General features: G+C 71.5%; 36 protein-coding genes, 1 pseudogene and 1 riboswitch. Of the genes and pseudogenes, 19 read left to right on the forward strand and 18 right to left on the reverse strand.

All coding sequences use genetic code 11. From position 1 onward, the window contains the following. A pseudogene (locus ACFVFQ_RS35040) lies at window positions 1-297 on the reverse strand (non-ribosomal peptide synthetase); the annotation flags it as partial. A gap of 104 nt (window positions 298-401) precedes the next feature. Next, window positions 402-3,038 (reverse strand): Pls/PosA family non-ribosomal peptide synthetase, encoded by a 2,637-nt coding sequence (locus ACFVFQ_RS35045; RefSeq protein WP_383424050.1) that lies wholly within the window; start codon window positions 3,036-3,038, stop codon window positions 402-404. Between the two features lie 1,274 nt (window positions 3,039-4,312). Here ACFVFQ_RS35045 and ACFVFQ_RS35050 point away from each other — a divergent pair. Further along, window positions 4,313-5,230, forward strand: coding sequence for a LysR family transcriptional regulator (locus ACFVFQ_RS35050; protein WP_383424053.1), 918 nt, complete (start codon window positions 4,313-4,315; stop codon window positions 5,228-5,230). A gap of 93 nt (window positions 5,231-5,323) precedes the next feature. Here ACFVFQ_RS35050 and ACFVFQ_RS35055 read toward each other — a convergent pair whose 3' ends face one another. Then, window positions 5,324-5,989 (reverse strand): hypothetical protein, encoded by a 666-nt coding sequence (locus ACFVFQ_RS35055; RefSeq protein WP_383424055.1) that lies wholly within the window; start codon window positions 5,987-5,989, stop codon window positions 5,324-5,326. A gap of 291 nt (window positions 5,990-6,280) precedes the next feature. Between ACFVFQ_RS35055 and ACFVFQ_RS35060 the strand changes: the two genes are divergently transcribed. Continuing rightward, a complete protein-coding gene (locus ACFVFQ_RS35060; protein WP_383424058.1) occupies window positions 6,281-7,297 on the forward strand; it encodes a GlxA family transcriptional regulator in 1,017 nt (338 codons plus the stop codon). Continuing rightward, on the forward strand, window positions 7,294-8,007 hold the full coding sequence (locus ACFVFQ_RS35065) for a DJ-1/PfpI family protein (protein ID WP_383424060.1): 714 nt from the start codon (window positions 7,294-7,296) through the stop codon (window positions 8,005-8,007). The genes ACFVFQ_RS35060 and ACFVFQ_RS35065 overlap by 4 nt, the downstream gene beginning before the upstream one ends. 115 nt (window positions 8,008-8,122) lie before the next feature. On the opposite strand, the gene lgt is transcribed toward ACFVFQ_RS35065, so the two are convergent. Next, window positions 8,123-8,956: a prolipoprotein diacylglyceryl transferase gene (gene lgt, locus ACFVFQ_RS35070; RefSeq protein ID WP_383424063.1), complete on the reverse strand. Its 834-nt coding sequence runs from the start codon at window positions 8,954-8,956 to the stop codon at window positions 8,123-8,125. A gap of 116 nt (window positions 8,957-9,072) precedes the next feature. Here lgt and ACFVFQ_RS35075 point away from each other — a divergent pair, with 116 nt between their 5' ends. Further along, complete coding sequence (locus tag ACFVFQ_RS35075; protein ID WP_383424066.1) at window positions 9,073-9,570, forward strand: MarR family winged helix-turn-helix transcriptional regulator; 498 nt, start codon at window positions 9,073-9,075, stop codon at window positions 9,568-9,570. Window positions 9,571-9,662: 92 nt separating this feature from the next. On the opposite strand, the gene ACFVFQ_RS35080 is transcribed toward ACFVFQ_RS35075, so the two are convergent. The 5 genes from ACFVFQ_RS35080 to aceA form a co-directional block, all read right to left on the reverse strand. Then, complete coding sequence (locus tag ACFVFQ_RS35080; protein ID WP_383424068.1) at window positions 9,663-11,150, reverse strand: MFS transporter; 1,488 nt, start codon at window positions 11,148-11,150, stop codon at window positions 9,663-9,665. A 148-nt stretch (window positions 11,151-11,298) separates the two neighbouring features. After that, window positions 11,299-12,591, reverse strand: coding sequence for a polyprenyl synthetase family protein (locus tag ACFVFQ_RS35085; protein ID WP_383424071.1), 1,293 nt, complete (start codon window positions 12,589-12,591; stop codon window positions 11,299-11,301). 530 nt (window positions 12,592-13,121) lie between these two features. After that, window positions 13,122-13,493, reverse strand: a complete 372-nt coding sequence (locus tag ACFVFQ_RS35090; protein ID WP_383424073.1) for an OsmC family protein — start codon at window positions 13,491-13,493, stop codon at window positions 13,122-13,124. Between the two features lie 305 nt (window positions 13,494-13,798). Continuing rightward, window positions 13,799-15,415 carry a malate synthase A gene (gene aceB, locus ACFVFQ_RS35095; protein ID WP_383424076.1) on the reverse strand — a complete coding sequence of 539 codons (1,617 nt, stop codon included), beginning with the start codon at window positions 15,413-15,415 and terminating at the stop codon, window positions 13,799-13,801. Window positions 15,416-15,532: 117 nt separating this feature from the next. Next, entirely contained in the window at window positions 15,533-16,816 is a 1,284-nt protein-coding gene (aceA, locus tag ACFVFQ_RS35100) for an isocitrate lyase (RefSeq protein WP_383424079.1), read from the reverse strand. A gap of 392 nt (window positions 16,817-17,208) precedes the next feature. Here aceA and ACFVFQ_RS35105 point away from each other — a divergent pair, with 392 nt between their 5' ends. The 5 genes from ACFVFQ_RS35105 to ACFVFQ_RS35125 all read left to right on the forward strand — a co-directional run bounded on the left by ACFVFQ_RS35105 (window position 17,209) and on the right by ACFVFQ_RS35125 (window position 23,725). After that, complete coding sequence (locus ACFVFQ_RS35105) at window positions 17,209-18,615, forward strand: short-chain fatty acyl-CoA regulator family protein (protein WP_383424081.1); 1,407 nt, start codon at window positions 17,209-17,211, stop codon at window positions 18,613-18,615. A gap of 102 nt (window positions 18,616-18,717) precedes the next feature. Then, on the forward strand, window positions 18,718-19,779 hold the full coding sequence (gene tsaD / locus ACFVFQ_RS35110) for a tRNA (adenosine(37)-N6)-threonylcarbamoyltransferase complex transferase subunit TsaD (protein ID WP_383424083.1): 1,062 nt from the start codon (window positions 18,718-18,720) through the stop codon (window positions 19,777-19,779). A gap of 18 nt (window positions 19,780-19,797) precedes the next feature. Beyond that, on the forward strand, window positions 19,798-22,443 hold the full coding sequence (alaS, locus tag ACFVFQ_RS35115; protein ID WP_383424085.1) for an alanine--tRNA ligase: 2,646 nt from the start codon (window positions 19,798-19,800) through the stop codon (window positions 22,441-22,443). A 101-nt stretch (window positions 22,444-22,544) separates the two neighbouring features. Continuing rightward, a riboswitch (cobalamin riboswitch) is annotated at window positions 22,545-22,693 on the forward strand. Between the two features lie 36 nt (window positions 22,694-22,729). Beyond that, a complete protein-coding gene (locus ACFVFQ_RS35120; protein ID WP_383424087.1) occupies window positions 22,730-22,951 on the forward strand; it encodes a CbtB-domain containing protein in 222 nt (73 codons plus the stop codon). A gap of 21 nt (window positions 22,952-22,972) precedes the next feature. Next, window positions 22,973-23,725, forward strand: coding sequence for a CbtA family protein (locus ACFVFQ_RS35125; protein ID WP_383424089.1), 753 nt, complete (start codon window positions 22,973-22,975; stop codon window positions 23,723-23,725). Window positions 23,726-23,809: 84 nt separating this feature from the next. Here ACFVFQ_RS35125 and ACFVFQ_RS35130 read toward each other — a convergent pair whose 3' ends face one another. The 5 genes from ACFVFQ_RS35130 to ACFVFQ_RS35150 all read right to left on the reverse strand — a co-directional run bounded on the left by ACFVFQ_RS35130 (window position 23,810) and on the right by ACFVFQ_RS35150 (window position 28,180). Continuing rightward, window positions 23,810-24,391, reverse strand: a complete 582-nt coding sequence (locus ACFVFQ_RS35130) for a histidine phosphatase family protein (protein WP_383424091.1) — start codon at window positions 24,389-24,391, stop codon at window positions 23,810-23,812. 111 nt (window positions 24,392-24,502) lie between these two features. Next, entirely contained in the window at window positions 24,503-24,937 is a 435-nt protein-coding gene (locus ACFVFQ_RS35135; protein ID WP_383424094.1) for a hypothetical protein, read from the reverse strand. 81 nt (window positions 24,938-25,018) lie between these two features. Then, entirely contained in the window at window positions 25,019-25,855 is an 837-nt protein-coding gene (locus ACFVFQ_RS35140; protein ID WP_383424097.1) for a heavy metal-binding domain-containing protein, read from the reverse strand. Window positions 25,856-26,039: 184 nt separating this feature from the next. Next, window positions 26,040-26,945, reverse strand: coding sequence for a heavy metal-binding domain-containing protein (locus ACFVFQ_RS35145; protein ID WP_383424100.1), 906 nt, complete (start codon window positions 26,943-26,945; stop codon window positions 26,040-26,042). Window positions 26,946-28,045: 1,100 nt separating this feature from the next. Next, on the reverse strand, window positions 28,046-28,180 hold the full coding sequence (locus tag ACFVFQ_RS35150) for a hypothetical protein (protein ID WP_383424103.1): 135 nt from the start codon (window positions 28,178-28,180) through the stop codon (window positions 28,046-28,048). A 365-nt stretch (window positions 28,181-28,545) separates the two neighbouring features. Between ACFVFQ_RS35150 and ACFVFQ_RS35155 the strand changes: the two genes are divergently transcribed. The 4 genes from ACFVFQ_RS35155 to ACFVFQ_RS35170 are packed head-to-tail and all read left to right on the forward strand — an operon-like array spanning window position 28,546 to window position 33,056. After that, window positions 28,546-30,504: an asparagine synthase-related protein gene (locus ACFVFQ_RS35155; RefSeq protein WP_383424107.1), complete on the forward strand. Its 1,959-nt coding sequence runs from the start codon at window positions 28,546-28,548 to the stop codon at window positions 30,502-30,504. Continuing rightward, window positions 30,501-30,974, forward strand: coding sequence for a lasso peptide biosynthesis B2 protein (locus tag ACFVFQ_RS35160; RefSeq protein WP_383424112.1), 474 nt, complete (start codon window positions 30,501-30,503; stop codon window positions 30,972-30,974). The genes ACFVFQ_RS35155 and ACFVFQ_RS35160 overlap by 4 nt, the downstream gene beginning before the upstream one ends. Then, window positions 30,971-31,231: a lasso peptide biosynthesis PqqD family chaperone gene (locus ACFVFQ_RS35165; RefSeq protein ID WP_383424115.1), complete on the forward strand. Its 261-nt coding sequence runs from the start codon at window positions 30,971-30,973 to the stop codon at window positions 31,229-31,231. Before ACFVFQ_RS35160 ends, ACFVFQ_RS35165 begins: the two co-directional genes overlap by 4 nt. A gap of 34 nt (window positions 31,232-31,265) precedes the next feature. Then, window positions 31,266-33,056 (forward strand): ABC transporter ATP-binding protein, encoded by a 1,791-nt coding sequence (locus ACFVFQ_RS35170; protein WP_383424118.1) that lies wholly within the window; start codon window positions 31,266-31,268, stop codon window positions 33,054-33,056. A 23-nt stretch (window positions 33,057-33,079) separates the two neighbouring features. On the opposite strand, the gene ACFVFQ_RS35175 is transcribed toward ACFVFQ_RS35170, so the two are convergent. The 3 genes from ACFVFQ_RS35175 to ACFVFQ_RS35185 form a co-directional block, all read right to left on the reverse strand. Then, window positions 33,080-33,643: a cysteine hydrolase family protein gene (locus tag ACFVFQ_RS35175; protein ID WP_383424120.1), complete on the reverse strand. Its 564-nt coding sequence runs from the start codon at window positions 33,641-33,643 to the stop codon at window positions 33,080-33,082. A gap of 171 nt (window positions 33,644-33,814) precedes the next feature. Beyond that, window positions 33,815-34,225 (reverse strand): VOC family protein, encoded by a 411-nt coding sequence (locus ACFVFQ_RS35180; protein ID WP_383424121.1) that lies wholly within the window; start codon window positions 34,223-34,225, stop codon window positions 33,815-33,817. 10 nt (window positions 34,226-34,235) lie between these two features. After that, window positions 34,236-34,679, reverse strand: a complete 444-nt coding sequence (locus ACFVFQ_RS35185; protein WP_383424124.1) for a helix-turn-helix transcriptional regulator — start codon at window positions 34,677-34,679, stop codon at window positions 34,236-34,238. A 281-nt stretch (window positions 34,680-34,960) separates the two neighbouring features. Here ACFVFQ_RS35185 and ACFVFQ_RS35190 point away from each other — a divergent pair, with 281 nt between their 5' ends. The 6 genes from ACFVFQ_RS35190 to ACFVFQ_RS35215 all read left to right on the forward strand — a co-directional run bounded on the left by ACFVFQ_RS35190 (window position 34,961) and on the right by ACFVFQ_RS35215 (window position 42,523). After that, a complete protein-coding gene (locus ACFVFQ_RS35190) occupies window positions 34,961-35,599 on the forward strand; it encodes a DUF1707 domain-containing protein (protein WP_383424127.1) in 639 nt (212 codons plus the stop codon). Between the two features lie 148 nt (window positions 35,600-35,747). Further along, window positions 35,748-36,365 carry a GNAT family N-acetyltransferase gene (locus tag ACFVFQ_RS35195; protein ID WP_383424129.1) on the forward strand — a complete coding sequence of 206 codons (618 nt, stop codon included), beginning with the start codon at window positions 35,748-35,750 and terminating at the stop codon, window positions 36,363-36,365. Between the two features lie 113 nt (window positions 36,366-36,478). After that, window positions 36,479-38,155, forward strand: coding sequence for a sensor histidine kinase (locus ACFVFQ_RS35200; RefSeq protein ID WP_383424131.1), 1,677 nt, complete (start codon window positions 36,479-36,481; stop codon window positions 38,153-38,155). Next, on the forward strand, window positions 38,152-38,826 hold the full coding sequence (locus ACFVFQ_RS35205) for a response regulator (protein WP_383424134.1): 675 nt from the start codon (window positions 38,152-38,154) through the stop codon (window positions 38,824-38,826). The genes ACFVFQ_RS35200 and ACFVFQ_RS35205 overlap by 4 nt, the downstream gene beginning before the upstream one ends. Before the next feature lie 237 nt (window positions 38,827-39,063). Continuing rightward, window positions 39,064-39,840: an ABC transporter ATP-binding protein gene (locus tag ACFVFQ_RS35210; RefSeq protein WP_383424136.1), complete on the forward strand. Its 777-nt coding sequence runs from the start codon at window positions 39,064-39,066 to the stop codon at window positions 39,838-39,840. A gap of 118 nt (window positions 39,841-39,958) precedes the next feature. After that, window positions 39,959-42,523 carry an ABC transporter permease gene (locus ACFVFQ_RS35215; RefSeq protein ID WP_383424138.1) on the forward strand — a complete coding sequence of 855 codons (2,565 nt, stop codon included), beginning with the start codon at window positions 39,959-39,961 and terminating at the stop codon, window positions 42,521-42,523. Window positions 42,524-42,608: 85 nt separating this feature from the next. On the opposite strand, the gene ACFVFQ_RS35220 is transcribed toward ACFVFQ_RS35215, so the two are convergent. Beyond that, window positions 42,609-42,774: transposase family protein (locus ACFVFQ_RS35220; RefSeq protein WP_383424141.1), on the reverse strand; the 166-nt coding region annotated here is incomplete at its 5' end.

A 42,774-nucleotide genomic window follows, 5' to 3' on the forward strand; every position in this document is an offset into this window, starting at 1 on the left:
CACCCGGCACGGCAGCGCCGGCCCACCCTCGGCGGGCCGGTAGCCGCAGGTCACCTCCGCCTCCCCGGAGAGCGCGGCGAGCACCTTGGCGTGCGCGGCCAACAGTACGGCGTTCAGGGGGACTTCCTGTGCGTCGGTCCACTGGTCCAGACGCCTCACCAGGTCCCTGGGAAGCGGCTGTTCGTGGACCGCGATGCCGGGCTGCGGTTCGGGGGCCCATCGCGGGATCGCGGTGAAGCCGCCCGCAGTGAGGGCCTGCCGCCAGTACTCCCGGTCGTCGTCCATGGACTTGGTCATCGTGCTTCCTCCGTTGGCTCGTGTCGTGGCGGCGCTGCTGGCCGGCCGTGGCGAGGCGATGGTGACGGGTGTCGTGCTGGGTGAGTGGCGGGTGGGTGGGCCCGTCAGCTCGGTGCGGTCTTGGTGACGGCCGCGCTGCGGGGTTGAGGGTTCCGCAACGGCAGTTGACTGCCGTTCGTTGGGCCGGGTGCCTGCGCGGTGTCTGTGGGAGCGTGAGCGGTGTGTTGGCTGCGGTTGCCCTGGATCTGCACGGCCGGGTTCCCCGCCCACCGGGCGTTCCGGGGCACCTCTTCGCCCTTCATCAGGAAGGAGTCGGCGGCCAGTACCGCGCCCTCCTCCATCGTCACGCCGTAATGCACCAGCGCGCCCACCCCGACGGTGCATCCGGCGCCGAGCGCGCTGCGGTCGGACTTGAAGGTGCCGTCCTCCTGCGAGTGGCACTGGATCTTGCTGCCGGCGTTCAGGGTGCAGTCGTCGCCGATGGTGGTGAGCGTGCGTTCGGTGAGGTAGCAGCCGTCGTCAAAGACCCGACGGCCGAGCCGGACGCCCAGCATCCGCCACAGGACGTTCTTGAACGGGGTGCCGTTGAAGGCGTTGAAGTGGGTGTCGGGCACCTTCCACAGTCGCTCCTGGTGCCAGAAGTGCGGGTCGTAGATGGAGCACACCTGTGGTTGTAGCGGGCGGAACCGCGTCAGGCACCGTTCGACCAGCGCGTAGTAGACGGCGGTGAAGGCCATGACGCCCACCAGGAACCCGGCGTCCAGCAGGTTGCCGAGCCAGTCCTCGCGGTTGGCGGTCGCCACGCTCAACACGGTCAGGCCGAAGAAGTGCGCCCAACGGATGAGCAGCACCAGGCCGATGGTGCGGAGGTTGTACCGGTTCTTGGCGGCCAGGCGGTGGCGCAGTTCGTCGCCGCTGCGCAGGTGGTCGAAGCGGCTGTCGCGCTCCACCGTCCGCGGGATCTCGAAGCTGGGCGAACCCAACAGTCCCACGCCCTCCCGGATTTCGCCGTCGAGCGGCACCATCACCTTGGTGGCCAACAGGCAGTTGTCGCCGGTCCGACCGCCGGACGGATAGGCGATGAAGTTGCCGAGGAAGTTCTGCCTGCCGATCGTGGTGGGCACGACGCTGAAGGACGTGCCGGAGAACTCGGCGTTGATGATGGAGAGTCCGTCGGCGACCATCGTGCCGCTGCCGACGCTGTTGGAGAACGGTGACTCGTGCTGTACGGCGCTGCCGAAGTTCGAACCGGTCTGCTCGACGTGGGAGAGGTCGTATCCCAGGCTGCGCAGGTAGTGGACGATGTAGGAACTGTCGCCGAACAGCCAGATGAAGAACTTCAGGTTGGTCATCCGCGCCACCGAACGGTGCACCGCGTAGCGGAAGCCGTACAGCGGATACACCGCGCCGGGCTTGATGACCCGGTGCAACAGGCGCGGGACGGTGGTCAGCACCGCCAGTCCGACGATGACGAAACCGAAGAACAGCACGAGGGAGAGCAGTAGGGCGTTGAGGTAGAACACCGGTGAGGTGAGGGGTTGTTCGTCCAGGTCGCCCTGGCCTCCCAGCACGGGCACCCCGCTCCAGAGCAGGGAGAAGAGCGAGATGGTCAACGGCACGGTGATCAGCAGTGTCTTGGCGAGGGTGAGCACTCCGAAGGCTGCTCGTCGGAGGGTGCCGCACTGGGTCGGCGCGACCCGCACGTAGTTCAGCTCCGTGGGTTGCGCCGGCGAGCCGTGCCACCGTCGGCCGGCCGGCACGGCCTCGCCACGTTGGAGGGTTGAGGTGTGGCCGAGTTGGGCCCCGTCGCCCAGCGCGGTGTCGATGTCCAACACGGTCCGCTCGCCGATGAAGACGTTGCGGCCGAGGGTGACTGTGCCGGTCTGGATCCGCCCGGCGTGGGCCCGGTAGCAGAGGAAGAACGAGTCCTTGCGGAGCACGCTGCCGGTACCGATGGTGAGCAGGTCGGTGCAGACGGGGACGTGGTGGGACAGGATCGTGACGTGCTTGCCGATCCTCGCGCCGAGGGCCCGGAGGTAGAGCACATACCCGGGGCTGCCGATGAGCAGCACTATCGGGTTGGCGTGCACCAACACCTTGACGATCCAGAAGCGCAGATACGTCACTCCCCAGACCGGGAACTCGCGGGGCGTCCACCGTCCGATGAGGATCCACTTGACCATGACCGGAAACGAGCACAGGCCGACGAATTCGGCGCTGCCGAAGACGATGGCCCGCCCGTAGACGCCGACGAGCCCCGATCCTCTGGAAACCCAGGCGTAGCCCCTCGTGGTGGCGAGCGCGACGAGGTAGGAATACCCGAGGAAGAACGCCAACTGCGCGGCGCCACACGCCACATAGCGGACGGTACTTCCGGGGTGCGGCGGTTCTACCGGGATCTCCGCATGGGCGGTGGACGCGGCTGCGGGCTGGGGGATGGCATCGACCAATGCCGCCGCCAGACTTCGGATCGTGGAGTGCTTGTAGACGTCCTTCATCGATACCGGCGGCAGGTCGTCGCGTTTCCTGACGCGGGCACAGAAATGCGCCATCACCAGCGAGTCCGCGCCCAGGTCGTCAAAGAAATGACCGTCGAGCGACACTTGTTCGACGCGCATGACTTCGACCAGCAGCGCGGAAAACTCTTTCTCCAGGTCAACTGTCGCTCTGCTGCCGCTACTTGCCGTCGTCGCGGTTTCGGCCGACGCACCTGCCGCGACACCGGCGGATTCTCTACCCACCTGAGCTCCTTGAGCACCTAATGCCCGTACCAGCGGGCTGAATTCGATTCACGAAGCACGCAACCGCAATGCGTCATGGAGACGCAGTCGGCAGAAATCGCGCCGCGGAACGGCAAGTTGGCGGCGCGCACCCGGCCCGATCACCAGGCCGCCAGCCGGCCGTCACATCCGAACGGGAATGCCCCTGATTTCCCCTGCGCGATGGTCGGCAACGCATCCGGCACCGGCGGCCCGATCGACGGGCTCAGGCGCATCGCCCCAGGTCGCATCGACCGCGGACCGCCCCGACGGCACATCACATCGGCATCTCACGCCCGTCCCGCGCACCGCCGGTGGAGCCGCTCGCCGTTTTCCCGAATCGCTCTCCCCACCCGGCGGAAGACGCCCGGCCACCCGCCCCTCACCGCGGCCGGAAATCCTCACACGAGGACACAGCAACTCCCCCGCACCCACGGGAACACTGCGCTCCCAGCTTTCACCGCCCAGGCGACGACGCGCCCGAGGAAACCGCACGGCGATCCATCTGCGACCCACCGCGCGGCCTCGAACATTCACCCCGGATCAGTTCCGACAGAAGTCGAACGCCAGACCAAGTTCCCGGCACGCAGCCCCCTTTCTGATCCAACTGAACGCGATCGTTGAAGAACGTAGGGGTCTGCACCGTTGCCAAGCCAGCCAGGTGTAGGCCAACCAAAATTGCAAACTTACGCAGAATGGAAAACGATCAAACTCGCGATATCGACAAGGTTTGGCCACGGCGTGACGCAACATGATGCAGCGCTCACCACCTGCTCTTCCATGCCCTGCCGAACGCTCGAAATCCAAGAACGTCACCACACCACCCACTCCCGCGAAACAAGGCAAACGGTGCTTACCGGGCATAGTGCGCATAAATCCCTAAATACTCATCAACGCGCGCAATAAATAACTCTAGGATTGAGTGGCGCGCCCATAAACGCTCGTCCGGACTGGCGCAAAGCAGCCGAACCGACGGGTGTCATGAATAAAGATTCACCCCAGCTCCGGTAACGGCACGCCCGCCCCGGTAAACTCACTACCAGGCCGCTCGGAAAATACGCTTATCGCGTCCTTTTGACATTCTTTCAACTAGCCGAGGCGCGACCCGGGCGAGAAGTAGATCCACACTCGGCCCGGCCGACAAAGCACCCTGGTCACGCGATCCGCGGGCGGGCCAACCAGGCTCGGCAATCCGACACGGGCGCCGACATCAGTGCCCGACCGCCGACAATGTCTGTCAACTATATGATCCAGCTATGACCAATATGATGGACGATATCAGCCTGACGAAACGGCTGCTGGAGCAGTTTTTGGTGGTGGCCGAGGAGAAGCACTTCGGTCGTGCCGCGGAGCGGCTTTCCATGAGCCAACCGCCGCTGAGCCAGTCGATCCAGCGACTGGAACGCGGCCTGGATGTGCGGCTGTTCGAGCGCAGCCCGGGCGGTGTCCGACTGACCGCGGCGGGGGAAGCCTTCGCCGTGGACGCCCGGCGACTCCTCGATGCACAGTCCGCGGCCATCGGGCGGGCCCGACGCATCGCGAGCGGCCTGGAGGGAGACGTCCGGGTGGGGTATGTGAGCATCCTCAGTCACCACTACCTTCCCGGGCTTCTGCGCGCCGCGGCCGAGGAGTTGCCGGGTCTGCGCATCCATCTGCATCAGGACTCCTCGGCCGCCGTCGCCGAGATGGTCCGCTCCGGCACCCTGGACCTCGGGTTCCTGCGCGACCCCTCACGGCTGTCGGACGAACTCACCAGGCATGACTTCGCCGTCGAGCGGATCATCGCCGCGGTGCCGCACGACCACCGGCTGGCCGACGCCGACGAGATCCACCTGAGCGAGTTGAGCGGCGAGGGCTTCGTCCTCCCGGACGCCAGGCAGCTTCCGGTGCTGGCCCAGCAGATCCAACTCGCCTGTAGCGAGGCCGGGTTCACGCCCCGTGGGCGCGCGGTGGCCGACGACCTCACCGGTCTGTTCAGCTATGTCGCCTCCGGACTGTGCATCGCCCTGTTGCCCGAACGCCTGCGGGACTTCGCCGTCCCCGGCGTCTCCTTCGTCATGCTCCACGGCACGTCACGGCGCCTGGAGACCACCGTGGTCGCCGTGCGCCGCCCCGACGCGGACGCGGCGGTCCTCCGCCTCTTGGAACTGATCAGCCGCCGCATGGCCGACTAGGCCGTCAACTGCCCGGCCCCAACTGCCAGTACGAGGGGCGCAGCCTCCCCCTCCGCACGCCGCGCCGGGTCCCACTCCTCCCGCGCACCCGCCTCAGAAGACCAACTCACCGATCAGCAGCACGAAGAACATCACGAACGACAGGGCCACCGCGGCCGCCGCGGCCGCGGTCATTCTGCTGAGTACCAGGAGCAACACGCCCCACGGTGGCGGGTTCGCTCGCAGCGACACGCCCTTCTCGACCGTGACCCGTCGGGGCCCCACGCAGACGAGGGACAACAGCCCCGCCGCGCCGCACACGATGCCGCAGACCACCCCGAGCATCAGCGCTGCCTGCGCCGGCTCGGGTTGGGTGTAGCCACCGTCGGACCGGCGTTGAAGTCTCATCGGGCCGTCGCCGGTGTACCGGATCACCTCGTAGACATGCGCCGAGGTGTCGGTGAAGGTGCCGTTCAAGGCGGTGAACGTGCCGGTGCACTCGCGCCTGGCGGACTTGCCGCTGCCGGTGACATAGCAGTGGGCGGAGGTGAGTTTCCCGGGCGTGCCGGCCAGGGCCGCGTGATAGGCGAACGCCGGCCAGGCAAAGGACATCAACCAGGCCGCCAGTGCGAGCACGCCCGCCGTCAGGAGCACGCCGAATGCGGTGAGCGTCCAACTCGGCTTCTCGGGCACGGTGGTGGAGTCCGTGGCGACCGCGGCCGTGCCTGCCTTCCGGCGGGCGGCCCGGCCGTTCGCATTCGCACTCCCGTTGCCAGTCACCTGAAGACGTCCCCCTTGAACGAACTGACGACGCCCCCGGTATCCGCGTTCATCCGGACTCCCGGACCGTCGAGCGTCACCTGGCCCCAACACCCGGGCCAGTTCCCCTCATCATCCGACACGTCTGCGGACGTCACCTAGCGATTCCGCGGTTGGAAACGCGTTGCATACGGCCTCCGCATGGGCCTTGTGTAAGGGCCCCGCCGCGAAGTGGGCCCTGGCCCTTGGGCGTTGTCGAGGGGGCTTCGGCGTCGTCAAGCGGGCGCGGCGCGCGATGGCGCGAATCGTGGGATGCCTGTCGTTGACGCCATTGGTTGGGGCGAGCAGGCTGAGGACGTGCATCAACGCCGCATTGTGTTTGTGATTTTCGACGGGTTCCAGGCACTGGATCTGGTGGGCCCGCATGAGGTGTTCCAGTACGCGGGGAGACTGGCGGGCGGCTACGACTGCCAGGTCCTGGCGCCCGACGCCGGGCCGGTGCGGCCGTCCAGCGGCCTGTCCGTCCACGCCGGACACGGCGTTGCCGATCTCGACCCGCGTGGCATCGACACCCTGGTGGTGGCGGGCGGATACGGCGTGGACCGGGCGGTGCGGGACGGCGCGCTGGTCGAGTGGGTCGCCGCGGCCGGGGCTTCGGCCCGCCGCGTTACGTCGGTGTGCAGCGGGGTGTTCCTGTTGGCGGCCGCCGGGCTCGTCGAGGACCACCGGGTCACCACCCACTGGTCCCGGGCCGACCAACTCGCCCGGCAGCACCCGCAATTGCGGGTGGACTGCGACCCGATCTTCATCAGGGACGGGCGGGTGTGGACCTCGGCCGGCGTGACGGCAGGCATGGATCTCGCACTGGCCCTGGTGGAGGATGACTTGGGCCGGGACACCGCCCATACCGTCGCCCAGGAACTGGTGCTCTTCCTGCGCCGGCCCGGCGGCCAGTCACAGTTCAGTGTGCCGCTGTGGTCGCGCCAGCCGTCCAGCGATCCGATCCGGGCCGCGGTGTCGGCGATCCATGCGGACCCCGGGGCCCGGCACGGCATCGCCGATCTCGCCGCGCAGGCGGGCCTGAGCCCCCGTCACCTACAGCGCCGCTTCGCCGCCGAACTCGGCATACCTCCCGCGGCGTTCGTGGAACGGGTGCGCGTGGAGGCCGCGCGCCGGGCCCTGATCGACGGCGAGGACTCGGTCGAGACCATCGCCCGTCGCTGCGGCTTCGGTACCGCGGAGACGCTGCGGCGTTCCTTCCACCGACAGGTCGGCGTCGCGCCGTCCGAGTACCGGGACAGATTCCGAACCATCAAGGAGTACGCATGACGACGCGCAGGGTGCCTGGGGCGCACGGCACGACCTACGGGCTGTTGGTGTTCGACGGGGCCGAGGAACTGGACTTCGTCGGCCCCTGGGAAGTCTTCACCTCCTCCGCCATGCTCCGCGAGCAACAGGGCGGCGGGCAGCGGGACACCGCCGTGTTGATCGCCGAACGGCCAGACATCGTCCGCTGCAACAAGGGCATGCGGGTGCTGCCCGACCACACCTTCGATGACCATCCGCCGCTCGATGTGCTGCTCGTGCCCGGTGGGAACGGCACCCGCACACAGGTCTCCAACCCCGCACTCATCGAGTGGGTTCGCCGGACCTCCGCCCAGTCCGCCTGGACCACCAGCGTGTGCACCGGTTCATTGCTGTTGCACGAGGCGGGCCCGGCCCGGGGCCGTCGGGTGGCCACTCACCACGCGTTCGAGGACGCCCTTCAGGCGCGCGGAGACATCACCGTGGTCCGCGACGCGCGCTATGTCGTCGACGGCCAACTGGCCACCAGCCAGGGCGTGTCCGCCGGAATCGACATGGCGCTGTGGCTGATCGGCCGGCTGCACGGCCGCGACCACGCCCGTGCCGTGCGCCGCTACATCCAGTACGAGCCCGCCCCGCCCTACCTCGCCGACGAGCCGATCGAGCCGGTTGAGCCGAACGGGCCGGCCGGGTCGGGTGAGCCGGCCGGCCCGGAGCAACCAACGGCCGTCTGAGAGGTGGTGCGGCCGTACGGCGAGCACAAAGCCAACGTGGCGGCCGACTTCAAGTCGACCGCCACCGCCTAACCCCCCGCCAACGCCGCTGCCAGACCCGGCGCGCCGCACGGCGTCAGCCGCCATCGCTCCCGGCCGTCTTCCCGGACGCGTCGCGCTGCCGGCGCCGGGTGGCGATCAGGTAGCCCGCCGCCGCGAGGAAGAGGGCGAGGGAGACCCAGTCGTTGAGGCGCAGGCCGAGGAAGTGGTTGGCGTGGTCGATGCGCAGCGCCTCGATCCAGGCCCGGCCGGCCGTGTAGGCCAGGACGTAGCAGGCGAACAACCGGCCGTCGCGGAGCCGGTAGCGACGGTCGAGCCAGAGCAGTAGGGCCATCACGCCGACGTCCCACAACGACTCGTACAGGAACGTGGGGTGGTAGAACGCGACGTTCTCGTAGCCGGGCGGCCGGTGCGCGGGGTCGATGAGCAGCTTCCACGGCAGTGAGGTGGGGCCGCCGAAGAGTTCCTGGTTGAAGTAGTTGCCCCACCGGCCCATTGCCTGGGCCAGCACCAGGCCGGGCGCGGCGGCGTCGGCGAAGTCCGCCAGTTTGATGCCGCGTCGCCGGCAGCCCAGCCAGGCACCGAACGCGCCGAGCGCGACGGCCCCCGGGATGCCCAGGCCGCCATCCCACACGTACAGGGCGCGGATGGGTTCGCGACCGGCGCCGAAGTACAGCTCCGGGTCGGTGATGACGTGGTAGAGACGCCCGCCGAGCAGGCCGAACGGGACGGCCCACACGGCGATATCGGCGATGTCGTCGGCGACGCCACCGCGCGCCGCCCATCGGCGGCGGGTGAGCCACACCGCCGCGAAGATCCCCGCGATGATGCAGAGCGCGTAGGCCCTGATCGGCACCGGGCCCAGGTGCCAGACCCCCTGCGAAGGACTCGGCAGATATGCCAGAACCATCAACTCGACCACTCTCGACGTCAGACCCGGAATGTTCCGGTGCGGGACCGCTCGACAATACATCGGGCACCGAAGCTCTTGGTCGTCGCACCGGGCTCCGCGGTTAAAGTCCTCCCATGCCACGTCAGTCCCGCCCCGATTGCCCACCGGCCTCGCCCTCCGTGGGTTCCACGGATGCCCGTCTGCTCACCGAGGCCGTGACCCGGCTGCGGCGCGCGCTGCGCGCCTCCATCCGCACGGACTATCCGTGGGAACAACTGCCCATGGCCCAGGTCGAGTTGCTCCAGGTCCTCGCGGAGCACTCCCCGGCCCGGGTCAGCGATCTCGCCGCCCGTCAGCGCCTCGCCGCCAGCACGGTCAGTGGGCTGATCGGCCAGATGATCAATTCCGGGCTGGTGGCCCGCGGCGTCGATCCGTCCGATCGTCGCGCCTCCGTCGTCACCCTCACCGAGGCCGGCCGGACCCAGCTCACTGCCTGGACCAACGCTCATGAACGGCGCCTCGACGACGCGCTGGGCGCGCTGGGCGAGGCGGATCGCGCAGCCGTCCGCGCCGCCCTGCCCGCCCTGCTTCGCATCGCCGGGCATCTGGAGGGCGACGAGGCCGGTACGTAGTCGGGGCGCCGGGTGGTCCGTGCGCGGGTTGGGTCGGCTCGGCTACTCGCCGTTGACCGTTGAAGTCCTTGAGATCCTTGAGGCCCTTGAGGTCAACAGCCCTCGCTCGGCGGCGAGATGACCGGTTGTCGCCGCCGGCCGCCAGCGTCGCGTACAGCGCGCCGTCGCGCGCTCCGAGGGCCGAGTGCGGCGGCGGCAACGGAGAGCATCGCCGCGGCGAGCAGGACCAGCAACGCCCAGCGCGCGCCGTTCAGTCCGGCGGTGCCGAGCGGGGCGACGTGCAGGGCGAGGGTGACCAGCGCGACGCCGAGCGCGGTGCCCAGGCCGCGGGCCATGTTCACCAGGCCCCCGCCGGTGCCCGAGGAGCCGGCCGGAATCGCGCCCATGATCAGCGCGTTGTTGGCCGGGGTGAACGTCCCGAGCCCCAGGCCCAGCAGGACGAGGACGGGGGGCAGGCTCCCGGACGTCATCGGGACGGCGAGCATGACGGCCAGCGCGCCGACGCACACCAGCGCGCCCAGGAGACAGCGTCCGCGGTCGGACATGCCGGTCGGCAACAGGCGGTCGGCCGCGGTCGCGCCCAGGGCGAAGCCGGCGGGCAGCGCCGTCAGCACCAGTCCGGCCACCAGTTCCGACGCTCCGCCCGTCGTCAGCACGATCGGCACCAGCACCAGCGGGCCGAAGAGGACCAGATAGCCGCAGAGCGCGCCGACCAGACCGGCCGAGACCGTCCGCACCCGGAGCAGCGCCAGGTCCAGCAGCGGAGCGGCGGCGCGGCGCTGCCGGACGACGAAGGCCCATCCCGCGGCGGCCGCCACGACGAACAGCAGGGCGACGCCCCATCCGGGCACCGGGAGTCCGGAGGCGGCCGAGACCCCCAGCAGCGCGGAGGTCGTCGCCAACGCCAACAGCCCCAACCCCGCCCAGTCGAAACCCGACGTGCGGTGGTGGGCGCGCGTCCGGGGCAGCAGGTAGTGCCCGGCGATCAGGGCCACCAGCCCGATGGGCACGTTGACGCCGAACACCCAGCGCCAGCCCAGCGTCGAGACCAGGGCGCCGCCCACGGTCGGGCCCAGTGCCAGGCCGAGTGCCTGGGCCGCTGCCTGGACGCCCAGCGCGGTCCGCATGCGGTTCGGTGGCGCGCTCGTGGCCACCAGCGCCACGCTGTTGGCCTGCATCAGTGCCGCCCCGGCTGCCTGGAGGACCCGGAAGCCCACCAGTGCGCCGAGCGCGGGCGCCAGGCCGCAGGCCGCCGATGCCACCGTGAAGACCACGAACCCGTAGAGGTACATCAGCTTGCGGCCGTGGGCGTCCGAGAGCCGGCCCATCGGTACGAGCAGGGCGACCAGCGTCAGCAGGTACGCCAGCGACACCCACTCCACCGCCGCCAACGAGGCGCCGAACTCGTCCCGCAGGCTGCCGTAGGTCAGCGTCACGATGCTGGCGTCGAGCTGCCCCATGAAGGCCCCGAAACAGACCGTCGCCACCGCCAGCCACCAGGCGTGCGGATAGCCGCGTATGCGCTGCGGCCGGGGCCGCTCGCGGGCCAGTGCCTGTAGCGCGGAGCGGGATCGAGGCATCGGCTGTCCGGTCACGCTTCCCCCTGCTCCACGGCTTGAGGCTCTACCACTCCCTAATTATATCGGCATCCGAACTATTTTGTTACCGTCGGGCTCGTCACCCCCGGGCTCAGGCAGGCGCGGAGGCTTCCGTCTCAGGCGCTCCAGCTCAGGTGTTCCACGTGCGGCGGACGACGGCGGTGGCCGCCTCGGCGAGCGCGGTGGTGTGCGGGGAGTCGGGAAGGTGCGGCCGCACGGCGGTCCATGCCTGGTCCAGCAGCGCCGTTGCCTGCTCCTCGCACCGCTGGACGGCTCCGCTGGCGTCGATGGTCCGGGCCGCGCGGCGCACGGCGCGCTCGTCCGGCTCGGCCTGCAGGGTGCGCCACAGTTCCGCCGCCTCGTCGCGCGGCAGCAGCGTCACGGCGTGGGCCAGCGGGAAGGTGACCTTGGCGTTGTGCAGGTCCTCGGCCACGCGCTTGGTGGCCCGGTCGCGGTGCATCACTCCGCGCAGGTCGCTCACGTCGTCGGTGATCTGGTACGCGAGACCGACGGCCTCGCCGAACTCCCCCAGCGCAGCGCGCTGTTGGGGCGTCGCGCGCCCGGCGAGGGAGGCGATCTCGCACACCGCACGGACCTGGGCGCCGGTCTTCAACCGGTGGGTGAGCGTCAGCATGGTCAGCAGCGGCTCCGGGTCGCCGGTGGCCAACGCCGCGGTCATCTCCTTCTGGTGGCCCTGGATGTCCAGTGCCTGGCCGGCGTGGGTGGCTCGCAGGTTGGCGAGGTAGGTCTCGTAGACCGCCAGGCGGAGTTCGGCGTCGTCCGGGAAGCAGCGCCGGATGGCCCGGTCGACGCTGAAGTAGGCCGCGGTCCCCGCGTTGATGGCGGTGGCCTCGCCGAAGAGCATGTGGGCCGCCGGGCTTCCGCGGCGGACCGGCGAGGTGTCCTCGACGTCGTCGACCATCAGCGAACCGGCGTGCCCCATTTCGCAGGCGGCGATGAGCTCGGCGTAGCGGTGCGGGCTGACGCCGTAGATCTCCAGGACGCGGGCCATGAGATGGGCGCGCCAGCGCTTGCCGCCGGCGTCGAGGAGATGGCGTACCGGTGAGATCAGGGCCGCGTGCAACCGGAGGTCGCGCTGCGTGGAGCCGGCGTCGTCGGGGGGAACGGCCCCGTCCCGGCCCATCAGTTCGGCGCTGAGCGCCGGGCCCGGGGTGTCCGGGCAGAGCCGCCCGAGCCCTTCGTGCAGCGCGGCGGTCGCCTCGACCATGGCGGCGGTCCGCGTCGCGCCGGCGTCAACGAGGCCGTCCCGCCGGGGGTCTTCGGACGATGCGGCGAGCGGGTGCGGCCCGTCGCGTTGCGGGAGGTCCGGTGCATCGCGTACGCCCGTGGGGAGCGGCTGGGACCCGCCGACCCGCACGGCGCCGAGCCGCGGGCCAGGAAGGGAGGACATTTCATCGGGCATGGAATGCTCGCTCCGTTGCGAGGGAAATCGTGCCGGAATACTGGCCAATTGGCCCCGGCGATCGGCCCTCCGGAAAGCTCTTTGTCCGCGGGTTGCTGGACCTCGTCGCCGGCTGCGCCAACCGTTCGGGGCGGATGGACGCTGTGGAGCGTATCAGCGAAATCCGTATCACAGGAGGGCGGATGCTGGGGAACCGGTCCGTTTTGGTCGCGCAAAAGGCGCAGAAGCAGTGCGCCGCAGGTCAGCCCGTACTTCCATACGACTTAACGGCCCGGCTGGTTCGTGCTCACCGATGCCGATGCCTTCTCGGATCGGGGCCCCATCATGAGGACCTCTCCCCCTCGTTCGCCGCTTTCCGAAAACGCCATTTCATCTGCTACTGAGTCCCCTGCATCCACCCACGAAGAGTTATCCCGAGAGAAATACGCATTGTGGCCGAGGAGTTCGTCAGCGGTGTGGCGGGGAATGCCGGCGAGCGCGGGCGGCGCTTTTCGGGAGGGGCGTGGCCCTACGGGCGGCGCGGCCGCGGGTCAGGACGGGTCGAAGGACAGCGGCTTGCTCAGGGTCGCGCGGACCGGTGAGCGGGCGAGGCGTTCGAGGACCGCGGGGCGGTGCGCCGCGAGCTCCGGGTCGAGGGAGAGTTCGTAGCAAAAGCGGGTCGCGGTCTCCTCGCGCGCCAGGTGGACCCGGACGCTCACCTCGGCCTCGACGACGCCCAGTTCGGCCAGCGCCATCCGCGCCGAGATGGTCAGGCAGGTGGCCAGGGACGCCTCCAGCAGCTCATGGGGGCGCATGCCGGTCGTGCCGCCGACGCCCGCCTTGAGCGTGTCGGCCAGGCCCTCGTTGTCGCCCGCGCGAAACCTGACCTGCCAGGGCGTCGGTAGTGCCGCTGCCTCGATCATCGTCCTGCCTCTCTGCCGGCCGCCTCGCTGCCGGCTGTCTCCCTGCCCGAAGGCGCTGCGTATCGGCTCAAGTCGCCCTGGGTCGCCCCAAGTTGACTCACGTCAACAACAGGGGAGCGTAGCGAGTGGCTCAATGGGCGAGAAGGGGTATCCGGATGGTGGGATAGGTGGCGCGCCCAGAACCCGGCGCGGAGCGGGTGGTGCGTTGAACGCGGCGGGGCGCGGGGCAGGTTGGTGGCCTGCTCCGCGCCCCGTTCCACAGCAGCCGCGCGGGTCCCTCAACCCCCGCGGCGCACCCGGGCCCCTCAGCCCCGGTCGTCGGTGGGGAGTTCCCGTTGCGGGTGTCGCACGAGGTGACGGGGATAGGCGTCCGTCGTGAAGAAGGCGGGCAACTCGGCGGTCAGGGCGGTGCGTTGGAAGAGCGCCCGGACCTCTTCGACGGCCGCCCAGGGGTACTCGGCACCGAGGGAGGCGAGCTCCTCGTCGAGGATCTGCCGCACCGTCTCCCGGTCGACGACGCGGTGGCGCAGCCACTGCCAGACCTGGGCGCGGGCGATCTCGGCGGTCGCGGCGTCCTCCATCAGGCCGTTGAGGGCGACGGCGCCGCTGCCGCGGAGCCAGGCGTCGAAGTAGCGCACCGCGACGGCGATGTTGGTGCGCAGCCCCTCGGGGGTGGGCGGCCCGCTGATCCGGCGCACCGAGAGCAGGTCCCGCGCGGTGACCTCCACGTCGTCGCGGGTCCGCTCGATCTGGTGCGGCCGGTCCCCGAGGACGGCGTCGAAGACCTCGCGGCAGACGGGGACGAGGCCGGGGTGGGCGACGCAGGAGCCGTCGAAGCCGTCTTCGGCCTCGCGCTCCTTGTCCAGTCGGACCTTGGCGAGCGCGGCCTGGTGGGCGTCCGGGTCCTTGCCGGGCACGTGTGCGGCCATGCCGCCGATGGCGTGGGCGCCGCGCCGGTGGCAGGTCTGGACGAGCCGTTCGGTGTACGCCCGCATGAAGGGGGCGGTCATGGTCACCTTGGCGCGGTCCGGCAGTTGGAAGTCGGTGCGGTGGCCGAAGGTCTTGATCAGGCTGAACAGGTAGTCCCAGCGGCCCGCGTTCAACCCGGAGCTGTGCTCGCGCAGTTCGTAGAGGATCTCCTCCATCTCGAACGCGGCGGTGATCGTCTCGATGAGGACGGTGGCGCGGATGGTGCCTCGGGGCATGCCGAGCAGGTCCTGGGCGGTGACGAAGATGTCGTTCCAGAGCCGGGCCTCGTAGCGGTTCTCCAGCTTCGGCAGGTAGAAGTACGGGCCGTGGCCGGCGTCGATCTGGCGCTGGCCGCAGTGGAAGAGGTAGAGGCCGAAGTCGACGAGGGCGGCGGGGACCGGGGCGCCGTCGAAGTGGAGGTGTTCCTCGTCGAGGTGCCAGCCGCGCGGGCGGACGACGAGGGTGGCGAGCCGGTCGGGGGCGTCGAGTCGGTATTCCTTGCCGTCGAGGCTGGTGAAGTCGTTCCGGCGGTCGAGGGCGTCGCGCAGGTTCAGCTGCCCGTTGATGACGTTGTCCCAGGTGGGGGCGGTGGCGTCCGCGAAGTCGGCCATCCACACCCGGGCGCCGGAGTTGAGGGCGTTGAGGGCCATGCGGCGGTCCGGCGGTCCGGTGATCTCCACCCGGCGGTCGGTCAGGCCGGGGGCGGGCGGGGCCACCCGCCAGGTCGGGTCGGCGCGGACGGCGGTGGTGACCAGGGGGAAGTCGAGCGGGGAGCCGGTGGCCAGGCGCAGGGCCTGCCGGCGGCGTTCCTTCATCAGGTCCCGCCGGCGCTCGGCGAACGCCGCCGTCAACCGGCCGACGAAGTCCAGGGCCTCGGGCGTGAGGACCTCGTCGTGGCGCGCCCCCGGGGCGGCGAGCACATGGACGGATCGGGGCGGTGCGCTGAGGGGCATCGGGTTCTCCTGAGGGAGGGTGGGGAGCGGGGCGGACGGGGCGGGCGTCCGCCCCGTTCGGCCGGGGTGGACCAGAGGAGTCGGGCGTCGGGCCTGTGACGGCCGACGGATCACGCCCTAGTGGAACTGCTGCTCCTCCGTGGAGCCGGTCAGGGCGGTGGTGGAGGAGGCGGGGTTGACGGCGGTGGAGACCAGGTCGAAGTAGCCGGTGCCGACCTCGCGTTGGTGCTTGACGGCGGTGAAGCCGTTGGCCTGGGCGGCGAACTCCTTCTCCTGGAGGTCGACGTAGGCGGTCATGCCGTGCTCGGCGTAGCCGTGGGCCAGGTCGAACATGCCGTGGTTGAGGGAGTGGAAGCCGGCCAGGGTGATGAACTGGAACTTGTAGCCCATCGCGCCCAGTTCGCGCTGGAACTTGGCGATCTGGTCGTCGTCCAGCGCGGCCTTCCAGTTGAAGGAGGGCGAGCAGTTGTAGGCGAGCATCTGGTCCGGGTAGCGGGCGTGGAGGGCCTCGGCGAACTCGCGGGCCTGGGCCAGGTCGGGGGTGCCGGTCTCGACCCAGATGAGGTCGGCGTAGGGGGCGTAGGCCAGGCCGCGGGCGATGACCGGGGCCATGCCGTTGCGGACCCGGTAGAAGCCCTCGGCGGTGCGCTCTCCGGTGACGAACTCGGCGTCGCGCTCGTCGACGTCGCTGGTCAGCAGGTTGGCGGCGAGGGCGTCGGTGCGGGCGACGATGAGGGTCGGCACGTCGGCGAGGTCGGCGGCCAGGCGGGCCGCGTTGAGGGTGCGGATGTGCTGGGAGGTGGGCACCAGGACCTTGCCGCCGAGGTGGCCGCACTTCTTCTCGGAGGCGAGCTGGTCCTCGTAGTGGATGCCGGCGGCGCCGGCCGCGATCATCGCCTTGGTGAGTTCGAAGGCGTTGAGCGGGCCGCCGAAGCCCGCCTCCGCGTCGGCGACGATCGGCGCGAGCCAGTCGGTGGTGTCGCCGGCGTCCTCGGCGGTGGCGATCTGGTCGGCGCGCAGCAGGGCGTTGTTGATCCGACGGACCACCTGCGGCACGGAGTTGGCGGGGTACAGGCTCTGGTCGGGGTAGGTGTGGCCGGCCTGGTTGGCGTCGGCGGCGACCTGCCAGCCGGAGAGGTAGATGGCCTGGAGGCCGGCCTTGACCTGTTGGACGGCCTGTCCGCCGGTCAGGGCACCCAGCGCGTGGAGGTAGTCCCGCTCGTGCAGTTGGCGCCACAGGCGCTCCGCGCCGCGCCGGGCCAGGGTGTGCTCCTCGCGGACGCTGCCGGAGAGCCGGATCACGTCCTCGGCGCTGTAGGTGCGCTCGATGCCCTGCCACCGGGGGTCGGTGGCCCAGCGCCGCGCCAGTTCCTCGGCCGCCTGCTTCCTCGCCTCTGCCATGACTGTCACCGTCTCCTCGGTCTGGATGGGATGCCAACACCGTTGTCTGCGGGGGCGACTGGTGTGGCACCGTGTGTCGTCTTCTCGCTCTGCCGGGGTGCGGCCCGCCGTTCTGCCGGAGAGCGGACTTGACGCGATATTGCCGGTGTGGGGCACCGCCGCGGTCGGGATCTCCGACGTCAGGGCGGTGGATCGGGCCCCGATTTCGGGCGGTGCCCGACGGGTTCCGGCGGGCCGCACTCAGACTCTGGCACTGACACTGAGTGCCAACAACCGTGGAGGGTTGCCAACTTCTGCGAATCTTCCGGTGGCCATTTGCCAACATTGCGACATGTGCCTGGCGGGCGTGTTCGCCTACGCTGACCAGGACTTCGGACAGCGGAGGAGACGCGGTGAGCAAGACGTACGCGGGGGCGCGCCTGCGACGGCTGCGCGAGGAACGCCGAATGAACCAGGCGGAGTTGGCCCGCGTCCTGGGCATCTCGCGCAGCTATCTGAACCAGATGGAGCACGATTCCCGCCCGCTCACCGTCCCGGTGCTGCTGCGGCTGTCCGAAGCCTTCGGCGTCGACCCGACGTTCTTCTCCGAGCGCGACACGACCCGGCTGGTCGCGGACCTGCGCGAGGCGCTGGCCGGTGAGCTCGCCGAGGCCCGGGTCGCCACCGCCGATCTGGCCGAACTCGCCGCGCGGATGCCGGCGGTCGCCCAGGTCCTGCTCGACCTCGGCCGCCGCAACCAGCGCCTGGCCGAGCGCCTGGTCGGCGGCGAGGGCGGCCGCGGCACCGGCCAAGAGGCGCCCATCTCGCCGCACGAGGAGATCCGGGACTTCTTCTACCGCCGGCAGAACTACCTGGACGAGCCCGACCAGTCGGCCGAGCGACTGGCCGCGGAGATCGGCATCCGCCCCGGTGACGTGCTGCGGGTCCTGACCGCGCGGCTGGCCGACCGGCACGGCATCCGGCTGTCCAACGACGCCGACGACCGGCTGCACCACTACGACGACGCGACCCGGACCCTGCATCTGTCGGCCCGCCTGCGGCCCGGGCAGCGGGCCTTCCGGATGGCCACCCAACTCGCCCTGCTGGAATACCGCGACGGGCTCGACGCCCAGGCGGCCGAGGACTTCCCACCGGGCTCCCCCGCGCACGCCCTGGCCCGCATCGGCATCGCCAACTACTTCGCCGCCGCCCTGATCCTGCCGTACACCGGCTTCCACGCCGCGGCGGAGCAGGCGCGGTACGACATCGAGCGCCTCACCGACCGCTACGGCCTCGGCTACGAGACCGTCTGCCACCGCCTGAGCACCCTGCAACGCCCGCGGCTGCGCGGTGTGCCGTTCTCCTTCGTCCGGGTGGACCGCGCCGGCAACATGTCCAAGCGCCAGTCCGCGACCGGCTTCCACTTCTCCCGGGCCGGCGGCACCTGCCCGCTGTGGAACGTCTACGAGGCGTTCGCCGCACCCGGCCGCATCCACGTCCAGATCGCCGAAATGCCGGACGGGCAGCGGTACTTGTGGACGGCTCGGGCGATCACCCGGCACCGCGGCGGCTGGGGCGAACCGGGCAAGACCTTCGCCGTCGGCCTCGGCTGCGAGATCCGCCACGCCCACCGCCTCGTCTACTCCGACGGCCTGGACCTCGACAGCGGTGCCACCGCCACCCCGATCGGGATGGGCTGCCGGGTCTGCGAACGACTCGACTGCCCGCAGCGGGCCGCGCCGCCCCTGGGTCGCCCGCTGCACATCGACGAGCACACCAGCACCTTCGTCCCGTACCCGGTGGCGGACGACCGGGCGTGAGCCCGGGTGTGGGTTCCCCGCGGCCGGGGGCGGAGCACTTATTGCACATTGCTTGCAATTACCATAGATAGGCAATGAGTGGGTGTCGTGAGGGAGTGGGCCATGCCGCAGGGCCGGATCGTGCTCGGGATCGAGTCGTCGTGCGATGAGACCGGGGCCGGGATCGTGTCGGACGGGCGGCTGCTCGCGCACGCGGTGGCGTCGAGCATGTCCGAGCACGCCCGGTTCGGCGGGGTGGTGCCGGAGATCGCCGCCCGCGCCCATCTGCACTCCTTCACGCCGGTGGTACAGGAGGCCCTCGATCAGGCGGGGCTGCGGCTCGGCGACCTCGACGCCGTCGCCGTCACCACCGGCCCCGGCCTGTCAGGGGCCCTCCAGGTAGGGCTCGCGGGAGCGAAGAGCCTGGCGTACGCGGCCGGGGTGCCGCTCTACGGGGTCCATCACCTGGCCGGCCATGTCGCGGCCGACACCCTGGAGCACGGCCCGTTGCCCGATCCGTGCCTGGTGCTGATCGTTTCCGGTGGCCACACCTCGCTACTGCTGGTGCGGGACCTGGTCCGCGATCCGATCCTGCACCTCGGCGACACCATCGACGACGCCGCCGGCGAGTGCTTCGACAAGGCGGCCCGGATCTTCGGCCTGCCCTACCCCGGTGGGCCGGCGATCGACCGGGCGGCCCGGGGCGGGAACCCGTGCGCCGTCGCCTTCCCCCGCCCGCTGACGAGCGGGAAGGGCGACCCGTACGCGTTCTCCTTCTCCGGCCTGAAGACGGCCGCGGCGCGCTGGGCCGAGTCGTACCGCCTCCGGGGCGCGGAGCTCCCGTTGGCCGACGGCGCCGCCTCGCTCCAGGAGGCCGTCGCGGACGTGCTGACCCGTAAGGCGCTGGCCGCCTGCCGGGAGTACGAGGTGGGGACGCTGGTCGTGGTGGGCGGGGTGGCCGCCAACTCCCGCGTCCGGGCGCTCGCGGAGGAGCGGTGCGCCGCCGCCGGGGTGGAACTGCGGGTGCCGCCACTGACGTTGTGCACCGACAACGGCGCGATGATCGCCGCGGTCGGCGACCTGCTGGTGCGCGCGGGTGCCGCGCCGGCCCAACTGAGCGTGTCCATCGACCCGTCCGCGCCGTTGGAGTACGCCGCGTTGCATCCCGCCCTCGTTCCCGCCTGAGTCGATTCGGAGCACACCTTGCGCACCGCCGAGATCCGTTCCCGCTTCCTCACGTTCTTCGCCGACCGCGGTCACACCGTGGTGCCCAGTGCCCCGCTGCCGACGCCGGACCCCACCCTGCTGTTCGTCAACGCCGGCATGGTCCCGTTCAAGCCCTATCTGACCGGCGAGCAGGAGGCGCCGTGGCCGCGGGCGACCAGCGTGCAGAAGTGCGTGCGCACGCTGGACATCGAGGAGGTGGGGAAGACCACCCGGCACGGCTCGTTCTTCCAGATGAACGGGAACTTCTCCTTCGGGGACTACTTCAAGGAGCAGGCCATCGCCTTCGCCTGGGAGCTGTCCACCTCCCCGGTCGCGGACGGGGGTTACGGCCTGGACCCGGAGCGGATCTGGGTGACCGTCCACCACTCCGACGACGAGGCGCGCAGCCTGTGGCGGGCGCTCGCGGGGCTGCCCGACGAGCGGATCGTGGCCCGTGGTGACGAGGACAACTTCTGGTCGATGGGCGTGCCCGGCCCCTGCGGTCCGTGCTCCGAGCTGTACTACGACCGGGGCCCGGCGCTCGGCCGCGCGGGCGGCCCGGTGGTCGACGAGGACCGCTACATGGAGTTCTGGAACCTGGTCTTCATGCAGGACGAGCGCGGCGAGGGCGCCGGCAAGTCCGGCTACCCGATCCTCGGCCGGCTGCCCCGCCCCAACATCGACACCGGCATGGGCCTGGAGCGGATGGCCACCCTCCTCCAGGGCAAGGACAACCTCTACGAGATCGACGAGACCCGGCCCGTCCTCGACCGCGCCGCGGAGCTCGCCGGGGTCGGCTACGGCGCGGAGCACCCGTCGGACGTCCGGCTGCGGGTGGTCGCCGACCACGTCCGCACCGCGTTGATGCTGCTCGCCGACGGCACCGCGCCCGGCAACGAGGGGCGCGGCTACGTCCTGCGCCGCATCCTCCGCCGCGCGGTCCGCTCGATGCGTCAACTCGGCTACCAGGACCCCGCGTTGCCCGAACTGCTCGCGGTGGCGCGGGACTGCATGGCCGCCAGCTATCCGGAGGTCGCGGACGCCTATCCGCGGATCTTTGACCAGGCGTGCGGGGAGGAGGACGCCTTCCGCGCCACGCTGCGGCAGGGCACCACCGTCCTGGACACCGCCGTCGCCCGGGTGCGGGAGGAGGGCGGACGCACGCTGCCGGGCGGGCAGGCGTTCCTGCTGCACGACACCTACGGGTTCCCCATCGACCTCACCCTGGAGATGGCGGCCGAGCAGGGCGTCGAGGTCGACCGCGAGGGCTTCACCGCCCTGATGAACGAGCAGCGCGAGCGGGCCCGCGCCGATGCCCGGGCCCGTAAGTCCGGTGGCACGGCTGACACTTCGGCGCTTCGCTCGTTGCTGGACGCGCACGGTCCCACCGACTGGCAGGCGTGGGAGTCGCTGACCGCCGAGGCCCGGGTCCTGGGGGTGCTCGGTGCGGCCGGCCCGGTCCCGGTCGCCCGCGAGGGCGAGATCGTCACCGTCGTCCTGGACCGCTCCCCCTTCTACGCCGAGTCCGGCGGCCAGGACAGCGACGCCGGCCGCCTCTCCGGCGCCTTCGCCGAGGCCGAGGTCCTCGACGTGCAGCGGCCGCTGCCGGGGCTGATTGCGCATCACATTCGGATCGCTACGGGCGAGTTGTCCGTCGGCGACGAGGTGGTCGCCGCGGTCGATCCCGAGTGGCGGCTGGGCGCCCGGCAGGCCCACTCCGGCACCCATGTCCTGCACGCGGCGCTGCGCGAGATCCTCGGCCCGACGGCCCTCCAGGCCGGCTCCTACAACCGGCCCGGCTATCTGCGCCTGGACTTCCCCTGGCGCGGCGCCCTCTCCCCCACCGTCCGCAGCGAGATCGAGGAGGCCGCCAACCGGGCGCTGCGCAGGGATCTGCCGGTGGGCGTGCGGTGGATGACGCTGCCCGAGGCCAAGGAGATCGGCGCGCTCGCCCTGTTCGACGAGACGTACGGGGAGCAGGTGCGGGTGGTCGAGATCGGCGGCGCCTGGTCGCGCGAGCTGTGCGGCGGCACCCATGTCGAGCACGCCGCGCAGATCGGCACGGTCGCGCTGACCGGCGAGTCCTCGGTCGGCGCCGGGATGCGACGGCTGGAGGCGGCGGTGGGCATCGAGGGCTTCGCCTATCTGGCCCGCGAACGCGATCTGGTCTCGCGGATCGCCGAGCAACTGGGGGCGCCGCGCGCGGAGTTGCCCGAGAAGATCGGTGGCCTGCTGGACCGGTTGAAGGCCGCAGACCGCGAGAACGCCCGGCTGAAGGCCCAGGCCACCGCGGCGCGGGCCGCGGAGCTGGCCGCCACCGGCGTGGACGCGGGCGGCACCCTGGTCGTCACCGCCAGCGCGCAGGGCCCGGCCGCCGATGCGCGCGCCCTGGCCCTGGCCGTCCGCGACCGGCTCCCGGCGGACCGCCCCGGCCTGGCGGCGGTCGCCGGCGACGACGGCGCCCTCGTACTCGCCCTCAACGGTGCCGCCACGGCCGCCGGGTTGAACGCCTCCGCCGTGGTCAAGCAGTTGTTGGACGGCCGCGGCGGCGGCTCCAAGGAGGTCGCGCAGGGCGGCGGGGTGCCCGCCGAGCGACTGCGCCACCTCCTGGCAGAACTGCCGCATCTCGTCGGGCGGGGGTGAGCGGCGGCGGGGCCGGCCGGCGGTTACTCGGGTCGCCGGCCGGCCCACCGCCCGGCGCGAGAGGAAGATCACGCCCAGCGATCCGCATCTTGGCCATGCACCTGCCACGCGGTATCGTCGGCGCGATTATTGACGACGGCATGACGGAAGCCGGTGGGAATCCGGCACGGTCGCGCCACTGTGAGCGGGACGGTCCAGCGCGTTGGGCGTCCCGTGAGTCAGACCCGCAGCCGTCGCCCTGTGCACCACCGAGATGGGACGCGAACTCCCAGAAGGAGGCCCCGCCATGGCGCAGTCCGTCGCCCAGCCGACCGTCGACTCCCCCGCGGTACCCACCACACTCCCGCTCAAGGCGATTGCCCCCTGGGCGCTCTTCTTCGGCATCCTGATGCTGGTCCTGCTCTACTTCGTCGGCGCCGAGCAGGGCGCCACCTCCGTCTTCAACGGCACGGACATCCACGAGTGGGTGCACGACGGCCGCCACCTGCTCGGCTTCCCCTGCCACTGACGCGAGGGACGCCGCACGCCCATGAACTCCACAACGGTCCGAAACCTCCTCGTCCGTGGCATGCTCGCCGGCCTCGCAGCCGGCGTGCTCGCGCTGGTCGTCGCCTCTCTCCTCGGTGAGCCGAACGTCGACAGCGCGATCCGGTTCGAGGCCGCCCACTCCCACGAACACGAGCCGGAAGTCATCTCCCGCTCCCTCCAATCCACCGCCGGCCTCGCCACGGGCGTACTGGTCTACGGGGTCGCCTTCGGCGGCATCGCCAGCCTCGCCTTCTCCTTCGCGCTCGGCCGCGTCGGCCGCTTCGGCCCCCGGGCGACCGCGCTGCTGCTGTCCGGCTGCGCGCTGCTCGCCGTGTACGTGGTGCCGTTCCTGAAGTACCCGGCCAATCCGCCGTCCGTCGGCGAACCCGACACCATCGGCAAACGCACCGCCCTGTACTTCCTGATGATGCTGCTCAGCGTGTTGCTGGCGCTGGCGGCCACCATCCTGGGCAAGCGCCTGGCACCGAGGTGGGGCGCCTGGAACGCGACCGTCGTCGCGGTGGTGGCCTTCGCCGTCGTGATCGGTGTGGCCTATGCCGTCCTGCCGGCCGTCAACGAGGTGCCGACGGGCTTCCCGGCCACCCTGCTGTGGCGGTTCCGTCTCTCCGCCCTGGCCATCCAGACCGTGTTGTGGGGTGGATTCGGCCTGCTCTTCGGGGGGTTGGCGGAGCGGCTGCTGCGCCCGCGGGCCGAGGCCGCTACCGCCGGCCGAGCGGTCCCCGTCGAGAACTGACGCCCGCGCCAGGAGAATTGCCGCCCGTGACGCACACGCGTGGGAGGGCCCACGGAACCTCCGAGGCCCTTCCACGCGTCTGCGTTACGAGGGCAGGGGCAACGACTGGCCGAGCCGCAGGTTCCAGCGGCCGGCCCGGCCGCTGAGTTCGGTGGCCGTCAACGGGGGTACGTCCAGCCGCCAGAAGGCCGGCGCGGGCAGGCCGAGGACGCGTACGACCGCCGCCCGCACCACCTCGGGCTCGACGACGGCGAGCGTGCGGCCGTCCGCGGGCAGCGCGTCCAGCCAGCGCGCCACGCGTCCGCACAGGTCCTGTACCGACTCGCCGCCATGGGGCGCGCAGGTCGGGTCGGCGAGCCAACGGCCCACGGCCTCCGGTTCGGCGGCCCCCACCTCGTCAAGGGTTCGGCCCGTCCAGCGACCCACGTCGAGACCGTGCAACTCGGCCGCGTCCGCGCCTTCGAGGCCGAGCGCGGCGGCCGTCTGACGGCAGCGCGCGCTCGGGGAGGTGAGCACCCGGGCGGCCCGGGGCAGCGATCCGGCGGCTGAACGGGCCCTGGCGGCCCCGCTGTCGTCGAGAGCGTCACCCTCGTCACCGGCAACAAAACGGGCCTGCCGCAGTGACCGGCTCATCGCGGGCGAGACGAGGGTGACACGACGGGTCACGGGGCTGCCTCCTGGTGGGGTGCGGGGTGCGGTGCGGGGTGCGGTGCGGGGATCGCGGGTGCCGCGAAGCCGCTCGGCGGAGACCCGTCGACACGCGCCGACACGCTGGGGTCACCCGCCCAACAGCAGCCGCTCCAGCGCCGCCCGGGCCCGGGCGTCGGACTCGGCACGGCTGGCGAGGGCCGCGGCCAGCTCCCGCACCCACTCGTCCAGGGCCACCGGGCGCCGGGAGAGGATCACTCCCCGCACCTCCCGGCACACCTCGCCGCTCGGGCGGCCGCCGGAGAGGTTCAGCACCAGGCGCTGCTCGCCCAGCGCGACGTCCAGGCACACCACCTTGCCTTCCCGGCCGGCCAGTCGATCGGCCATGCCGCGCTTGCGCTCGATCGCCACCGACCCCGGCGGCAGCGCGTCCGCCAGCGTCCCGGTGAGCACCTGGGCGTACACCTCCAGATCGGCGGCGTCCCGGCGCAGTGCGGCGGCGAGCAGCTCGACGGAGGCGGGATCGCCGCCGGGCTCGGGCGGCACGGGGAGGTGGGAGGACATCGACAGCGGCCTTTCGTTTCGGTCTGGGTCCAACGGATCGCGTGCGCCCGGGTCTTGCGACCCCGGCCCATCGGACGGGCCCTACCCGTCCAGGCTCAGCACCATCGTCGGACGTTCGATGACGTGGTCTTCGCGCAGCGGTCGCACGGCCGTGCCGATGGCGAAGAACTCGGTGGTGTGCCCGCCCCAGCGGTGGTTGTGGGAGTTGAGCTGCACCCCGACGATGCCCTCGGCATGCAGCTCCTCCGCCTCCCGCTGCATCCGCTCCATCGCCAACTCCCGGGCGTCGTAGAGCGCCTGGGTGAACGGCTCGATCTCCACGTTCTTGCCGATGTTGGAGAACATCGAACCGAGCTTCTGGTGGGCGATGTGGTACACGCAGGTGCCCATCACCATGCCCAGCGGGGCGTACCCGGCGCGGACCAGGGTCCAGAAGTCCTGTCCGCTCAGGTCCGAGGTGAACGGCTGTCCCTTGGCGTTGCGCCAGCTACCGTTGCCGCCGGGCGCGGGCGCGTCCGCCTTGACCGCGGTGCCGATCGCGATGAACTCGGCGATGTCGTTGCCGAACTCCCGCGCCTCGACGGAGAGTCGCACGCCCACGATGCCATCGGCGCCGAGCTGTGCCGCCTCGGCCTCCATCCGGGTCATGGCCAACTCCCGGGCGTGGTACATGGCCTGGCTCAACGTCGTGAGCTCCTGGTTCTTTCCCCAGCGGCCGAGCTGGATGCCCACGTGGTAGATCGAACTGCCCAGTACCAGGCCGAGCGGTCGGAACCCCGCCTCGCGCACGAGCAGGAACTCGTTGACCGACAGGTCACTGGTGAAGAGCGAGCCCCCCGGCCGGCCGGGCTGGAGTTCGGCCAGCCGCCGCATCGCATCGGCCGGTACGCCCTGGGCTGTCGGGTCGGTGGCGGTCATCAGCGGTCCCCCTCGGGAAAGTGTCTGGTGGTGAGGTGATGATGGGCGGTTGGCGCCGAGCGCACGGTGACGGGTGCGTGGTGAGGGCGGCGGACGGGCGTGGCCGTTGCGTTGGCGGGCACGTCGTCCGCGCTGGCGGGCACGTCGTCCGCGTTGAGGAGCACATCGTCGCGTGGCGTCGCCGTCATGTGGAGCGCGCACGGCGCCGGTTGGGGTCCAGCGGCATCACGGTCAGGGTGCGCGGCTGCACCTCCCGGCGAACGGTGAAGGCGGCTATCGAGGTGCCTACGAGGGTGACCTCGGCGACGTGGTCCTTCTGGTCGGAGTCGTTGTTGCGCCGGCGCGCCCGGACGCAGTCCTCGCGCCAGACCCGCATGCGGTTGTCGCCCAGCACCACGCCGTCCGCTCCCGCATGCCATGCCTGCTCACCGATCCGTTGGCGGGCGTCATGACGGGTCAGCGCGACCAACTCGCTCCAGCCGATGACCTCTTGGTTGCCGGCCGCGAACCAGTTCTGCCGCCGGGTGGTCCAGTCGTCGTGCCGCGAGCCGATGGCGAGCCCCACCAGGAGGTCTACCGGCACCCACCCCGCGTCGATCAGCTTGGCGAAGCCCTGGCCGTCCAGGTGCGTGGTGAAGGGGCGCTTCGGCCGCACGTCCCCTTGTGCCCGGACGGCGGTGCCGATCACCTGGAATTCGAAGCAGTGGGGCGCGGAGGGGAACGGTGCCATCGTCAGGTCCGCGGCCACCACCCCGTCCCCGCCCAACGCCGTGCACTCCGCCGTCATCCGCGCAAGCGCCGCATGGCGCGCCGCCATCAGCACATCGACCAGCGCCTTGGAGGCGGCACCCTGCCCCGAGACGGCCACCGGCGCCGGCCCGGAACCGCGCCCGGACCAGCCCGCGGACCGGTAACCGCAGTCGTAGTAGCGCCAGTTGGTCCCGCCGCCCGCCACGCGGTACACGGCCGAGCCCAGCACCTGCCCGACCGGCTCGAAGCCGACCGATCTGAGCGCGGCGAACTCCCCCGTGGACAACGCCGAGGACCACGTCCCGCTGCGCCGCGCCTCGGCCATACGCGCCGCAGCCACCGGTGGCAACCCACCGCCGGCAGACCACTCCCCGCTCATGGACACCCCCTCCAACTCCCCGGGCACGAGCCCTAGGAAAGCGAGTCTAGGGCGAGGGTCTGACAACGGAGGGTGCAGGGAGGGCGGAACGCGCGGACGGGGAGCGCCAGTTGCCAGACATCCCGACGCTGCCTGGCGTCCACCGAGAACGTTTACGGCACGGCATTCGCCTCGAACACAGGCACTCAATCAGCTGTGCGACGCCCAGTTATTCGAAGTCTCGTAGCCTCCGATAAGCGCCCAGCGCACACGTGACCACCCCCGCAAAACGCAGCCACCGAAGCGCTTTGCGCGAACAGTCGAGCGAGTCAAATGCCGCCCCGAAACAACGAGTTCGCGCCTGCCCGTGGCGCAAAGGGTGCGGGCGGCGTTCGAGCGCCGGGAGCGTTTTCGGGCTACCCGCCAGCCGCGATTTCAATGAACCCCCAACGAAATCCGGACTTTTCACCTTGCTCGCGCTTGAAGGCACCGCTTCCTTTAACGGGACCTCACGAGTTCACCCGAGCGGCCTCGACCCGACGAGACCATTAAGCTTCGGTGAATTCTCCGAACCCTTTTCGGGACGCCGGGGCGATGTCGGCCGCCGACCAGCACTAGAGGGCCCCGACGCTGAGCGAAAGGAAACCCGACCCGTCGGTTCAAGTGTCGGATGCGATAGGGGTGTGCGATAGGGATTTTCGGCCGAGCGCGGCTGGAACGTGCGCGCGGGCGGGGAAGTTGGCAAACGGAGAGGGGCGACATCGGGCCGGGGGCCGGCATCACTCCGCGGGCCCCAGCAGGGCGTTGACCTGGGACAGAGCTCACGACATACACACGGAAGGGCAGCCTCCCGCTCCCGACCGCGGCGCGGTGCGTCACCGCATCGCGCGCGCCCGGGAGTTGAAGGCCGCTTTTACTTCCACCCCGTAGGGAACGCGGGGAAGAGAGTTGTCGAGCGATGCCCGGCCCCGCGCCGAGGACTTCCGTCGGCCCGCTCCCTCGCACAAGAAAGCGAGGGAATGGTCCGATGCGGGGCCGGGTACGATCTCTTTCCGGCAATCAGCCAGAGGTCACTACCGCGACTACTTGGCCTTCTTGAAGCCGATGGTCGTCGCGTCCTTCTTGGTGTGGATGGTGCCGTCGGTGTCCTTGTTGAACTGACCGACCTTGGCGGCGGCCGGCGGCATGTAACGCTCGGGAAGCTGCTTCTTGGACATGACCTTCTCCTATCCATCTCGGTGGAATCCGAAGTGGCGCCGGTTCATGTAAGCGGCTTCCCACCGGGGTGTCTACTCGCGTATAGCAACTCAAGCCAATACAAGGCGCTTTCTTACCTACGGTAATAGCTACGGCGGGTCGCGGTCGGCCTCGTACGGGCGGATGTGCGGCGCGGCGGAACACGCAAACCGATAACTCCCGCTGCGCAGCACGGACTTGACGCCTAGGGGTGGCATAGGGGGTGCACTTCCGGCGCCAGGTCGCCCGGCCCGAGGGGCGCGGGGGCGAACTCCCATCCATCCGTTCCGTCACGCCAGTCATGGCGCGATCTCAACTGTGTGCAGTTGCGCGATCTCCATCAGTGATGGACGGTGCTGCGGCGGCCGCGCCTGGCGGCGCGGAGGTCGCCCTGATACCTGGTGGTGAGGCATTGCAATCCCCCAACGACAACAACCTCGTGGTCTTCCCGGACTCCCCGGGCGGAGCCTGGGCCCACCGCCAAGTCGCGGCAGTGGCACCGCAGATGGTGCGCCATGCTTCCGGGCGGCCGTGGTTGGCCGGCTCGTGGGACGCGGCGGACCTGGTGGTGGCGGACGCGGGCCCGGTGCGCGTCGCGGTGTTCGGCACGGTCTCCGTCACGTCGGAGCGGCTGGCCACGCTCATCTCCCCGGTGCGCGCCCTGCCGGACCTTGACCGGCTGGCCCGCCAACTGCCCGGCAGCGCGCATCTGCTGGCGTCGGTCGACGGCCAGGTACGGTTCCAGGGGACCGTCACCGGGTCCCGTTGCGTCTTCACCGCCTGCCTGGACGAGGTGCCGATCGCCGGTGACCGGGCCGACGTGTTGGCCGGGATCATCGGTGCGGAGCCGGACGAGGAGCTGCTCGCGGCGAGCGTGACGTCCGGGATGTTCTTCGCGCCGCTGAGCGAACGCAGTTGGTGGCGCGGCGTGGAGCAGGTACCGGCGGACTCCTATCTGGCGTTGCCCGGCAACGGCGCGGCGCGCACGGTGCGTTGGTGGCAACCGCCGGAGCCGCAGCTGTCCCTGACGCAGGGGGTCGATCAGGTGCGCGAGCGGCTGCGGGAGGCGGTGGCGCTGCGGCAGCCCCGGCAGGGCAGGCTGTCGGCGGACCTGTCGGGCGGCATGGACTCCACATCGCTGTGCTTCCTGGCCGCCGAGCACCGCCCCGACCTGTTGACCTTCCGGTGGACCGGCGGCAGCGCGATCAACGACGACCCGTTCTACGCGGAGCGGGCCGCGCGCGCCCTTGAGCACGCCGAGCATCTGACCAAGCCGGAGAGCAGCGCACCGCCGGTGTTCTCCCCGCCGTACTGGACCTCCGACACGGAGGCGCCGCGGGCCACCACCCGGGGGATGAACCCCGTCCGCACCGGTATCCGGCTGTTGGTCGAAAACGGTGCCACCTGGCACCTGGCCGGGCACGGGGCCGACGAGTTGTTCACCGGCAGCGCCGCCTATCTGCACACGCTGTTGCGGCGCAGCCCGCTGACCGCCTGGCGCCAACTCCGCGCCCACCGGGCGCTGTCCCGCTGGCCGTTGGGGGCCAGTCTGGCCGAGCTGCTGCGCGGGGAGGACCTCGGCACGTGGTGGCGGCGGTGCGCCGATGAGCTCGTGCGCCCCGCGCCGGACGGTCTGACCCCGGCCCTGGGGTGGGGGGCGCGGCTGCCGGCAACGCCGTGGGCCACCGGGGATGCGGTGCGGACCACGCAGCGGCTCTTCCGCGACGTGGCGGCGGGGATCGCGCCCCTGGCACCGGACCGCGGGCAGCACGAGGCACTCACCGCACTGCGCAGCGCCGGGCCCGTGTTGCGGTTGCTGTGTCGCGAGTACGCGGTCGAGGGGTTGCGCCTGGAACTGCCGTACCTGGACGACCGGGTGGTGGAGGCGGTGCTGTCGATCCGCCCCCACGAGCGCAACACCCCCTGGCGGTACAAGCCGGTGTTGGCCGAGGCGATGCGGGGCCTGGTGCCCGATGTGATCCTCGACCGGTCCACCAAGGGGGACTGTGAGGAGTCCGTCGACCGTGCCTTGCAGGACCATGTGCCGGACCTGTTGGAGCTGTTCGCGGACTCGCAGCTGGCGCGCCGCGGGCTGCTCGACGTGACGAAGTTCCGGGCCACCCTGCACACGCCGCCGCGCAGCTCCGATGTCTGGTCCGCGCAGCTGGAGGCGACGCTGGGCGCCGAGCTGTGGTTGCGGGAGATCGCGGCCCGCTCCGGTGGCCCGTCGGCGGCGACCGCCGGCCTCGTCCGGGGCGGCGCCACCCCTCGTTCCCGTGTGCCCGATCCCGAGGAGGCCCTGTGACCAGTCCCCCGTGCGCCCTGCCGCCGCGCGTCCAACTCCCCCTGCACCGCCGCGTGTTGCCGCTGACCGCGGTGGCCCTCGCCCGGCCGCTGGCCGCGCTGCCGCCCCGGTATGTGCGCATCGTGCTCCAGGGCTTGCGCGTCGGCGCCCGTCCGAGCAGCGCCGCCCAGGCTTCTGCGGCCCGCGCCGCGGTGGTCGCAGTCAGCCTGCGCTGCGCGGTCCACCACTGTCTGCAACGGTCCATCGCCGCGGCCGTGTTGTGCCGTTTCAAGGGGACGTGGCCCACCTGGCAGACCGGGGTGCGCACCACGCCGTTCGCCGCCCATGCCTGGATCGAGGCCGACGGCCAGGTGATCGACGAACCGTATCCCGACGGCTACTACCGACCGCTGCTCACCGTCGCCCCCACAACGCTCAAGCAGAAGCGCCCTAAGGGCCACCCTCACGTCCGGAGGAACCCCGCCCCATGAAGCTCAGCCTGACCGCCCACACGCTCGCCACCGACACCGACGACGGCGCGGTGCTGATGAGCCAGCGCACCGGACACTACTGGCAGCTCAACCTGACCGGCGCCTATGCGCTCCAGCGCCTGCTCGACGGTCGGACCACCGACCAGGTGGCCGAGGAGTTCGCGGAGCGGTTCGGCATCGCGTTGGACCAGGCACGCGAGGACCTGGCGACGATGACCGACCAACTCCGGGCGTCCGGACTGGTGGAGGCGGACTGAGCCCGGTCGGGCCGGAGAGGGAGCGGTGCGCTCAATGCTTCGACAACTGTGGACGTTGACGCGGGGGCAGCGCCGCGCGTTGAGCGCCGCCCTGCTCCTCACCCTGGTCGCGGCCGCGGTCGGCGTCGCCCAACCACTGGCCGCCAAGGGGGTGGTTGACGCCCTCACCGCGCGCCGGCCGCTGTTCCTGCCGGTGACGTGCCTGGTCCTGCTGTTGCTGTGCCAGGCACTGATCGGTGCCGGCGCCGGCTTCCTGTTGGAACGGGCCGGTGAGCGGTTCGTGTTGGACACCCGCACCAGGCTGTTCTCGCACCTGTTGCGGATTCGGATGCACGCCTTCGACCGGCTGCGCGTGGGCGACCTCATGGCGCGCGCCTCCACGGACGTGGTCGTCCTGCGCGAGGCACTGACGCACGTCTCCGTCCAACTCGCCACCAACCTCTGCATCGCGCTGGGCAGCGTCGGCGCGATGTTCGTGATCGATCCGGTATTGATGCTGCTCATCCTGAGCGTGCTGCTCGTCGGCAGCATCGTGATCAAGGTGCTGTCGACGCGGATCGGCCGGGTGTCGATGCGGCTCCAGACCGCCGTCGGGGCGATCTCGGCGGGGTTGGAACGCGCCCTGTCGGGCCTGCGCACGGTCCGCGCCAACCGCGCCGAACAACGCGAGATCGCCCACCTGAACGGGTTGGCCCAACACGCCTACGAGGAGGCGGTGCGCAGCGCCAGGCTCACCGCGACGATCGCGCCCGTGGCTCAGATGGCCATCAACGCGGCCTTCGTCCTGGTCCTGTTGGTCGGGGCGGCCCGCGTGGACGAGGGGGTGCTCTCGCTCGGCGCCTTGGTGGCGATCCTGCTGTACGCCAACCAACTCGGCGGCCCCGTCACCGAGTTGATCGAGGGCGTCGCCTCGGTGAGCAGGGCGAAGGGCGCCGTCGAACGCATCGAGGAGGTCTACTCGTTCCCCACCGAAGACCGCGCCCTCGCCCCGGCGGACCGCGGCACACCGCATCGACAACCGTCCCGCCACGCCCCCGCGGCTCCGGCACTGGAGCTCCGCGACCTGCGGTTCGGATACGCCCCCGACGCCCCGGTGCTCCGGGGGCTGTCGCTGACCGTCCCCCCGCACGCCCTCGTCGCCCTGGTCGGCCCGTCCGGAGCCGGCAAGTCCACCACCTTCGCGCTCATCAACCGCTTCTACGAGCCCTGGAGCGGCGACCTCCGCATCGACGGACACTCGGCCGCGGACCTCGGGCTCGATGCCTGGCGCGCGCGGATCGGCTGGGTCGAGCAGGACTGCCCGATGCTGCACGGCACGTTGCGGGAGAACCTCTGCTACGCCGCGCCCGACGCCGCCACCGACGACGACGGCCTGTGGCGGGTCCTCGACCTCGTCAACCTCGCCCAGCGGGTCCGCCGCCTGCCGGCCGGACTGGACACCGGGATCGGCGAGCGGGGCGCGCGCCTGTCGAGCGGCGAACGCCAACGGCTCGCCATCGCCCGGGCGATCCTGGCCCGCCCCCGACTGCTGCTGATGGACGAGCCCACCGCCCACCTCGACCCCGCCAACGAGGCAGCCCTGACGGTCACCCTGCACAACCTCCGACGGGAGTGCGCCCTGCTCGTCATCGCGCACCGGATGACCACCATCGAGGCGGCCGACTCCGTCATCATGCTCGACGACGGAACGGCCCACGCCACCGGCACATACGCCGAACTCCTGCGCACGGACGCCGGATTCCAACGACACGTCGCCAACGGAACGCATTCATCGCCAACTCTCGGCCAGGACCCGGTAGTTGTACCCGACCACCCGGCGGTCTGAGCGGCGCCGCCTCACCGCATGCCCTACACCTGCTCCATGCCCTGCACCCACTCGTCGACGGTCACGACGTCCGCCCACCGCGGGAACAGCTTGTCGGTGAGGACCCGATGCACCTCGGGGTCGGTGTCCAGGCAGGCATCCGTCAGCACGGTGAGGCCGAAGTCCAGGTCGGCGGCCTGGCACAGGGTGTGCAGCACCACGCCGCTGGTGGCGAGGCCGGTGAGCACCAGACTGTCGATGCCGCGCCCCCTGAGCACCAGGTCCAAGTCACTTCCCGAGAACGCGCTCGCCCGCCTCTTGGTGACCACCACATCGCCTGCCTGGGGCGCGACATCGTCGTGGATCTCGGTGCCTGGATCGCCCTCCCGGTACAGGCCGTCCCGGGCTATGGCGGTGAGCACCCGGTTGCGCGGACTGACTTCCGGGCTGTCCGGGCGCAGCCCGATCACCACGTAGATCACCGGGAGGTTGGCGGCCCGGGCGCCGTCGATCGCCTTGCGCAGCCTCGGCAGATATCCGGAGCCGTCGTCGACGACGTCCACGATGTCCCGTTGAACGTCCATCACGAGAAGTGCGCTGTTCGCCATGTCCTGCCCCGCCCCTGTCCCTGTCCTTGGTTCTGTACTTGTTCTGTCCATTGTTCACTGCGGACAGGAGTCTGCCTGCTTTCATCACGTGTCACTCGGGAAACCCAGGAAACTCAGGGAACTTGGGGAACACAGGGAACCCGGAAAGCGTGGAGAACTCGCCGTTGCCGCTCAGCGCACCTCCTTGATGCGGATCTGGTTTCCGGCCGGGTCGCGGAAGGCACAGTCGCGGACGCCGTAGGGCTGCTCGGTCGGTTCCTGGATGACCTCGGCGTCGCTGGCCTGGAGCCGCTCGAAGAGGCCGTCGAGGTCCTTGGTGGCCAGGAGGATCCAGCCGTAGGTGCCCTTGGCCATCATCTCGGTGATCGTGCGGCGCTCCTCGTCGGTGACGCCCGGGTCGGCGGCCGGCGGCGCGAGGAGGAGGCAGGTGTCGGGCTGGCCGACGGGGCCGACCGTGATCCAACGCATCGGGCCCTGGCCGACGTCGCTGCGGACCTCGAAGCCGAGGATGTCGCGGTAGAAGGCCAGCGACGCGTCCGGGTCGGTGTGCGGGAGGACGCTCGTGTCGATGGTGAGGTTCATGGCAGTCACGCTAGTCGGGGTCGGCGGCCGGTGCCTGCCGGCTCCTGATCGGCCGGGTCACCTGCTTCGCCACGCACGGCGGGATGCCCTCCGCGGCCCCCGCCGCCTGGCGCCGGTAGGTGCTCGGCGGCACCCCGACGAGCTCGGTGAAGCGGGTACTGAAGGTGCCCAACGAGGCGCAGCCGACCGCGAAGCAGACCTCGGTGACGCTGAGGTCACCACGCCGCAGCAGCGCCATCGCACGCTCGATGCGCCGCGTCATGAGGTACGAGTACGGCGACTCACCGTAGGCGAGCCGGAATTGGCGGCTGAGGTGGCCGGCGGACATGTGCACGCCGCGGGCCAGCGCCTCGACGTTGAGCGGGCGGTCGTACTCCCGGTCGATCCGGTCGCGGACGCGGCGCAGGCGTGCGAGATCGCTCAGGTGTTGCGCCGTGGTGGGTCTGCTGGTCACCTGCCCGATCGTGCCACGGGGCGCGGCGCCGCCCAAGGCCACCAGGTCCCCGCCCCTGACCGAAAGGCGCCGTCCGTCACCGAAAACGTCGCCGCCTGTCTTGGCTCGCGACTGCAACGCGATATAACGTAAGTTCGCGGGAACGAGCGCGGAGGCCGAGCGTCGCACCCGGAGGCCGGGCACGGACGGGGCCGACGCCACCGCCCACGCACCACAGATCACAGCTCACGCATCACACACCACACACCACGGATCACACAGCACCGATCGGGGAGAGAGACATGCCGGGTGAGACCTCGACCACTGGTCGGCCCCAACGCCTGGGCGCGGCGCCCGCGTTGCGGGCCTCGCACGCGGACCGGGACCGCACCGTGGACCTGCTGCGCGTCGCGGCGGGCGACGGCCGGCTGACCGCCGCCGAGTTGGACGAGCGCCTGGAATCCGCGCTCGGCGCGCGGACGCTCGGCGAGCTGGCCGAGCTCACCACCGACCTGCCGGCCACGGCGGGCACCGCCCACGACCGCGGCACGCCGGACGTCGCGGACGTGCTCCGGATCGACCAGGAGGGCGGCTCCTTCCGCCGCGACAGCCGTTGGACGGTGCCGCGGCGGGTGGAGCTCCTGTCGTCCTGGTCGGAGGTGACGCTCGACTTCACCGAGGCCCAGCTCACCCACGACACCCTGCGCATCGACATGGACATGCGCGGCGGGCTGCTGCGCCTGGTGACGCGGCCGGGCATCTCGGTGAACGCCGATGCCCTCGCGGTGCGTTACGGCAAGGTCACCATTCCGCGCCAGGCCGGCCCGACCGAGTCGACCGTGCTGCACGTCGAGTTGACCGGTCAGATGGACTTCAGTCGGATCGCGGTGCGGGTTCCGCGCCGGCCCTTCCGACGGTGGCGGCACCACGGGGCCGCCTGAGGTGCGGGGCGAGCCGGCACCGGCCCCATCGGCACGGCCCGCCGCCGGCCCCTTCGCCGCGTTCGCCCCAACTCCGGCCGGCCGCAAGCCCGATGGCGCGCACGGGGAGCGGACCCCGCCGCGCCCTCGAAGATCACCCGGGTACAGAATGACCCGTATGTCGATAACGAACACCCCGACGGCGGCGACGATCGACGACGCTCCGCTGATCGGCAGCACCTTGGCCCGCGCCTTCGACGACGACCCGATGATGCGGTGGTTCTTCACCGATGACGCCTCGCGCGCGACGAACCTGGGCCGCTACTTCACCACCCTCTTCACCCGGCAGTACGTCCGGCACTGCGTGTGCGAGCGGACCGGCGCGGCGGCCGCCTTCTGGGTCCCGCCGGAGGCGCGGGCCAAGGCCGTTCCGGACGCGGAGACCATTGCGGAACTGGTGGAGCTCCTCGGCGACCGGGCGCCGCTGTTCCGGGACACCGTCGAGGCGGCCGCCGAACACGCGCCCCAGGAACCGCACTGGTACCTGGCGGTGATCGGCGCCGACCCGGCCGCCCAGGGCCAGGGCCACGGGGCCGCCCTGCTCCGCTCGGGCCTGGCCAAGGCCGACGCGGAGGGCCTGCCCGCCTATTTGGAGTCCTCCAAGCCGGACAACCTGCCCTTCTACGAGCACTTCGGCTTCACCGTGCGTGCGGAGCTGCACCTGCCGGAGGGCGGGCCGGTGTTGTGGGCGATGCGCCGCGATCCGTGCCGCCCGGCCGGGGCGTAGCAGGGCCCCGGAAGGGATCCGGGGGCGGCCGGCGCGTCTCTGTCTTTCGGTAGAGCCGAGATCGCCCGTGAGGTTCACGGCTGCGCGGTCAGGGGGCGCCGATACTGGGGAGCGTGTCGCTCACCAGTCGTTTCCGCCGTTTCGTCCGTTACCGGTCCGCCGCGTTCTCGCGCGGGCCCGCGGTGGAGACGGCGGGTGCGGCGCTGGCGACGCTGGCGCTGTTCGCGGTGGTGACGCGTCTCGACTATCTGCCGCACCCCGGCTACCACCTGCTGGCGGTCCCCGCCGGTGCCGTGCTCTTCCCGCTGCGCCGCCGCTTCCCGGGCGCCGCGCTGCTGGCGCTCGCGGCGCTGACCGGGGCGCTGCCGTGCCTGGGCCCGGTCACGGCGGCGGCCGCGTACAGCGTGACCCGCCGCACGGTCCGGGCCCGCCGGCGGACCCGCCTCCTCGGCGCCGCCGGCCTGCTCTCCGTGGTCACCGCGACGGCGGCGGCACCCTCGCTGGGCCCCGGTTCGGTGCCGTACGGGGTGGCGCTGGGCCTGGTCCTGGCGGTGACCGCGCTGATCGTGCCGGGCCTGGTCGGCACGGTGTACGGGCAGCAGAGCCGGCTGGTGCGGGCGTTGCGGGAGCGCGGCGACGCGGCGGAACGGGCCAGACGGCTGGCCGACAGCGAGGCCCGGGTCCAGGAGCGGTCCCGGATCGCGGCCGAGATGCACGACATGGTGGGCCACCGGCTCAGCCTGGTCTCGCTGCACGCCGGCGGGCTGGAACTGGCCCTGGAGAAGGCCGATCCGGAGCTACGCGAAGAGGCCGTCCTGGTGCGCCGCACCACCGGGGACGCGATGCGCGAGCTGCGGCAAGCGCTCGGGGTGCTCGGGCCGCTCGGCCGGGACACCGGGCCGGACGCGCTCACCGATGCGACCGGTAACCGCGCCGGCATCGAGGCGCTGGTCGCGGAGTCCCGCGACGGGGGCATCGCCGTCCAACTCGACTGGCAGGGCGCCGATCTCGCGGACCGCCCGCAGCGGGTCCGGCGCGCGGTGCACCGGGTGGTGCGCGAGGCGCTGACCAATGTGCACCGGTACGCGGCCACCGCGCATGTCACCGTCCGCGTCGTGCACGATGCCGAGACGGTGCGGGTCACGGTCCACAACGGCGCTCCCCCCACGTCGGTCGCCGCCCGGGACATGGGCACCGGCCGCGGCCTCGCGGGCCTGCGGGAGCGGGTGGAGCTGCTCGGCGGCGAGTTCGACGCCACCTCGCTGCCGTCCGGCGGGTTCGAGGTGGCGGCCGTCGTGCCGGCCGAGCCCGGCGAGATCGTCGCCGGTGAACGGCCCGGCACCGCGCCCGCCGCGCCCCCGGACGGCACCGGCGCGCGCGACGACTCCGCACAGCGCGGCCGCCGGACCGCCGAGGCGCTGACGCTCGTCCTCGGGCTGGCGGGGCTGGGGGCGCTGATGATCCTCGGGATCGGGTTCGTCTTCGTCGGCCATCCCCGGGGCGCGCCCTCGCCGCCCCAACCGCCCCACGTAGGAATGACGTTCGGGGAGCTGTCCAAGGAGGGCGTGGCGGACTTCCCCGCCAACCGGGCCGCGGCCACCGGTCACGAACCGCCCCGCCCGGCCGGCACGGTCGGCTGCATCTACCCGCTCCGCGACGCCCACGGGCCCCGCCCCGGCAGCTTCCCGGTGACCCGCTACTGCTTCGACGCCGCGCAACGCCTCATCGCCATCGACCACTTCACCGTCCCGTCGGTTCGGGACGCCGCACCCTGGGAGACCACCCGATGACCGAGCCCGCCCGGCCGATCCGTGTCCTGCTCGCCGACGACGAGACGATGGTCCGGCACGGGGTCCGGCTGATCCTCCGGCACGCCGACGACATCGACGTCGTCGCCGAGGCCGCCGACGGGCACCAGGCCGTGGCGGAGGCCGCCGCGCACCGCCCCGATGTGGCACTGGTGGACATCCGGATGCCGGTGTGCGACGGGCTGAGCGCGATCGAGCCGCTGCTGGCCCTGGAGCCGGCGCCGCGCGTGGTGATGCTGACGACCTTCGGCGACGAGGACAACGTGGTCCGGGCGCTGGGGGCCGGCGCCTCGGGTTTCCTGCTGAAGGACGAGGGTCCGCAGGAGTTGATCCGCGCGGTGCGGGCGGCCGCGGCCGGCGATGCCGTGCTCTCCCCGGGCGTCACCGGCTCGGTGATCGCGCGGATGCTGCGCGGTGGGGCCGGGAGCTTCGGCCCCGCGTCCGGGGACGACCGGATCGGCCGGCTGACCTCCCGGGAGCGGGAGGTCCTCGCGATGCTCGGCGAGGGGCTGTCCAACCACGACATCGCCCAGCGGCTCGGGATCGGGGTCGGCACCGTGAAGACGCACGTGGGCGCGATCCTGGAGAAGACCGGTTCGACGAGCCGGGTGCAGGCGGCGGTCCTCGCCCATCGGGCGGGCCTGACCTCCTGAGGCCGGGCTGCCCGGCCGTTGCCGCCGGGCTCGTCACGCCCGCCTCTGCCCAACGGCAGAGACGCCTTTCCCCGAGGTCTGTCCAAGGGCGGGGGCGGGCCCGTCGCCTCTCCCCTCCGGCAGAGCCCAACTCCCGCCTCCAGGGCGATGTTTGTGCAGGTGAGAGCGGTGAGGATGGTGGTGTTCCTCCGGTCCGCCGCGCCTTTTGCGGACCGTCCCACCCCAGGCGGAGTTCTCATGTCACAGACGTTCCCCACCCCCGGCTCCCATGCCACCGAACCGGCCGCCCGCGCCTCGGGCCTGACCAAGGCGTACGGGAGGGGTGAGACGGAGGTGACCGCACTGGACTCGGTGTCCGTCGAGTTCGCGCGGGGCCGGTTCACCGCCGTGATGGGCCCCTCGGGTTCCGGCAAGTCCACGCTGATGCACTGCATGGCCGGCCTGGACAAGATCAGCTCCGGCTCGACGCGGATCGGCGGCACCGAGCTCGGCTCCCTCTCCGACAAGCAACTGACCGCGCTGCGGCGGGACAAGGTGGGGTTCGTCTTCCAGGGCTTCAATCTGCTGCCCACCCTCACCGCGCGGGAGAACATCCTGCTGCCGCTGCTGCTGGCCGGTCGGCAGCCGGAGGACACCTGGCTGGAGGCGGTCGTCAACACGGTGGGCCTGGCCGGTCGCCTCACGCACCGCCCCAGCGAGCTCTCCGGCGGCCAGCAGCAGCGGGTCGCGGTGGCCCGGGCCCTGGTCTCGCGCCCCGAGATCGTGTTCGCCGACGAACCGACCGGCAACCTCGACTCCCGGTCCGGCGCCGAGATCCTGGGCTTCCTGCGCGACTCCGTACGGGAGTTGGGGCAGACGGTGGTGATGGTCACCCACGATCCGGTGGCCGCCGCGCACGCGGACCGGGTGGTGTTCCTGGCGGACGGCCGGCTCGTGGACGAGCTGCGCGAGCCGACCGCGGACGCGGTGCTCGACCGGATGCTCCGGTTCGAGGCCCAGGGCCACGCGCGCTGAACCGACCGGGCCTCGCCGGTCGTTCGCCCCGCGCCGCGCACCACCGCCGGCGCAACGGGCCCCGGCACCCCACCCGCCCCTTGCCTTGCCCTCTCCCAACGCCCCTGGAACTGCCTCCATGCTGCGAACAGCCCTGCGCAACGTCCTTGCGCACAAAGCCCGTCTGCTGATGACCGTGCTCGCGGTCTGCCTCGGCATCGCCTTCATCTCCGGCACCCTCGTCTTCGCCGACTCCTCCGCCGCCGCGTTCCGCGCCGCCGCCTCCAAGAACTTCGCCGACATCGCGGTCAGCGTGGACCCGAAGTTCGCCCCGGCGACCAACGCGACCGACCAGCGCACCACCGCCCTGGACGACGCGCTGGTGCGGAAGCTGGCCAAGGTGCCGGGCGTCAGCACCGTGCGCCCGTTGGCCGACGGCTCCGCCACCCTGTCCGCCAAGGACGGCAGCCCGTTGCGGGCCGACCGGACCTGGAAGCACCTGGCCGCGGCCTACGTGCCCGGCCCGGACGGCACGGACGACCGCTATCCGCTGCTGAAGGGCCACGCCCCGCGCGGCGGCGACGAGTTGGCCGTGGACGCCGGTACCGCCGCCGCGGGCGGGTTCGACATCGGCGACACGGTCAGGTTCGCCACCGACGGCCCGATGCTCTCCAAGCGGCTCGTCGGCATCGTCTCCACCAAGGACCCGCGGGTGACCGCCGGCGGGACCCTCGCCCTGTTCGACATGACGACCGCCCAGCGGCTGTTCGCCGCCCCCGGCCACTACACGGGCATCGACCTGTCCGCCGCGCCCGGCACCAGCCAGGCCGAGCTCGCCCAGCGGGTCACCGCCGTGCTCCCGGCCGAGCGCGCCGAGGCCACCACCGCCGACGCCCAGGCCACCCAACAGGCCACCAACGTCGACCGGTTGACCCGGGGCTACCAAAAGCTGCCGATGATCTTCGCCGGGGTCTCGCTGTTCATCGGCTCGTTCCTGATCGTCAACACCTTCACGATGCTGGTGAACCGGCGCACCCGTGAGATCGCGCTGCTGCGGGCGATCGGCGCGTCCCGCCGCCAGGTGGTGCGCTCCGTCCTGTTGGAGGCCGCCCTGGTCGGCCTCGCCGCCTCGGTGGTCGGGTTCGTACTCGGCCTGGGCATCGCCCTGGTGCTGCCGCACGCCCTGAGCGCCTCGGCGGGCCAGCTGCCCAGCGGCCCCCTGGTCATCGGCTTCCCACCGATCGCCGCCGCGCTCGCCGTGGGCGTCGGCGTCACCGTGCTGGCCGCGTGGCTGCCGTCCCGTCAGGCGGCCCGGATCGCGCCGGTCGAGGCGCTGCGCACGGCCGAACAGCCGCCCTCCGCCGCCCGCTCCCGGATACGCGGCCTGGTGGGACTCGTCCTGTTGGCGCTCGGCGCCGGGCTGTTGGTGTCGCTGACCGGGGCGAAGGACGCCTCCGAGAGCAACCTCCAGAACGCGCTCCTCGGTTGCGCGCTCCTCGGCGCCGCCCTGATCGTGCTGACGCCGCTGCTGGCCACCCCGGTGATCCGCCTCCTCGGACGGCTGACCGGCCGCTTCGGCGTCGCCGGCCGCCTCGCCCGGGAGAACGCGCTGCGCGATCCGCGGCGCACCGCGGCCACCGCCTCGGCCCTGCTGATCACCACCGCACTGGTCTCCGGCCTCGCCGTCATCGGCAACTCCACCGCCCAGGCCCTCGACCGCCAGGCCGCGTCCGGCCTCGGCGCCGACTACGTGATCAGCGCCGGCACCTCCACGACCACCATCGACGCGGCCGCCGCGCGACGGGTCGCCGACACCTCCGGAGTGCGCACCGCCACCGCGATCGCGGACTCCACCCTGTTCCTCGGCGGCCTGACCCAGCAGATCTCCGGCGTCGACCCGGCCGCCGTGTCCGACGTCATGAAGCTCCGCTTCGTCAGCGGTTCCGCCAAGGATCTCGGACCGGGCCGCATCGCCGTCTCCCGCACCCTCGCCGAGCAGCACGGCCTGAGCGCGGGCAGCCGGCTCAACGCGGGCATCGGCCGCGGCGACGCTCTCAAGCCGTACACCGTGACCGGCGTCTACGACGACAACCCGGTCGCCGGCGCCGCGCTCGGCTACCGCGCCGAGGTCCAGGCCCACAGCTTCGTGCCCCACTCCGTCCAGCGCGTGTTGGTCCGCACCGACCACGCCACGGTGTCCCAGGACATGGAGAACCGGCTGCGCACCGCCGTCGGCAACAACCCGCTGCTCAAGGTCCAGGACCGCAACCAGCTCGTCCACGAGGCCGCCGGCACCGTGGGCAACCTGCTCACCCTGATGTACGGGCTGCTCGCCATCGGCACCGTGATCGCCGCGCTCGGCATCATCAACACCCTGGCCATGTCGGTGTCGGAGCGCACCCGCGAGATCGGCGTGCTGCGCGCTATCGGCATGGACCGCGTCGGCATCCGTCGGATGATCCGCATCGAGGCGGTGACCGTCGCCGCGTTCGGCACGCTACTCGGCCTGGTCGGCGGGGTGTTCGGCGCCTGGGCGGTCGGCGCACTGGCCAACGGCGCGCTCACGACGTACTCGCTCGCCATCCCCTGGGGAACCCTGGCCCTGGTGTGCCTGCTCTCCCTGGCAGTCGGAGCGGTGGCCGCAGCCCTCCCCGCCCGCCGAGCAGCCGCCCTGAGCCCCCTGGAAGCCACCGCGGAACGCTGACCGCCCGCCCCAACGACGCGCCGTGACCCGGCCGTTGCCCCCATTTCCTTGGGGCAACGGCCGGGTCGTTTCCTACTGAGCTTCTTCAGCGGTGCTGCTCCAGGGTGAGGACCGCTTTGGTCATTGACGTCAGTCGGTTGGGGCTGCAGCGGGCTTGGCGGAAGAGCCGCCAGGTCTTCAGGCGGGCGAAGGCCTGCTCAACAGGGCTGCGTAGTCGGGAGTGTGCACGGTTGACGGCCTTCTGTGCGGTG

This window comes from Streptomyces sp. NPDC057743 (genome assembly GCF_042798755.1).
In the GTDB taxonomy this organism is placed as follows: Bacteria; Actinomycetota; Actinomycetes; order Streptomycetales; family Streptomycetaceae; genus Streptomyces.

Coding starts and splice junctions, on each gene's coding strand:
- ACFVFQ_RS35080 (WP_383424068.1), bottom strand. CDS start 11,150: ATGCCTCGATCCCGCTCCGCGCTACAGGCACTGGCCCGCGAGCGGCCC.
- ACFVFQ_RS35210 (WP_383424136.1), top strand. CDS start 39,064: ATGTCACAGACGTTCCCCACCCCCGGCTCCCATGCCACCGAACCGGCC.
- ACFVFQ_RS35175 (WP_383424120.1), bottom strand. CDS start 33,643: ATGGCGAACAGCGCACTTCTCGTGATGGACGTTCAACGGGACATCGTG.
- ACFVFQ_RS35125 (WP_383424089.1), top strand. CDS start 22,973: ATGAACTCCACAACGGTCCGAAACCTCCTCGTCCGTGGCATGCTCGCC.
- aceA (WP_383424079.1), bottom strand. CDS start 16,816: ATGGCAGAGGCGAGGAAGCAGGCGGCCGAGGAACTGGCGCGGCGCTGG.
- ACFVFQ_RS35120 (WP_383424087.1), top strand. CDS start 22,730: ATGGCGCAGTCCGTCGCCCAGCCGACCGTCGACTCCCCCGCGGTACCC.
- ACFVFQ_RS35170 (WP_383424118.1), top strand. CDS start 31,266: ATGCTTCGACAACTGTGGACGTTGACGCGGGGGCAGCGCCGCGCGTTG.
- ACFVFQ_RS35060 (WP_383424058.1), top strand. CDS start 6,281: ATGCCTGTCGTTGACGCCATTGGTTGGGGCGAGCAGGCTGAGGACGTG.
- ACFVFQ_RS35135 (WP_383424094.1), bottom strand. CDS start 24,937: ATGTCCTCCCACCTCCCCGTGCCGCCCGAGCCCGGCGGCGATCCCGCC.
- ACFVFQ_RS35150 (WP_383424103.1), bottom strand. CDS start 28,180: ATGTCCAAGAAGCAGCTTCCCGAGCGTTACATGCCGCCGGCCGCCGCC.
- ACFVFQ_RS35165 (WP_383424115.1), top strand. CDS start 30,971: ATGAAGCTCAGCCTGACCGCCCACACGCTCGCCACCGACACCGACGAC.
- ACFVFQ_RS35065 (WP_383424060.1), top strand. CDS start 7,294: ATGACGACGCGCAGGGTGCCTGGGGCGCACGGCACGACCTACGGGCTG.
- ACFVFQ_RS35090 (WP_383424073.1), bottom strand. CDS start 13,493: ATGATCGAGGCAGCGGCACTACCGACGCCCTGGCAGGTCAGGTTTCGC.
- ACFVFQ_RS35205 (WP_383424134.1), top strand. CDS start 38,152: ATGACCGAGCCCGCCCGGCCGATCCGTGTCCTGCTCGCCGACGACGAG.
- tsaD (WP_383424083.1), top strand. CDS start 18,718: ATGCCGCAGGGCCGGATCGTGCTCGGGATCGAGTCGTCGTGCGATGAG.
- ACFVFQ_RS35140 (WP_383424097.1), bottom strand. CDS start 25,855: ATGACCGCCACCGACCCGACAGCCCAGGGCGTACCGGCCGATGCGATG.
- ACFVFQ_RS35050 (WP_383424053.1), top strand. CDS start 4,313: ATGACCAATATGATGGACGATATCAGCCTGACGAAACGGCTGCTGGAG.
- ACFVFQ_RS35075 (WP_383424066.1), top strand. CDS start 9,073: ATGCCACGTCAGTCCCGCCCCGATTGCCCACCGGCCTCGCCCTCCGTG.
- ACFVFQ_RS35190 (WP_383424127.1), top strand. CDS start 34,961: ATGCCGGGTGAGACCTCGACCACTGGTCGGCCCCAACGCCTGGGCGCG.
- lgt (WP_383424063.1), bottom strand. CDS start 8,956: ATGGTTCTGGCATATCTGCCGAGTCCTTCGCAGGGGGTCTGGCACCTG.
- ACFVFQ_RS35085 (WP_383424071.1), bottom strand. CDS start 12,591: ATGCCCGATGAAATGTCCTCCCTTCCTGGCCCGCGGCTCGGCGCCGTG.
- ACFVFQ_RS35215 (WP_383424138.1), top strand. CDS start 39,959: ATGCTGCGAACAGCCCTGCGCAACGTCCTTGCGCACAAAGCCCGTCTG.
- aceB (WP_383424076.1), bottom strand. CDS start 15,415: ATGCCCCTCAGCGCACCGCCCCGATCCGTCCATGTGCTCGCCGCCCCG.
- ACFVFQ_RS35155 (WP_383424107.1), top strand. CDS start 28,546: ATGGACGGTGCTGCGGCGGCCGCGCCTGGCGGCGCGGAGGTCGCCCTG.
- ACFVFQ_RS35195 (WP_383424129.1), top strand. CDS start 35,748: ATGACCCGTATGTCGATAACGAACACCCCGACGGCGGCGACGATCGAC.
- ACFVFQ_RS35180 (WP_383424121.1), bottom strand. CDS start 34,225: ATGAACCTCACCATCGACACGAGCGTCCTCCCGCACACCGACCCGGAC.